We start from the raw sequence: 54420 nt of genomic DNA, 5'->3' as shown, positions 1-54420 counted from the left end.
CTGGCACGGCACCTCGCCGCGTTGCCGAAGTGCCCACAGGAAACCGCCCTGCGGGCACTTCGGCGCCTTGCGATGCACCGCGCCAGACGCTCCGGGCTTCTCCGCGAAGATCCACCGGACAGGACCTAGGTAACGCCGGGGCGTACCCAACTGGTGCAGAAGACGCCCGACCGGCCCGGTGTACGGTCCTCCGGTGGCGCCTGCCCGCAGGCGCGGAACCACCGTTTGCGCCCGTCGTCCCGGGCCAGCGCCGCCGGAGTGTCCCGGCCTTCGGCGATCGGCTGCACCCCGCACTGCCGCCACTCGGCCTGGTCCTGCGGATCCTCGACGTACGTCCAGTCCAGCCACAGGCGGTCCATCGCGGAAGCGCTCTCGGTGAGCCGCCCCCACACGATCCAGCCGTGCTCCGGATGCGACTGGGTGCGGGTCTCGATCCAGCGGTCGGGCCGCGGCGAGCCCGGCGGTCCCGGCTCCCGCCCGAGCGAGAGCGAACGGGTCCCGGGGTCGGGCTTCAACCCCTCGGCGCACCGCCCGAGTTCATAGCCGGGCGGAGTCCGCGCGGCGGCCGGTTCCCCCGTCGGCCGCCCCCACAGGTCGACGAACGTCCCCGCGACGAAGGAGGTGGCCAAGGCCAGCGCGATCAGTCCCGCGCGCAGAGCGGGTGACCAACTCCGGGGCCTCGGGACCGGGATGCCGGTGGAGCGGTCCTCCGGTGCCACGAGGTCCACGGACGGCACGGGTTCCGCCCCGCCGACGATCTCGCCGACCGCTGGCCCCACCGGTTCGCCGGGCGACTCGCCCATCGCTGACACCAGATGCAGCCAGGCCCGCTCCCAGCCTTCGATCTCGGCCGTGGCCGCCTCGACAGAGCGTCCCGCGGAGATCAGACAGCCCGCGACGAAGGAGCGCACCAGCGACAGCCGTGGCGGGATCTTCGGATATCTGGCGGTGACCAGATTGGACAACGTGCTGCGGGCGATGGCCTGTTGCCCGGCGTCGCTCGCCCCCGCGTTGATGTCCTTGTACGACGGCGCCCCGCACGCCTCGCGCAGTTCCATGAGGGCGGCATGGAACTCGCGAGGCGTCCGGGCGTCGAGGGGCGGCTGAGGGATGTCCGTCCGGGTACTCATGTCACCCAGCGTGCCGGGAGGGCCCCCGGCCCGCCACGCGATTCGGCCCGCGCCGAAATCCGCAGGTCGGGGCGGGGACGCGATCAGAATCTCACGGTCGCCCACAGGACGCGGTGGTCGGAGTGGGCGTCGTTCACGTCATGTCCGACGTGCTCGACGTGCGGAGAGGCGAAGATGTAGTCGATCTTCTGAAGGCTGTCGTGCGTGCGCTCACCGCCGCGGCAGGGTTCCGCCGCGGGAAAGGGCCGCTCGCGGATGTCGTTCCCGCAGTGGCTGAACAGTTCTTTCAACTCGCCCTGGGCGCCGTTGCCGTAGTCCGGATGGTAGAAGTGGTCGGCCGTCCCGGACATGGGGTCGTCGTTCATGTCCAGCCCGACGAACCGCGTGTACGCGCCGTACGAGTCCCGGAGAATGCCCTTCGCGACCGACGCCTCGTGACGACGGGCCACTTGCTCCGCGTCACCACCGTCCTTGGTGAGGTGGGCGGTACAGACGACGGTGTTGATCCGCTGCGAGGTCACGCACTGCATCTGCCGGTGCTCGCCCCCCTCGGGCGTCTCCAGATCGTGCGGGGCGGCCGGTCCCTGGTCGAAACCGAGATCCGTTCGGTACAGGATCGCGGTGCCGAACGCGGCCCGGCCCTGCGGGTCTTCGGGATGCTTGCACCTGGCCGCGCCACCGGGCTCGTCCTCATGCCTCACCTGGCGGAAGGCGATGTCGTACTCGGGGACGGCACTGTCCTTGGCACGCGCCAGGTCGAGCCCCGTCTCCACGAGACGGTTCCAGTCGTCGCAGGACTCCTGGATCGTGACGAAGGCGGGTTTACGCGTCCTCACGCTCGCGACGAACGCCGCCGGGCCCCCGGCCTTCTTGCTCCAAGTGGCGTGCCCGCCCGCCATGTTGAACTGACCCACGACGTAGGTCGACTTCGCGACCTCCCCGCCACCGACCTCGTCACCGCCACCGCCTTCGCCGTCCGGCGGTCCGGTCGCTCCGCAGTCCGGGATCTCCGCCCCGTTGACATCCTTCGCCTCGTCGTCGTCCCACTTGGCGAGCCCGAAAGCGGACACGTACTGCCCCCGCCAGGTGCTCCCGGTGTCCAGATCGGTCCTCAGCCACCACGAGTTGTACGCGTCGCCCTCCTGGACCCTGGGCCCACCGACCTTGCAGTACACGTAGTTCTCGCCCGCGCGCAGCGTGCCCGTAGGCTCCCCGGCGCCGGGCTCCGTGTAGCCCGGCAGGTCCTTGAAGGTGGTCACGGTGTACGTCTGCGCCGAGCCGGCCGCCTGCCCTCGGATCTCCTGCCCCCGGGCTTTCTCTCCCCCCTTGCCGCCGCCCCCGCTTCCCCCGCAGGCCGACAGCGCACCCACGAGAAGTACCGCGGCCACCACACGGACCGTCCGTCGCCTCATGCCTGCTCCCGCTTCCAGAGGGTCAGTTCGAACCGGAGATCCGGATACAGGTTGTTGGTCTCCTGCGCCCCGAGGAATTTCAGCCAGGCGACGTTCTCCTCGTCGGTGATCACGCAGAACGTCTGCCCGTTACGGAATTCCTCCGCGTCCATGTCACCGACGGCCTCCAACCGCGCCTGTGCCATGCACTCCTCGTGGTCCGACGGCCGGCTCGGCGGCCCCGTACCGAAGTTCCTGCCGCCCATCTCGACCTGCTGGCTCTTGCAGTCGCCGTACTCAAGTTCGTTGGCGTTGGTGATGTCGTCGTTCGTTTCGGGCACGTCGAGATCGACGCCGTTCACACCACAGGCACTGGACGGGAAAGGCAGCGTGAGCGGCTGCTTGTCCACGACCTTGGTGAGTTGTCCGGCGCCTCCGCCGCCGTCCGGGCTCCCGGACGGCGAGGCCTCGCCGTCCGGGGACCCGGAAGCCGTCGGCTTCTCCCCGGCGCCGCCCTCGTCGCCCGGTCGCTGCGGCCGGGCGTCCTTCGACGGGCTGCCGGACGTGTTCTCCGGCCAGACCGCGACGGCTGTCGCGACCCCGAGCGCCACCGCGCACACCGCCGTGACCACGGCGAGAGCCGGGGAGCGCCGCCGTCGGCCGTCCGGCGCCGTGGTCGTCGGGTACGGCCCCCGCGCGGGCGGCCCGGGAGGTACGGGGCGGGCGGGCCCCTGGGTGGGCAAGGCCGCGAAGGCCCGCCCCGGGTCGACGGGCCCGGCGTCCACCTCCCGGGCCGCGACGGCGGCCCGTACCGGAGCCGGCAGCCACAGGGCGCCGCGCCGCAGCGCCGTACCCCCCGACGCCTGTACGCACGCGGCGATCACGTCGTGCGTACGCGACCGCCGGGCCGCGTCGGTCTCCAGGCACGCCGCGACGATCGGCACCAGCGTCGCCGGGCACCCCGACAGATCGGGCGGCTCGTGCATGATCCGGTACGCGACGGTCATCGGCGGACCTTCGCCGTACGGATGCCGTCCCGTGGCCGCGAAGTACGTGAGCAGCCCCAGCGGGAAGATGTCGAGGGCCTGTGTGTGCGGCTCGGAGCCGGAGATCTGCTCGGGCGCCATGTAGTCGAGGGTGCCGACCGACTGACCGGTCCCGGTGAGCGACGTCCCGTACAGCGCGGACGCGATCCCGAAATCCAGCACCTTCGGTCCGTCCATGGTGAGAAGCACGTTGGACGGCTTGAGATCGCGGTGGATGATCCCGGCGTCGTGCACGGACTGCATGCCCTCCGCGATCCCGGCCATGAGCAGCAGGACCGTGTCGACGGGCAGCGGGCCGTGTTCCAGCACCGCCCGGTCCAGTGGGATCCCGGCGGCGTACGCGGTGGCGAGCCACGGTCGCCCGCCGCCCGTCCGTGAGTCCGTCACCGGGAGCGTGTAGTGCCCGCGCACCCGGCCCGCCAGAGCCACCTCACGCTCGAAGCGGGAGAGGAAGCCCGGGTCGTCGGCGTGATCACGCCGGATCACCTTCAGGGCGACGGGCTGCCCGCCCGGCGAGTACGACAGATAGACGGTGCCCATCCCGCCTTCCCCGATCCGACCGTGCAGCCGGTACCCGTCGATCTCCGGGGGGTCCTGCGGCTGGAGCGGCTTCACCGGCGCGGAGCCGTCGGACCCCGCGGAGTACCGCGGGCGGGGAGGCTGTCCATCGGGGGCCGTCGGGGTGTACCCGGCCATGTGCGTGCCCTTCTGCGTCACGTGCGAGTGGGCCTCGATTTCTCCCACGTGAGGGCGGCGCCCCGGCAGGGGGTTCGGCGATCGGCCGCACGGACCCCCGAAGACCCGCTGCCCGCAGCCCGGTTCGGCATGCCGAACCGGACACCGCGTCGCGCCGAAGGACGGGCGGACACGGTCCGGTCAGCGGGCCGCGACGGCTCGGCGAGCGAAGATCTCGACGTGCTCCGTGAGGAGAGCATCACCTACGCTGCGAAGCTCACCCATGACTGGAGACGCCGATGGGCGCGATGAACGAACTGCTCAACCTCACGGTCGTCGGCGACCTGTCCCGACGGCTGAACGGCGTCACCAACGGTCGTCATCTCTCCGCGATCACGGCCGGTCAACTGGAGCCGCTCAGCCTGCGCGAGCGGACCGACCTCGTCTCGCGGACCCTGCTCGACACCCTGCCGCCCGGCTACCGCGACACCAACGCGATCGTCCGCGGTCTGCTCGAAGACCCGTCGTTCGACGGCTGGGCCGTGTGGCCGGTCGGTGAGACCGTCACGACCCTCGCGCTCGCCGACGGAAGCGCGGACGCCTACGACGACGCCCTCGCCCTGATGGCCGAGCTGACCCCGCGACTCACCAGTGAGTTCCCGATCAGACGGCTGATCGAAGCCGACCCCGCCCGGGCCCTCGCCGCCGCGCTCGGGTGGACGGACCATCCGGACGCGCATGTACGCCGCCTCGCCAGCGAGGGCACGCGTCCCTATCTGCCCTGGGCGATCCGGGTACGCGCGCTGCTCGCCGATCCGTCCGCGACCGGGCGGATCCTCGACGCGCTCTACCGCGACCCCAGCGACTATGTGCGCCGTTCCGTCGCCAACCACCTCAACGACCTCAGCCGCCTCGATCCCGAACTCGTCGTCATGACGGCCACCCGCTGGCTGGCCGATGCCGCGACGACGACCCCCTCCGTGGTCAGGCGCGGGCTGCGCACCCTGATCAAGAAAGGCCACCCGGGCGCGCTCGCCCTCCTCGGCTTCGCGCCGGCCGATGTGGTGGTCGGGGAGCTCGAACTCGGGGTGTCCGTCGTCGACTTCCCCGGAGAGCTGGGGTTCACCTTCACCGTCACCAACGCGGGGGGCGCACCGTCCGACATCGCCGTCGACTACGTCGTGCACTACGTGAAGAAGGACGGCCGCCTCGCCGCGAAGGTCTTCAAGCTGGCCACCCGGCACCTCGCGGTGGGCGAGACGGCCGACTTCGCCGGGCGGCACGTCTTCCGCCCGATGACGACGCGGGTGCACTACCCCGGCACGCACGCGCTTGAGTTGCAGATCAACGGAGAGCGGTACGGCCGCGCGGAGTTCGAGGTACGGTCCCCGGCCACGTAGGACGCGAGTGCGGACCGTGTACGAGGAGTTCGTGGTCCCCGTTCCGGGAGACCGCCGGCCGACCGGCATCCGGTGTCGGGACGGGCGCGGCGTGATCGATAGCCTGCTGGAGGTGCGGACCGGGGAGAGGACCGGTCCCGAGCGCTGCGACCGGCCCGGTCGACCGGCGGAAACAGTGAGGCGAGAGGCCATATGTTCACCACCCGTCCCACCCTCCAAGGCACCTTCGGCATGGTGTCCTCCACCCACTGGCTCGCCTCGCAGTCCGCGATGGCCGTGCTGGAGGACGGCGGGAACGCCTACGACGCCGCCGTCGCCGCCGGGTTCGTCCTGCATGTCGTGGAGCCGCACCTCAACGGGCCTGCCGGCGAGGTGCCGATCATCATCGCCCCCGCCGGAGGCGAGGTCCAGGTGCTCTGCGGCCAAGGCCCGGCGCCCGCCGGGGCCACGATCGAGCACTACCGCTCCCTCGGGCTCGAACTCGTCCCCGGCACCGGGCCGCTGGCCGCCGCCGTGCCCGGGGCCTTCGACGCCTGGATGCTGCTGCTGCGCGATCACGGCACCAAATCCCTGGCGCGGGTGCTGAGTTACGCCATCGGCTACGCCGAGGACGGTCACGCGCCCGTCGAGCGGGTCGGCGAGACCGTGGACAGCGTCCGCGAACTGTTCGAGACCGAGTGGACCTCGTCCGCCGACGTCTACCTTCCCGGCGGCCGGTCCCCGGCGCCCGGAGAGCTGTTCCGCAACCCCGCGCTCGCCGCCACCTGGCGCCGGCTGACCGCCGAGGCCGAGGCGGCCGGCGGCGGCGACCGGGTCGCGCAGATCGAGGCCGCGCGCGACATCTGGCGCCGGGGGTTCATCGCCGAGGCGCTGATACGAGCGTCGGACCGGCCCGCCATCGACACCAGCGGCTCCCGCCACACCGGCACCCTGACCGCCGCCGACCTGGCCGGGTGGTCAGCGACGTACGAGGCGCCCGCGACGTACGACTGGAACGGCTGGACCCTCTGCAAGGCCGCCGGCTGGAGCCAGGGCCCCGCCTTCCTCCAGCAGCTCGCCCTGCTGCCGCCGGCCCCTGAGCTTCCGGCGTACGGCTCCGAGGAGTACGTCCACCTCCTTACCGAGGGCTGCAAGCTGGCCATGGCCGACCGGGAGGCCTGGTACGGCGACGCCGCCGACGTACCGCTCGGCACCCTCCTCTCGGAGCCGTACAACACCGCCCGCCGCGCCCTGGTCGGGAAGAAGGCCTCGCACGAACTGCGCCCCGGCAGCCCCGACGGACGCGAGCCCGTCCTCAGCGCCCACGCCACCGCCGTCGCCGCCGGTGAGGCCGGCTTCGACGCGCTCGGCGTCCCGGCGGCCGGCGCGGGCGAGCCGACCGTCGCCCGCGACGGCGCGACCCGGGGCGACACCTGCCACCTCGACGTGGTGGACCGCTGGGGCAACATGATCGCCGCGACACCGAGCGGCGGCTGGCTCCAGTCCAATCCGGTCGTGCCCGAACTCGGCTTCCCGCTCGGCACCCGCCTCCAGATGACCTGGCTGGAGCCGGGACTGCCGAACTCCCTCACCCCGGGCCGCAGGCCCCGGACCACGCTGACGCCGTCCCTCGCCCTGCGTGACGGCACTCCCGTCATGGCCTTCGGCACCCCCGGCGGCGACCAGCAGGACCAGTGGCAGTTCCACTTCTTCCTGGCCGTCGCGCTGCGCCCGCGGGTACGCGGCGGACTCGATCTCCAGGGCGCGATCGACGCGCCCAACTGGCACAACGACAGCTTCCCCAGCTCCTTCTACCCGCGCGGGATGTGGCCGGGCAGCATCACGGTGGAGCCGTCCATGGACGCGGCAGTAGTAGAAGGGCTGCGCCGCAGGGGCCACGACGTCACCGTCGGCGAACCCTGGTCGGAAGGCCGGCTCTGCGCGGTCGCGAGGGACCCGCGTACGTGCGTCCTGTCGGCCGCGGCCAACCCGCGAGGCATGCAGGGGTACGCGGTGGGCCGCTAGAGCCCCGGATCGGGCCGGTCAGCGGGGGGACGCCGAGCCGCCATCGAGCCGTCATCTCCGCTCCCACCTGGGTTGTCGTACCCCTGTGGTTGTCTTGAGGAATGATCGATGACTTCCTGAACGGTGACCTTTCCGCTGTCGAGGCGGCGGTGCGTGACGCGGCCGCCGCCGAGATCGTGCCGCGCTACCGGCAGCTCGCCGCACACGAGATCGTCGAGAAGTCCGGCCCCCACGACCTGGTGACCAGCGCCGACCGGGGTGCCGAGGAGCATCTGACCGCCGCCCTCACGGCGCTGCTGCCCGGTTCTGTCGTGGTGGGCGAGGAGGCCGTCCACGCCGACCCCGCCGTGTACGGGGCGCTGCGCGGCGACGCGCCCGTATGGATCGTCGACCCGGTCGACGGCACCCGTCAGTTCGTCCGGGGCGAGCCGGGTTTCTGCACGCTGGTCGCGCTCGCCCAGGGCGGCGAGGTGCTGGCCTCCTGGACGTACGCGCCGGTGACCGGCGAGATGGCCACCGCCGTACGAGGACGGGGCGCCCGGTTGAACGGCGTGCCTATCCGCTCCGGTACGCCGGAGCCCGGCGCGGTCCTGGACGTCGCGATCTCCCACCCGGACTACACCACGGCCGAGGAGAAGCGCGCGCTCCTGGGTGTCCGCGACGCCGACGACATCGCCGCCCGGCCGTGCGGCTCGGCGGGGCTGGAGTATCTGGCCGTCGCGCTCGGCACGCTCGACGCCGTCGCCTTCAGCTGGGAGCTGGCCTGGGACCACGCGGCGGGACTCCTTCTGGTGACGGAGGCCGGGGGTGCGCAGCTGACCCTTGCGGGGGAGCCGTTCCGGGTCACGGGCGGCAACGCGCTGCCCTTCACGGCGGCGCGTGACGAGGCGACCGCGCGGCGGATACGGGAGCGCCTGCTGACGGGCGGGCGTACGGCGGAAGAGGCGGGAGCCGGCGCGGGCTCGGCACCGGGAGCCTGAGGCCCGCGCCGCACAAGCACACCGACGCGCCCCCCCCGGCGACCAGCGCCTCCTCCATATCCCTCGCCCCGCCGACAGAGTGTCAGAGGTCAGGAATAGGCTGGATCCTCTGGCCATCGGCTGACGAAGGAGTCCGAAGGTGCCGTCGATGCTCGATGCCGTCGTCGTGGGGGCGGGACCCAACGGCCTGACCGCCGCTGTCGAGCTGGCCCGGCGTGGATTCTCCGTCGCCGTGTTCGAGGCCCGCGACACCGTGGGCGGGGGAGCGCGGACCGAGGAACTCACCCTCCCCGGCTTCCGCCACGACCCCTGTTCGGCCGTGCACCCCCTGGGCGCGGGATCGCCCGCGTTCAACGACATGCCCCTCGCCCGGTTCGGCCTGGAGTGGCTGCACCCCGAGCTGCCGATGGCCCACCCCTGGGACGACGGCACGGCCGCCGTGCTGTCTCGCTCCGTCGCCGAGACCGCCGCCTCCTTCGGCCCGCGCGACGCGGGGGCGTACCGCCGGCTGCTCGCCCCCTTCCTCGGCAAGTGGGACGCGTTCGCGCGGGACTTCATGGCGCTGCCCCCCAGGGGCCTGCCGCACGACACCCTCACGCTCGCCCGCTTCGGCCTCGCCGGGCTCCCGAGCTCCAACCTCCTGATGAAGCGGTTCCACGACGAGAAGGCCAAGGGGCTGTTCGCCGGCCTCGTCGCCCATGTCATCGCCCCGTTGAGTGGGATCGCGACCGGCGGCGTTGGCCTGATGTTCGCGCTCGCCGCGCACGAGAACGGCTGGCCGCTGCCGCGCGGCGGCTCCCAGGCCATCTCGGACGCCCTCGCCGCGTATCTGCTCGACCTCGGCGGCACGATCCACACCGGCTTCGAGGTCAAGCGGCTCGACGACCTGCCGCCGGCCCGCGCGTATGTCTTCGACACCTCACCGACCGCGCTCGCCCGTATCGCGGGGCTCGGCCGGGCGTACGACTCCTACCGCTACGGCCCCAGCGTCTTCAAGATCGACTACGCGCTGGACGGCCCCGTGCCCTGGACGGCGGAGGCGGCGCGCCGGGCCGGCACGGTCCAAGTGGGGCCCACCAAGGGGGAGATCAGTACGGCGCTGGATCTGGCGTACGGCGGCAGCGCACCCGCCACGCCGTTCCTGATCACCGCCCAGCCCAGCCTGGTCGATCCGTCCCGTGCCCCCGCCGGAAAGCATGTCTTCTGGGCGTACGGCCATGTCCCGCACGCCTGGGACGGCGATCTGACCGAGGCGATCGAGCGGCAGATCGAGCGCTTCGCGCCCGGCTTCCGGGACCGCGTCCTGGCCCGCGCGACCGCCGGCCCGCCGGAGCTCGCGGCCCGCAACGCCAACTACGTGGGAGGGGACATCGCCAGCGGCTCGGTGGCCGGGCTCCGGCTGCTGCTGCGGCCCAAGCTCTCGCTGTCGCCGTACAGCACCCCGCACCCCGCGGTCTTCATCTGCTCGTCGGCGACTCCGCCGGGACCCGGCGTGCACGGCATGTCGGGGCAGAACGCGGCGAAGGCGGTCTGGCGCAAGCTGCGCGCGACGGCCTGACCGCGCGGCCCGCGCGGCTCCTTCGCGGGCGGGTCTTCCCCATCAGGCGGGACCCGCCGATTCCTGAGACGCTGTTGGCGTCCGGTGTTCACGGTCGGCACGCCCCGGAGAGGGCGAGAGCCCCCCACTCATCGAGGTCGAGGCGGAGGCCGCCGCCGCGCCGCGTCGTGCGCGCGCAGCCCCACCGACCGCCGCCGGGCCGTCCGCGACGTGCGACGCCACCACCACGAAGAGGGGACACACCGTCATGGCCACCACCATCACCACCACCGACGGCACCGAGATCTTCTACAAGGACTGGGGCACGGGCCGCCCCGTCGTCTTCAGCCACGGCTGGCCGCTCAACGCCGACGCCTGGGACGGCCAGCTCCGTCTCGTCGCCGAGAACGGCTTCCGCGGCATCGCGCACGACCGCAGGGGCCACGGCCGCTCCGGCCAGCCCTGGCAGGGCAACGACATGGACACGTACGCCGACGATCTCGCCCAGCTCCTGGACACGCTGGACATCCGTGACGCCGTCCTCGTCGGACACTCCACGGGCGGCGGCGAGGTCGCCCGCTACATCGGCAAGTACGGCACGTCCCGGGTCTCCAAGGCGCTGCTGCTGAGCTCGATCCCCCCGCTGATGCTGCGGACCGACGCCAACCCCGAGGGCCTGCCCGTCGACGTCTTCGACGGCCTCCGCGCGGGCTTGGCGGCCAACCGCTCGCAGTTCTACGAGGACCTCACGGACACCTTCTACGGCTTCAACCGCCCCGGCGCCGCGATCTCGAAGGGGATGCGCGACGCGTTCTGGCTGTGGAGCATGCAGGTCGGCATCAAGGCGGCGTACGACTGCGTCAAAGTGTTCTCCGAGACGGACTTCACGGAGGACCTCAAGCGCTTCGACGTCCCCACCCTCCTCGCGCAGGGCGACGACGACCAGATCGTGCCGCTCGTGGCCGCCAGTCCCAAGTCGGCCGAGCTGATCAAGGACTCGACGCTGAAGATCTACCCGGGCCAGCCGCACGGTCTGTACGGCGACCACGAGCAGGAGTTCAACGCCGACCTCATGGCCTTCATCAGCTGAGCCGGCCGAGGCGGGAGGACATACGCCGGGCGACCGCGTTACGCGCAGGCAGCACAAGGTCGATGTCGGATTCTCGCCAGCGTCCGGCACACTCCGTGCCGGATGCTTGACGCATGCACACCGACACCGAGCGCTGCTTGCGCGCCGTCCGGTCCAAGGACGCGCGATTCGACGGATGGTTCTTCACCGCCGTCCTGACCACCGGTATCTACTGCCGGCCGAGCTGCCCGGTCGTGCCCCCGAAGGCCGAGAACATGGTCTTCCACCCGAGCGCAGCCGCCTGTCAGCAGGCCGGCTTCCGCGCCTGCAAGCGCTGCCGGCCGGACACCAGCCCCGGCTCGCCCGAGTGGAACGCCCGCGCCGACTCCGTCGCCCGCGCCATGCGTCTCATCCAGGACGGGATCGTCGACCGGGAGGGCGTCACGGGACTCGCCGGGCGGCTCGGCTACTCGGAGCGCCAGATCGAACGGCAGCTGCTCGCCGAACTCGGCGCCGGGCCGCTCGCGCTGGCCCGCGCCCAGCGGGCCCAGACCGCGCGGCTGCTCATCGAGACGACCGCGCTGCCGATGGCGCAGGTCGCCTTCGCCGCCGGGTTCTCGTCCATCCGCACCTTCAACGACACCGTCCGTGAGGTGTTCGCGCTCTCGCCGACCGAGCTGCGGGCACGCGGCTCCCGGCGTTCGGGCACCGCCCCGGCGCCGGCCACCGGGCCTTCGGCCAGGCTTTCTACCGGGTCCGCAGCCCCGTCTTCGACGCCCGGGGTGATCTGTCTGCGGCTGCCCTTCCGCGCACCGCTCAACCCCGACAACCTCTTCGGACATCTGGCGGCCACCGCCGTCCCGGGCGTCGAGGAGTGGCGCGACGGCGCGTACCGGCGCACGCTCGCCCTTCCGTACGGACACGGCATCGTCGCCCTGACGCCAAAGCCCGACCACATCCGCTGCCGGCTCGCGCTGACCGACCCGCGCGATCTCACCGTCGCCATCAGCCGCTGCCGCCGCATGCTCGACCTGGACGCCGACCCGGTCGCCGTCGACGACCAGCTCCGTACCGACCCGCTGCTCGCCCCGCTGGTCGACAAGGCGCCCGGCCGCCGGGTGCCGGGCACCGTCGACGCCGCCGAGTTCGCCGTACGCGCGGTGCTCGGTCAGCAGGTCTCGACCGCCGCCGCCCGCACGCACGCCGCGCGCCTTGTCACCGCGCACGGCACACCCGTGGACGATCCCGAGGGCGGCCTCACCCATCTCTTCCCCACGCCCGCCGAGTTGGCCGCGCTCGACCCCGAAGCGCTCGCGCTGCCGCGCAGCCGCCGCACCACGCTCATGACCCTGGTCGAGGCGCTGGCCGACGGCACGCTGCCGCTCGGCACGGACAGCGACTGGGACGAGGCCAGGGCCCGTCTGCACGCGCTGCCCGGGTTCGGCCCGTGGACCGTCGAGGCGATCGCGATGCGCGCGCTCGGCGACCCGGACGCCTTCCTGCCGACGGACCTCGGGATGCGCCGTGCCGCGTCGGCGCTGGGACTGCCGTCGACACCCGCCGCGCTGACGTCACGCGCCGCCGCGTGGCGGCCCTGGCGCGCCTACGCGGTCCAGTACCTCTGGGCGACCGAGGACCACGCCATCAACGTCCTTCCCGCATAAAGGAGTTCACCGCATGACCACCGGCATGAACAGCCGATCGCACACCGTGGCCGACAGCCCGTACGGGCCGCTGACGCTCGTCGCCACCGACGGGGTGCTGAGCGGTCTCTACATGACCGAGCAACGCCATCGCCCGCCGCAGGAGAGTTTCGGCGCGAGCGACGCCCGGCCGTTCGGCGAGGTGATCGACCAGCTAGACGAGTACTTCGCCGGCGAGCGCACCGAGTTCGACCTGCCGCTGCGGCTGCACGGTACGCCGTTCCAGCGCAGCGTCTGGGAGCAGCTGCTGACGATCCCGTACGGCGAGACCCGCTCGTACGGTCAACTGGCGGGCGCGCTGGGCAAGTCGGGCGCGTCGCGCGCGGTCGGACTGGCCAACGGCAAGAATCCGGTGGGGATCATCGTGCCCTGCCACCGGGTGATCGGATCGACCGGCGGCCTCACCGGTTACGGCGGCGGGCTGGACCGCAAGCAGCGCCTGCTGGTCTTCGAGGGCGCGGCGGACGCGCCGCCCGCCGACACGAGGGCGGGCACGGCGGGCACGCTCTTCTGACGCCCACGCGCCCACGCCCCCAACGCGCCCGCCCCGCCCGCTCAGTTCGCGTGGAACCGCTTCAGCAGTTCGGGCAGCGCCGTACCGATCGGCTCACGGATGACCTCGTCGGCCTGCTCGTCGTACGGCGTCGGCTCGGCGTTCACGATCAGGAGCCGCGCGCCGTGCTCGGCAGCGATCCCCGCGAGCGAGGCGGCCGGCTGTACCTGGAGGGTCGTGCCGACGGCGATGAAGACCTCGCACGCCTTGGTGATCGACAGGGCCTGCCCGAGCACCTGCGGATCAAGCCGTTGGCCGAACATCACCGTCGCCGACTTCAGGACGGCACCGCACTCGGTGCACGGCGGGTCGTCCTCGCCCGCCTCGACCCGGGCCATCGCCTCCTCCATCGTAGAGCGTGCGTGGCACCCGGTGCAGACCACCGCCCGCGCCGTGCCGTGCAGTTCGAGCACCTTGCGGGCGGGCGTACCGGCGAGCTGGTGGAGCCCGTCGACGTTCTGCGTGATCACCCGGACCTCTCCGTCGACCGCCCGGTCGAGCTCGGCGACGGCGCGGTGCGCCACGTTCGGCCGGGCACGGAAGGCCGGGCTGTCGCGGCGCATCAGCCATGAGCGGCGGCGGACGTCCGGGTCGTTCATGTACGTGTCGTACGTGACGAGCTTCTCGGCCGCAGGATTGCGCCGCCACACACCGTTCGGACCTCGGTAGTCGGGAATGCCGGAGTCGGTGGAGATCCCGGCGCCGCTGAAAATCGCGACGAGAGTCATGCCGCGAGGGTACTCAGCGGTGCCGGGAAGGAGCGACCCGATAAGCGTCGGCCCGGCCTTAGTGAAGGTGCCCGCTGTGACTGATGTGTCCGACGTGTCCTGGGTGCGGCGCGTGGCCCGGGTAGTCGGAGGGGTCGGTCGTGCCGTCGGCCGCCGCCGTGGGGACCGGGGCGAAGGGGGTCGGCACCTCGCCCGTCCAGCGGTTCATCACGGCCTTGCCCGTCTGCTTGGTGACGCCGTCCTCCACGATCGTGCCCGCCTCGGCGAGGTAGTACCGGCCGTCGTCCAGCGACACCAGACCGTACTGGCCGGTCGACTCCCAGCCGTACGTCCCGGACGCCGGGTGGTGCAGCCCCCGCGCGAGGAGCGGCAGCAGCCGTCCGCGTTCCGGCTCCGGCTGGCCGGCGACGGGCCCGGAGACCGGGTGCTTGGAACCGTCCAGGACGAAGAGCGAGTAGTTCGGGAACTGCGTCTTGGTGCCCTTGTACGCGGCCAGCAGCCAGTTGCCGGTGTACGCGTCGTAGTCGAGGTTCTGCACGCCGTACGTGGTGTTGCCGGTGTAGCTGAAGTACTTGCCATCGGGCGCGGCGGGGCCGCTGGTGTGCGGGTCCGCCTCGGTGAGCGGGCGCTCGTACTTCTTCCAGCGCCGGATGTCGTACTGGAGCAGGACCTGGTTGTCGTTGTCCTGCCGGGAGGTGTTGGCGTAGACGCCGTACGCGACGGTGAGCAGCTGGGTGCGCGGGGCGCCGTGCTCGCCGCCGGGGCGCCTGTCGTCGAAGCCGGGTCCGAAGGCGACGCCGTCGATGCCGCTGCATCCGTAGCGGTGGTCGGCGGTCTTCGCGGTGTCGCCGTCGAAGACGCCGTCGCCGTCCATGTCGGCCGTGTAGTCGTCCACGACCTCCTTCAGATGGACGGTGGAGACGACGCCGGTCGTCTCGGCGTCCATGTCCATGGCGGTGATGCGGTCACCGTCGAAGATCGCGATGTAGAAGGCCTTGGCCGCCTTGTACTCCAGGGAGCCGTAGACCCTGCCGTCCTTGGTGTTGAAGTCCAGGTCCCCGAGGTGCCCGGTGAATCCGGTGACCGAGCCGACGGGTTTGCCGGTGAGGTCGGTCTTGACGAGGAGATTGGTGAACGAGAAGTACATGAAGCCTTTGCGGCGGTCGACGGCCATGCCCTGGACATGGCCCGACTTCCAGGCGCCGCCGTCCACGGACGTCGGGAGCGTGGGGAGCCGGCCGGGCCCGGCGGTCTTCGCGGTCACCGGCCCCGCGCCGGTGTCGGCATCCGCCGCCGCGGTTCCCGCGCCCGCCGCCACAACCGCCGTCGTGAGCAAGGCTGTCAGCAAGCCGTGAATCCGACGTCGCATGTTCCCTCCGGTGTCCTGGGCCTGAGTCTCCGAGAACGGCGCGTACATGACATATGAGACCAGCTCCCGCCGTGCGCGTCACCACCGCGCACCCGGGGATCAGCCGATCCGGCGGCCGTTCTCCAACTCCACGGCCCCCGAGCCGGTTTCGAGCACATTGAGCCCCGCGAGAATGCGGCCGGCGAGCGATCCGATCACCAGATCGGGAATCTGAGCAGGGGTCACCAGCCGCCAGGAGAGCAACTCGTCGTGCTGGAGCCGGATCGCGCCGAGCCGTTCCTCGTCGAGGACCCCGCCGTCGTACAGATACGCCACGATGGCCGGCCGGTCCGGCGCCTGCGACCAGTCCACGGCGAGCAGCGGCCCCAACTCGACGTCCAGCCCGATCTCTTCGAACGTCTCGCGCCGCGCCGCCTGACGCGGCGTCTCGCCCGTGTCGGACTCGACGGTGCCGCCGGGCAGCCCCCAGCCGGGCCGGTAGTTGGGCTCGACGATCAGTACGCGCCCCTCCTCGTCCCGGAAGAGTGCGGCGGCCCCGGAGAGGACACGGGGGAGGCCGGCGATATAGGTGAGGTAGTCGGCTTCGCGAGAGGTCGTCACGCGGAAAGCGTAGATCAGCGGCACCTTGGCGGAGCCGAAACCGGCCCATGTCGTTTCTCGGATTATGGGAGTTTTACCCCTCTTCTTGTGGCGCGGACGCCAGGGCGGTACCCGTGGGCAGGAGGCCACCCGGCCGGATAGGGTCGGTGCGGCGCGACTGCCTGTTCGAAAGCAAGGGATGACAAGGTGACGGACGGAGCAGTAACCGAGGCCGCGCACGTGCTCGTCGCGGCGGACAAGTTCAAGGGATCGCTCACGGCCGTACAGGTCGCCGAGCGGGTGACGGCCGGGCTGCGTCTGGTCGTCCCCGGCCTCGACGTCGAGGCACTGCCCGTCGCCGACGGCGGTGACGGCACCGTCGCAGCGGCGGTGGCGGCCGGGTTCGAACGCCGTGAGGTACGGGTCGCCGGACCGCTCGGCGACGAGCTGACCGCGGCGTACGCGCTCCGCGACGGCACGGCCGTCGTGGAGATGGCGGAGGCGTCGGGCCTCCAGCACCTGCCCGCCGGCGTCTTCGCGCCTCTCACCGCCGGTACGTACGGCTCCGGCGAGCTGCTGCGCGCCGCACTCGACGCGGGCGCGCGCACCGTCGTCTTCGGCGTCGGCGGCAGCGCCACGACGGACGGCGGCGCGGGGATGCTCGCCGCGCTCGGCGGACGCTTCCTCGACGCGGACGGGCGGCCGGTGGGCCCCGGCGGCGGCGGACTGCGCGATCTCGCGACGGTGGACCTGTCCGGACTCGACCCCCGTATCGCCGACACGGACATCGTCCTCGCCAGCGACGTCGACAACCCGCTGACCGGCCCCAAGGGTGCCCCGGCGGTCTACGGTCCGCAGAAGGGCGCGTCCCCCGAGGACGTCGCCACACTCGACGCGGCGCTCGCGCACTACGCGCGCGTCCTGGAGAAGACCCTCGGCGCCGGGGCGGCCGAGGCCGCGCTCTCGCCCGGCGCGGGCGCAGCGGGCGGTATCGGTTACGGTGCCCTTGTCGGCCTCGCCGCGAGCTTCCGGCCCGGCATCGAGGTCATGCTCGACGTACTCGGCTTCGGCCCCGCGCTGTCCCGCGCCACGCTCGTGATCACCGGCGAGGGCTCGCTGGACGAGCAGACGCTGCACGGCAAGGCCCCGGCGGGCGTCGCGGCGGCGGCCCGTGCGAAGAACATCGAGGTGATCGCCGTCTGCGGCCGGCTGGCCCTGCGCCCGGAGGCCCTCGGCCGCGCCGGTATCCGCCGCGCGTACGCCCTGACGGACCTGGAACCGGACCCGGCACGCTCCATGGCGGAGGCGGGCCCGCTGCTGGAACGCATGTCGGCGACCATCGCCCGCGACTTCCTGACCTGATCCGTCACCCCGCACACACCAGGGCCCGGACGCTCGAAGCGTCCGGGCCCTGTACGTATGGCCTGCGGGCGGTGGCTACGGCAGCTGCGCCGCGCGTGCCTCGCGCCGGTTGTCACGGAACGTGTTCACGCGCCGCGCCGTGGCGAAGAGCGGGATCACCGCGCCGGTCACCACCTGGAGCGCACAGCCCGTCTGGAGCAGGAGCTGCCCGCCCGGCGCGTCGAACGCCCAGGCCACCAGCAGCGCCATCGCGGACACGATCCAGCTGAGCATCGCGACCGCGAGGATGCCCCGCGGCTTCGGATACTCGACCCGGCTCACCATCAGCCAGGCGACACCGACGATGGCGAGCAGCGTCGGTACGAAGGGAAGCTCCAGCAGCACGATGGAGACGACCGTGAGCGCGCCGAACGGGCTCGGCATGCCCTGGAACATGCCGTGCTTCATCGTCACGCAGGAGAATCTCGCGAGCCGCAGAACCACCGCCAGCAGTACGACGACCGCGGCCAGCGCCGAGACCCGCTGATGGGCGTCGTCGGCGACCATGCCGTAGACGAGGACGAAGTACGCGGGCGCCAGACCGAAGCTGATCAGGTCGGAGAGGTTGTCGAGCTCCGCACCCATCGGCGAGCTGCGCAGCTTGCGGGCCACGAGTCCGTCGAAGAGGTCGAAGACCGCGGCGCAGAGCATGAGGATCACCGCGGTGGCCGCGGAGTGCCGCGCCATCCCGGTCTCTTCGCTGCCGGTGAGGTGCGGGATCAGGATGCCGGTGGTGGTGAAGTAGACGGCCATGAAGCCGCAGGTGGCGTTGCCGAGGGTGAGGGTGTCCGCTATCGACAGCCGCATCGACAACGGCATTTCCTCCGCGTCGTCCTCCTCCTCGGCCTCGGCGACCCAGCCGGCCGGTGCGTCGGGATCAATCACGGTCAATTCGAGTCACCCCTGCGGTCGTGGCCTGACCGACCTCGACGGCGACGTCGACACCTTCCGGAAGGTAGATGTCGACGCGTGAGCCGAAACGGATCAGGCCGATGCGCTCGCCTTGCTCCAGCTTGGTCCCCTGCGGCACGTACGGGACGATCCGCCGGGCGACGGCGCCGGCGATCTGCACCATCTCGATGTCACCGAGCTCGGTGTCGAAGTGCCAGACGACGCGTTCGTTGTTCTCGCTCTCCTTGTTGAAAGCGGGGACGAAACCGCCGGGGATGTGCTCGACGGACGTCACGGTGCCCGCGAGGGGAGCGCGGTTGACATGGACGTTCAGCGGGCTCATGAAGATCGCGACGCGGGTGCGCCCGTCCTTCCACGGCATGATGCTCTGCACCACGCCGTCGGCCGGTGAGATGACCCGGCCCTGCGTGATCTCTCGCTCGGGATCCCGGAAGAACCACAGCATGCCTGCCGCGAGAGCGGTGGCGGGCACGGCGATGGCGGCGGCGCGCTTCGAGCCGCGGGCGCGGACCAGACTGAGTGCTGCGGTGGCGACGGTCGGCAGAAGCCACGGCGATGCTCCGCGCGCAAGGCGTCCCTTGGGAATGACGTCGCGTCGTGCAGAGGTTTGGCTGTGGGGCATGGATGACCTTCGTAGCGGATGATGCCGCACGGGCAACGGGGACGGCGGCTTTCCGTCGATGGTATCGGTTGCCAGGTGCAACTGGGCAATGCAGAAGCCGAGTCGGCGGCCGGAAGACGATGACGAGGTGTGCTGTTGTGGGCGGTCAAATGGGACCATAGACCGCGATCAACCCTGGAATCGGTACTCCTCCAGCAGTCGGCGACCAATGATCATTTTCTGGATCTCGGCGGTACCTTCGCCGATGAGCAGCATCGGTGCCTCGCGGTAGAGACGCTCGATTTCGTACTCCTTGGAGAAGCCGTAACCGCCGTGGATCCGGAAGGCGTCCTCGACGACTTCCTTGCAGTACTCGGAGGCGAGGTACTTCGCCATCCCTGCCTCCAGGTCGTTTCGTTCCCCGGAGTCCTTTTTGCGTGCCGCATTGACCATCATCGCATGAGCTGCTTCGACCTTGGTGGCCATTTCGGCCAGCTTGAACTGGATTGCCTGGTGTTCGGCGATCGCCTTGCCGAAAGTCTGACGCTGCTGGGCGTACGAGACGCCGAGTTCGAAGGCGCGTTGTGCGACGCCGCAGCCACGCGCAGCGACGTTGACGCGGCCGACCTCGACCCCGTCCATCATTTGGTAAAACCCTCGTCCGGTGGCGCCTCCGAGGACCCGATTGGCCGGAATGCGCAGTCCGTCCATGATCAACTCGGTGGTGTCGACGCCCTTGTAGCCCATCTTGTCGATCTTGCCGGGGATGGTCAGACCGGTCCGTACCTCACCGAAGCCGGGCTCCTTCTCCACCAGGAACGTGGTCATCGACCGGTGGCGCGCGGTGCCCTCGGGGTGGCCTTCGTCACTCCGGCAGAGCACGGCGACGAGCGTGGACGAGCCGCCGTTCGTCAGCCACATCTTCTGGCCGTCCAGCACGTACTCGTCGCCGTCCTTGACGCCCTTCGACGTGATGGCCGACACGTCCGAGCCGAGCCCCGGCTCGGACATCGAGAACGCGCCACGCACCTCGCCCGCCGCCATGCGCGGCAGGAAGGTGTCCTTCTGCTCCTGGGTGCCGTGCTGCTTGAGCATGTACGCCACGATGAAATGCGTGTTGATGATGCCCGACACGGACATCCAGCCGCGGGCGATCTCCTCCACGCAGAGCGCGTACGTGAGCAGTGACTCGCCCAGACCGCCGTACTCCTCCGGGATCATCAGCCCGAACAGGCCGAGTTCCTTGAGCCCTTCGACGATCTGGGCCGGGTACTCGTCGCGGTGCTCAAGACCCGTGGCCACGGGCAGGATCTCTTTGTCGACGAAGTCCCTCACCGTGGAGAGGATCTCCCGCTGGATGTCGGTCAGGTCCGCGGTCTGGGCGAGACGGCTCATGGGTCAGCTCTCCTGCGTGATCGGCTCGGGGCGGCCGGGCTGTTCGCCGCCGCGCTTGTCGATGTAGGTCGCGGTCGGCACCATCACCTTGCGGCGGAAGACGCACACGACCGTGCCGTCCTGCTTGTAGCCCCTGGTCTCGACGTACACCACGCCCCGGTCGTCCTTGGACCGCGACGGCGTCTTGTCCAGGACCGTCGTCTCGCCGTACAGCGTGTCGCCGTGGAAGGTCGGCGCGATGTGCTTCAGCGACTCGACCTCCAGATTGGCGATGGCCTTGCCGGAGACGTCGGGGACCGACATGCCGAGCAGCAGCGAGTAGATGTAGTTCCCCACCACGACGTTCCTGCCGAAGTCGGTCGTCTTCTCCGCGTAGTTGGTGTCCAGATGGAGCGGGTGGTGGTTCATGGTGAGCAGACAGAACAGATGGTCGTCGTACTCGGTGACGGTCTTTCCCGGCCAGTGCTTGTAGACGGCGCCGACCTCGAACTCCTCAAATGTGCGCCCGAATCGCATCTCTCACGCCTCCGGGGCTTCGAACGCCGACGTCCGCCGCAGGCCCGCCGCCCGTCCCTTGCCGGAGACGACCAGCGCCATCTTGCGGCTCGCCTCGTCGATCATCTCGTCGCCGAGCATCGCCGACCCCTTCTTGCCGCCCGCCTCGGACGTCGCGTAGTCGTACGCGTCGAGGATCAACTCCGCGTGGTCGTAGTCCTCCTGCGACGGCGAGAAGATCTCGTTCGCGGCGTCGATCTGCCCCGGGTGGAGCACCCACTTGCCGTCGAAGCCCAGCGCGGCGGCCCGGCCGGCGACCTCGCGGAACGCGTCCACGTCCCGGATCTGGAGGAACGGCCCGTCGATCGCCTGGAGATCGTGCGTACGAGCCGCCATCAGGATCCGCATCAGGATGTAGTGGTAGGCGTCCGCGCCGTAACCGGGCGGCTGCTGGCCGACCACCAGCGTCTTCATGTTGATCGACGCCATGAAGTCGGCGGGGCCGAACACGATGGTCTCCAGTCGCGGCGACGAGGCGGCGATCTCGTCGACGTTCACGAGCCCCTTGGCGTTCTCGATCTGCGCCTCGATACCGATACGGCCGACCTCGAAGCCCATCGTCTTCTCGATCTGGGTGAGCAGCAGATCGAGCGAGACGACCTGCTGCGCGTCCTGGACCTTGGGCAGCATGAGGCAGTCCAGATTGTGGCCCGCGCCCTCCACGACCGTGATCACGTCACGGTAAGTCCAGTGCGTCGTCCAGTCGTTGACGCGTACGACCCGCGTCTTGCCCGTCCAGTCACCCTTGTTGAGCGCGTCGACGATGGTGTGCCGGGCGCCTTCCTTGGCGAGCGGAGCGCAGGCGTCCTCCAGATCGAGGAAGACCTGGTCGGCGGGCAGGCCCTGTGCCTTCTCCAGGAAGCGCGGGTTGGAGCCGGGGACGGCGAGGCAGGAGCGGCGGGGCCTGAGCCTGTTCGCGGGACCGCCGGTGCCGGCGGCGTCGAGGCTGGTCATGTGTGGACCTCCAAGGGGTCGAGCTTGTTCGCGTGACGGATCTCGTCGACGATACGGCCGATGATCTCGGTGATCCCGAAGTCCTTCGGGGTGAAGACGGCGGCCACTCCGGCGGCCCGCAGCGCCTCGGCGTCGGCGCCCGGGATGATCCCGCCGACGATCACCGGGATGTCCCCGGCCCCCGCCTCGCGCAGCCGGCCCAGCACATCGGGCACCAGCGCGGCGTGCGAGCCCGAGAGGATCGACAGGCCCACGCAGTGCACGTCCTCGGCGACGGCGGCGCTCACGATCTGTTCGGGTGTCAGCCTGATGCCCTGGTAGACCACCTCGAACCCGGCGTCCCGCGCGCGTACGGCGATCTGCTCGGCCCCGTTGGAATGGCCGTCCAGCCCCGGCTTGCCCACCAGCAACCGCAGCCGCCCCGAGCCGAGTTCGGCGGCCGTACGGGACACCTTCTCCCGTACGGCGGCGAGCGCCGTGCCCGCCTCGGCGGCGACCGCGACCGGTGCGCCGCTCACCCCGGTCGGCGCCCGGAACTCGCCGAAGACGTCACGCAGCGCCCACGCCCACTCGCCGGTCGTCACACCGGCCCGCGCGCACTCCACGGTCGCCGCCATCAGATTGCCGGTACCGGCCGCCGTCCGCTTCAGCGCGGCCAGCGACTCGCCCGCCCGCGTCTCGTCCCGGTTCTCCCGCCACTCCCGCAGCGCCGCCACGACCCGCGCCTCGTTCGCCGGGTCGACCGTCATGATCGCGGTGTCCAGATCGGCGGTCAGCGGGCTGGGCTCGGTCTGCTCGAAGCAGTTGACGCCGACGATCTTCTCCTCGCCCGACTCGATACGCGCCCGGCGCCCGGCATGCGAGGAGACGAGCCGCGACTTCAGATAGCCCGACTCGACGGCGGCCATCAGACCGCCCATCTCCTCGATCCGGTCCATCTCCGCCAGTGAGTCCTCGACGAGGGAGGCCACCTTCGTCTCCACGACATGCGACCCGGCGAAGATGTCGTCGTACTCCAACAGGTCGCTCTCCAGGGCCAGTACCTGCTGTATCCGCAGCGACCACTGCTGGTCCCACGGCCGGGGGAGCCCCAACGCCTCGTTCCACGCCGGGAGTTGTACGGCGCGGGCCCGCGCGTCCTTGGAGAGCGTCACGCCCAGCATCTCCAGCACGATGCGCTGCACGTTGTTCTCGGGCTGCGCCTCCGTCAGCCCCAGGGAGTTGACCTGGACGCCGTAACGGAAGCGCCGCTGCTTCTCGTCCCGTACGCCGTACCGCTCCCGGGTGATCCGGTCCCAGATACGGCCGAAGGCGCGCATCTTGCACATCTCCTCGATGAAACGCACCCCGGCGTTCACGAAGAACGAGATACGGGCGACGACATCACCGAACCGCTCCGCCGGCACCTGCCCGCTGTCGCGCACCGCGTCCAGCACGGCGATCGCCGTCGACATCGCGTACGCGATCTCCTGGACTGGGGTGGCCCCCGCCTCCTGGAGGTGGTAGCTGCAGATGTTGATCGGGTTCCATCTGGGGATGTGCGCCACCGTGTACGTGATCATGTCGGTGGTCAGGCGCAGCGAGGGCACCGGCGGGAAGACATGCGTCCCGCGCGACAGATACTCCTTGACGATGTCGTTCTGTGTCGTCCCCTGGAGCAGCTCGCTGTCCGCGCCCTGCTCCTCGGCGACCACCTGGTAGAGCGCCAGCAGCCACATGGCGGTCGCGTTGATGGTCATCGACGTGTTCATCTTCGCCAGCGGGATGTCCTGGAACAGCCGCCGCATGTCCCCGAGATGGGAGACGGGGACGCCCACCCGGCCGACCTCGCCGCGCGCCAGGACATGGTCCGGGTCGTAGCCCGTCTGCGTCGGCAGGTCGAAGGCGACCGAGAGACCGGTCTGGCCCTTGGCCAGGTTGTTCCGGTACAGCTCGTTGGACGCCTCGGCGGTGGAATGGCCGGCGTACGTCCGCATCAGCCAGGGCCGGTCCTTCGGCCGCCTGCCGCTGCCGGCCTCCCGCTCCGCCGCCCGGCCCGCGTCCCGTTCCGCTTCCGGCATGTCACACGTCCCGGAAGCGGTTGATGGCGCCGATGTGGAGCGCGCGGGTCTCGGGATCGCCGACCCCCAGGCCCTCGCGGGGCGCGAGCGCGAGCACCCCGACCTTGCCCTGATGGCGGTTGCTGTGCACGTCGTACGCGGCCTGGCCGGTCTCCTCCAGGGGGTACACCTTCGACAGCGTCGGGTGGATCTTTCCCTTGCCGACAAGGCGGTTGGCCTCCCACGCCTCGCGGTAGTTGGCGAAGTGTGAGCCCACGATCCGCTTCAGCGACATCCACAGATAGCGGTTGTCGTACTCGTGCGTGTAGCCGGACGTCGAGGCGCAGGTGACGATCGTGCCGCCCTTGCGGGTGACGTACACGCTGGCGCCGAAGGTCTCCCGGCCCGGGTGCTCGAAGACGATGTCCACGTCCTCGCCGCCGGTCAGCTCCCGGATGCGCTTGCCGAACCGCTTCCACTCACGCGGGTTCTGATGGTGCTCGTCCTGCCAGAACCGGTACTCCTCGGCGGTGCGGTCGATGATCGCCTCGGCGCCCATGCGCCGGCAGATCTCCGCCTTGTGGTCGCTGGAGACCACACAGACCGGGTTGGCGCCGCCGGCGAGCGCGAACTGGGTCGCGTACGAGCCGAGTCCACCGCTCGCCCCCCAGATCAGCACGTTGTCGCCCTGCTTCATCCCGGCGCCGTTGCGCGACACGAGCTGGCGGTAGGCGGTGGAGTTGACCAGACCGGGGGCCGCGGCCTCCTCCCAGCTCAGATGACGGGCCTTGGGCATCAGCTGGTTGGACTTGACGAGCGCGATCTCGGCCAGGCCGCCGAAGTTCGTCTCGAAGCCCCAGATGCGCTGCTCGGGGTCGAGCATCGTGTCGTTGTGCCCGTCCGAGCTCTCCAGCTCGACGGAGAGGCAGTGCGCGACGACCTCGTCGCCCGGGTGCCAGGTGTTGACCCCGGGCCCGGTGCGCAGCACGACCCCGGCCAGGTCGGAGCCGATGACGTGGTACGGCAGGTCATGACGCCTCGACAGCTCGCTGAGCTTGCCGTAGCGCTCCAGGAAGCCGAAGGTCGACATCGGCTCGAAGATCGAGGTCCAGACGGAGTTGTAGTTGACCGAGCTGGCCATGACGGCCACCAGGGCCTCGCCGGGGCCGAGTTCGGGCACCGGCACGTCGTCGATGTGCAGAGACTTGCGCGGGTCCTTCTCGCGTGAGTCGAGACCGGCGAACATGTCGGTCTCGTCCTTGTGTACGGTCACCGCGCGGTAGGTCTCGGGCAGGGGCAGTGCGGCGAAGTCGGCGGACGTGCTGTCCGGCGACATGATGGCGTCCAGGATGTCCTTCACGGTGTGGCCTCCGGCGGAGCGTGTTGCGGGAACGCTGAACAGGTCCCTGAGGGGTGGGACGTGGGGCCGCGCTGTGCGCGTGGGGCGATGGAGGTGTGCCGTCGGTTCGGCGTGGGGTGGTGCGTGGCGACGCCGGGTGGGCGTGCGGAATGCCTGTGACGCAGGCGTCCGGGCGCGCGGGCCGGGTGGCTCGCGGGGACAGCCGGCGTACGAGGGAACTCGGTGCGCCGGCCGCCCGGACACCCACAACGTATGGCACGCCGTGTCGATGGACAAGGCACTGCGTGCCAAGAATTCGTCTCAGTTGTCATCCGTGAGGCACGCATGAGCACCAGCAGTCCACTCTGTGAGGTGAAATGTCACCTTAGGTGGCTGTTTGGCGGCGGAGCGGCTCAGTTGAGGCGTGTCACCGTGGGCGTGCGGGTGAAGAGCCGGTCGCGGAACGAGTCACGCGTTCTTGAGCGCCTGCTTGATCGTGCGCATGACCTCGTCCAGCGGCGCGTCCGTACGGGCCACCGCCACCAGGACCTCGCCGCTGGTGCTCACCGTGGCCGCCGGCTGCGCCGCACCGCCCATGGCCCGGCCCGCGGCGATGCCCGAGCTGAACGTGTCGCGGACGATCGCGAAGGCGTGGTCCAGCTGCGCCTCCACATCGCCCTGGCCGTCGGCCCGCAGCCAGCGGCGCAGCACATGGTTGTGGGCGGTGACGACGGCGGACGCGGCCACCTCGGCGAGCAGCGGGTCGTCGTTGCCGTCGGGGTGCTCGTGCTCGTCGAAATGGCCCAGCAGATAACGGGTGAAGAGCCTTTCGTAGCGGGCCACCGAGGCGATCTCCGCCTCGCGCAGGGTGGGCACCTCGCGGGTGAGCTGGTAGCGCGCCACGGACAGGGTTGGCGAGGCCGCGTACATCCGCATGACTTCCTTGATGCCCCGGCACACCGTGTCGAGCGGATGCTCGTGCGCGGGCGCCGCGTTCAGGACGGCCTCCGCGCGGACGAGGGTGTCGTCGTGGTCGGGGAAGATCGCCTCTTCCTTGGAACGGAAGTGCCGGAAGAACGTCCGCCGCGCGACCCCGGCCGCCGCGGCGATCTCGTCGACGGTCGTCGCCTCGTACCCCTTGGTCGAGAACAACTCCATCGCCGCCGCCGACAGTTCCCGGCGCATCTTCAGCCGCTGGGCCGCCGCGCGGCTGCCCGCCGCGCTCTCCGGCGCGTCGGACGTCGGGTTCGTACGGGCGGTCCTTCGGGCGGAGTCAGCGGGCTGGGCCATGCCCCGAACGTACTGCATCCGCGCAGGACGGCGCGCCCGTGGGGGGCCGCTCCCGGACGTCAGCGCCGGGCGGCGTACTCGCGGAAACCCCGGCCCGTCTTACGGCCCAGACAACCCGCCGCCACCAGGTGTTCCAGCAGCGGCGCCGGAGCCAGCCCGGGATCGCGGAACTCGCGGTGCAGGACCCGCTCGATGGCCAGCGAGACATCCAGACCGACCACGTCCAGCAGTTCGAACGGCCCCATCGGATAGCCGCCGCCCAGCTTCATCGCCGCGTCGATGTCGTCCAGCGTCGCGTAGTGCTCCTGGACCATCTTCACCGCGTTGTTCAGATACGGGAACAGCAGCGCGTTCACGATGAAACCGGCCCGGTCGCCGCAGTCCACCGGATGCTTGCGGATCGCCGCGCACACCTCGCGGACCGTCGCGTGGGCCTCGTCCGACGTGAGGACCGTACGGACCACCTCGACCAGCTTCATCGCGGGCGCCGGGTTGAAGAAGTGCATCCCGATGACGTCCTGCGGACGCGTGGTGGCGCGGGCGCACGCCACCACCGGCAGCGACGACGTGGTGGTCGCCAGCACCGCACCCGGCTTGCAGACCTTGTCGAGCGCCGCGAACAGCTGCCGCTTGACCTCCAGGTCCTCGGTCACCGCCTCCACGGCGAGATCCACATCGTCGAACGCGTCCAGCGAGCCGGCCGGGGTGATCCGCGCCAGCGCGTCGTCGCGCGTCTCCCCGGTCAGCCGCCCCTTGTCGACGGAGCGGCCCAGCGACTTGGCCACGCGCGCCTTCGCGGCGTCCGCCTTCTCCTGGCTGCGGGCCGCGAGCACCACGACGTAACCCGCCTTGGCGAAGACCTCGGCGATACCGCTCGCCATCGTGCCCGAGCCCGCGACGCCGACCGAGCGGACGGTCCGCTCGCTCCCGTCGCCGAGGCCGTCGTCCAGCGGGGTCAGCGCGTCGCGCACGACCGTGCCGCTGCCCGGCGCCTCGTACGTGTAGAAGCCGCGCCCCGCCTTACGGCCGGTGAGCCCGGCCTCGCTGAGCTGCCGCAGGACCGGCGTCGGGGCGTGCAGCCGGTCGCGCGAAGCGGCGTACATGGCCTCCAGGACCGTACGGGCGGTGTCGACGCCGATCAGGTCGAGCAGCGCCAGCGGGCCCATCGGCAGCCCGCAGCCGAGCCGCATCGCGGCGTCGATGTCCTCGCGGGACGCGTACCTGGCCTCGTACATCGCGGCGGCCTGGTTGAGATAGCCGAAGAGCAGCCCGTCCGCGACGAAGCCGGGCCGGTCGCCCACGGCGACGGGCTCCTTGCCCAGCTCACGCGCCAGCGTCGTGACGGCGCTGACGGCGGTCGGCGCTGTCAGCACCGACGAGACGACCTCGACCAGCCGCATCGCGGGGGCCGGGTTGAAGAAGTGCAGCCCGAGCACACGCTCGGGATGCGCGGAGTCGGCGGCGAGCCGGGTCACCGACAGGGCGTTCGTGCCGGTGGCCAGGATGGCGGTGGGGGAGACGATCGCGTCCAGCGCCCGGAAGACCTGCTGCTTGATCTCGTACGACTCCGGGACGACCTCGATGACGAGATCGGCGTCCGCGGCGGCCCCGAGATCGGTGAACGTACGGAAGCGGGCGAGCATCGCGCTCCGCTCCTCCTCGGTGATCCGCCCGCGCTCCACGGCACGCGCGGTGGACGCTTCGAACACGCCGACCGCGTGGGCGGTGGCGCTCTCGTCGATGTCGATACCGATGACCTCACGGCCGGCGCGGGCGAGGACCTCGGTGATACCGGTCCCCATCGTGCCGAGGCCGACGACGGCGATGGTGGAGAGAGGAATGTCCATCACGGGACTCCTGGGGTGAGTGACGACTGAAGAGGGGACAGGTGCGTGTCGCGTGCGCGTGCCGCGCGGGCGGAGATGGCGGTGAGGGCGGCTGTGGCAGGGAGAAGCGAGAGCCGGCGGACCCTGTCCCGGGATCACGCCGTGCGGCCACGGTGAAAACGGCCGCGGTGTTGCCCAACCGCGTTGTGCCGAACCGACGGACACTCACGGTGGCTGCGTCACCAGGCCACCGGGAGCCGCGGGGTTCCCCGCTCACCTGAGATTAACCGGCGGGTAACGAGCGCGCCAGCCCTGCGGAGATGTGCGATGCGCCACCGGTGGAATCCGGCCGTTCCAGGTTGCGGTGGTCACGGAGAGCGCCCTCGTGGACACGGAGCGCGGATACCCTGCCCGGCATGAGCGAGCTGGAACGGCAGGCAGGACCCGTGGACACGGCGGGGGCGGCGGGAGTGGCGGGGGCCGCCGGGGTGACCGCACCCCGTGCGGCGGTCACCGCCCGTGCCGAACAGAGCACCCCCGACGAGCACTTGCGCTCGCTCGCCGAGCGGGTACGGGAGGAGTCCCGCGACTCGGCCACGTACCGGCGGCTGATCGGCACTGACGACCACGAGGAGCTGGCCGACGTCCTCGTCGCACCCCGACACCCCCTGTGGGCCCGGGAGATCGCCGCCTTCCGGCTGGGCCGCGCGGGGGACAGGCGGGCGTTCGAGACGCTGGTGCTGCTCCTCAACCACCGCGATCCCGAGCGCTGCGCGTCGGCCGCGCACGCGCTCGCCCGGCTGGCCGACCCCCGTACCCCGCGCGCCGCCGCCGCGCTCGCCACGAACGTGCTGCGCACCGCGTACGCGCTCCACCCGGTGCGGCTGCTGACCGAGCTACGGGCGCCCGAGTCCGTACCGGCCCTGCTCACGACCCTGGAGCGGCTGCTCGCGCCCGGCGAGACGCACTGGCGGGTGGCGCTGGCCTGCGTCGAGGGTCTGGGGCAGCTGGGCGACCGGCGCGCGCTGCCCCTGCTCAGGGCCGCCCGCGCGCACCCCCGGCTCTCCGGCGCCGCGTCGGAGGCGCTCAGCCGGCTCGGCTGAAGGAGCGGGCGTAACGCACCTCGGGCACTTTCGCGTCGCCGACCTGGAAGGGTTCCTCGGCGCCGTCGGGTGTGAATCCGGCCTTTTCGTAGAAGCGCCTGGCCCGGCTGTTCTCCTTCAGGACCCAGAGGACGAGCGGGGAGCACCCGGCGGCGGTGGCCCGCTCCAGCCAGGTGTCCATCAGCGCGCGGCCGACGCCGCTGGAGACGTGCTCGGGCCGTACGTACAGCGCGTACAGCTCCTGCGCGCCGGCGGGCGTGTCCTCGTCCCGGCACGGCCCGAAGCAGGCCCAGCCGACCACGACGCCGTCACGCTCCGCCACGATGTTCACGACGGTGCCGTGCCCGCCGACGAGCCGGCCGCGCTGCCGGGCCGCGTCCTCCTCGACGCTCATCGCGTCGAGATACGCCTGCGGCATCAGCCCGGCGTACGCCCACTGCCAGCCGCCGACCCGCACGGCCGCGACGGCCTCGCAGTCGTCCTCGGTCATCGCGCGTATCCGGAGGTCCATGGCTCAGGCGTCCTCGCCGACGATCGCGAACGCCTCGATCTCAACGAGGAGTTCGGGCCGGAACAGCGCGGCCACCTGGACGGCGCTGCTGGCCGGGGGCCGCGCGGTGTCGATCACCGCGTCGCGCGCGACGCGTACGGCGGGCAGGTGCGCGACGTCGGTCACAAAGTACGTCAGCTTGACGACGTCGGCGAAGGTGGCGCCGGCCTCGGCGAGACAGCGCCGCAGATTCTCGAAGACCTGCCGCGCCTGCGCCCCGGCGTCCCCCACGCCGACGATCCCGCCTTCGCTGTCGAAGGCGCACTGCCCGGACACGGCGACGAACCGCCCGGTGCCCCAGACGACGTGGCTGTAGCCGCTGCCGGGGGCGACGCCGGCGGGGGAGTGCACATGAGTGAGTCGAGTCATGCGGACCATCCTCGCGGGCACGCTCACCGCGGGGCGACGGCTTTTCCGCGCCGGGACGGCTCGCCCGCCCCTCTCGGCCCGAGGAGCAACCCGCCCCGCGGCACGCCCGTGTCGGCAACCCCGGGCCCGCCCGGTCGCCGGTCCGTCCTCAAACGCCGGACGGGCTGAGAACGCACCCGGGTCTACGCGGCCCCCAGCGTCCTCGTCAGCAGTCCGTGCGTCTGTGGGTCGAACGCCATCAGACTGATCCGTTCCACGGCCGTCGGCGTCGACCTGAGCGTGGTGACCGCGATCCGGGCCGCCCGGTCCTGCGGGAAACCGAAGATGCCCGTGGAGATCGCCGGGAACGCGACGCTCCTGACGCCCAGTTCGTCCGCCACCTCCAGACAGCGGCGGTAGCAGGAGGCCAGGACCTCCGCCTCGCCCCGGTCGCCGCCCTTCCAGACCGGGCCCACCGTGTGGATGACATGCCGGATCGGCGGCGGCAGGTCGAAGCCGGGGGTCGCCTTCGCGTCGCCACGCGCACACGGCGCGAGCGCAGCGCCCGCCTCCGCGAGCCGTGGGCCCGCCGCCCGGTGGATCGCCCCGTCCACGCCGCCCCCGCCGCGCAGCGACTCGTTGGCCGCGTTGACGATGGCTTCCGTGTCCTGGCGCGTGATGTCGCCCTGTACGACCTCGATCACAGTCATGCCCGGATGATCGCACCGGGCCCCGCGCGTGCGCCGGAACTACAGCAGAGTCAGCTGCGTCGGCCCCACCTCGGGCACCTCAGGCACCTCCGGTGTCTCCGGGACCAGGACGCGCCGCCGCGCCGCCCGCCCGGCCGGGCCGATGCCGAACTCGTCGGCGAGTTCATGGACCTGGCGCGTGATGCGGCGCTGGTACCACTTCGGCGCGTACGCCCCCTCCGCGTACAGCCGCTCGTACCGAGGCACCAGATACGCGTGGTGCTCCCGCAGCCACCGCATGAACCACTCGCGCGCGCCCGGCCGCAGATGCAGCACCAGCGGGGTCACCGACGTCGCCCCGGACGCGGCTATCGCCCGCACCGTGGCCCGCAGTTGGTCCGCGCTGTCGCCGAGGAAGGGGATGACGGGGGCCATCAGGACCCCGCAGCCGATGCCGCTGTCCGTCAGCGTGCGGACGGCGTCGAGGCGGCGCTCCGGCGAGGGCGTGCCCGGCTCGACCGTGCGCCACAGCCGCTGATCGGTGAAGCCGACGGAGACGGACACGCCGACGTCCGTGACCTCGGCGGCCTGTTGCAGCAGTTCGAGGTCGCGCAGGATCAGCGTGCCCTTCGTCAGGATGGAGAAGGGGTTCGCGCGGTCGCGCAGCGCGGAGATGATGCCCGGCATCAGCCGGTAGCGGCCCTCGGCCCGCTGGTAGCAGTCGACGTTCGTGCCCATCGCGATGTGCGCGCCCTGCCAGCGGCGCGAGGCGAGCTGGCGGCGCAGCAGCTCCGGCGCGTTGATCTTGACGACGATCTGCGAGTCGAAGCCGATGCCGGTGTCGAGGTCCAGATAGCTGTGGGTCTTGCGGGCGAAGCAGTACACGCAGGCGTGTGAGCATCCCCGGTACGGATTGACCGTCCATTCGAAGGGCATCCGGGACGCGCCCGGTACCCGGTTCACGATCGAACGGGCGCGGATCTCGTGGAACGTGATGCCGCGGAATTCGGGGGTGTCGAAGGTCCTCGTACGTACCGCGTCCGTGTCGAAGAGCGCCGCGTCGCGGGCCGACGTGGGGTTCTCGGCCAGATTGTCCCAGCGCATGTGCGCCTCCTCAGTTGTACTGACCAAAGAATAGAACACGTGTTCCCATGATCGATGCAACCCCGGATTTGGGCGCGCCTCGCGGAGATGGTTGGCTGGCCGTCCGGAGAAACGAATGCTGGAGGAAGCCATGGCGCAGGTCGAGGCCACGACGGAGCGGATCATCGCGGCGGACCCGGAGACGGTGTTCGACGCGCTGGCGGACTACCAGGAGATCCGTCCGAAGGTGCTGCCCGCGCACTTCAGTGAGTACGAGGTCCGCGAGGGCGGCGACGGCGAGGGAACGCTCGTCCACTGGAAGCTCCAGGCGACCAGCAAGCGCGTCCGTGACTGTCTCCTCGAAGTCACCGAGCCCACGGACGGTCAGCTCGTGGAGAAGGACCGCAACTCCTCGATGGTCACCACCTGGGTCGTCACACCGGCCGGCGAGGGCCGTTCCAAGGCCGTGGTGACGACCGTCTGGGACGGCGCGGGCGGCATCGGCGGCTTCTTCGAGAGGACGTTCGCGCCCAAGGGGCTCGCCCGTATCTACGACGAGCTGCTCGAAAAGCTCGCGACGGAGACGGAGAAGGCGTCCGAGACGTCCTGAACCGTCCCCACCCCGGGGTCACCGATTCGAGTGGTTTTACCCGCGACGCGTGACGTGCGCCCGCGCACCACGCGTCGTGGGAAAGCCGCTGATGAGCGCCCCCCGGGGACCCCTCACAACCGAATGCCGCGATGCGCCGTACTCCATCCGGCGAACCGCCCGACTTGCTCCCGCTCTGCGTGCAATGTGAAGAATTACGCCGCGCAGAGGCGACGAAGGGGAGCAATTCGTGGGTGGGATCACGCTGGTGAAGGACGACGAGCAGGCCACCGTGCCCACTCCGGTCACGATCAACCCGCCCCCACCCGCCACCGGCGCCGCCACCCCGGGCGATGAACTCTCCCCGCGCCGGGTGCGCCTGGTCTTCGTCGGGCTGATGCTCGCGCTGCTGCTCGCGGCGCTTGAGCAGATGATCGTCGCCACCGCCCTGCCGAAGATCGTCGGCGAACTCCAGGGCCTGGACCGGATGCCCTGGGCGATCACCGCGTATCTGCTGACCTCCACGATCGGCCTGCCGATCTACGGCAAGCTCGGCGATCTCTTCGGCCGCAAAGGCGTCTTCCAGTTCGCGATCGTCGTCTTCATCGTCGGATCGGCCCTGGCCGGCTGGTCCCGCACGATGAACGAACTCATCGCCTTCCGCGCCCTCCAGGGCGTCGGCGCCGGCGGACTCATGATCGGTGTCCAGGCGATCATCGCCGACATCGTGCCGCCCCGCGAACGCGGGCGCTACATGGGACTCATCGGCGGCGCCTTCGGCCTCGCGTCGGTCGCGGGACCGCTGCTCGGCGGCTTCTTCACCGACCATGTCTCCTGGCGCTGGTGCTTCTACTTCAACGTGCCGTTCGGCCTCGTCACCCTCGCCGTCGTCACCGTCGTACTCAAACTCCCCAAACCCCGCACCAAGGCCCGGCTCGACATCCTGGGCGCCCTGCTGCTCGCCGCCGCGTCGACCTGCCTGGTGCTGCTGACCAGTTGGGGCGGTACGGAGTACGAGTGGGGCTCGCGCGTCATCGTCGGACTCGCCGTCGGCTCCGTCGTGACCGCCGTCCTGTTCCTGGTCGTCGAACGCTTCGCGCCCGAACCGATCATCCCGCTGCGGCTGTTCCGCGACTCGATCTTCAACATCACCGGTCTCGTCGGCGCGGTCATCGGCATCGCGCTCTTCGGCGCCGCCAGCTATCTGCCGACCTTCCTCCAGATGGTCGACGGCGCGTCGGCCACCGAGTCCGGCCTGCTGATGCTCCCGATGATGGGCGGCATCGTCGGCGCCTCCATCATCTCCGGCCAGCTCATCAGCAAGACGGGCCACTACCGGGTCTACCCGATCCTCGGCGCCGCAGTCTCCGCCGTCGGCATGTGGCTGCTGTCCCGGCTGGAGACGGACACCTCCCGGCTCGAATACAGCGTCTGGCAGGCCGTGCTCGGCATCGGTATCGGCCTGGTCATGCCGGTGCTGATCCTCGCCGTGCAGAACTCCGTGCAGCCCTCCGACCTCGGCACCGCCACCAGCGCCAACAACTACTTCCGCCAGATCGGCGGCAGTGTCGGCGCCGCCATCTTCGGCACGCTCTTCGCCGACCGCCTCACCGACGCGCTCGTCGACCGCGTCCCGTCGGGGGCCGGACTGCCGAGCGTGGAATCCATCACGCCGCAGATGGTGCACGCGATGCCACCCGCGCTGCGCGACAGCTACATCCAGGCGTACGCGGACGCGATGCCGCGCATCTTCCTCTACCTCGTGCCGGTGCTCCTGCTCGGCCTGCTCATCGCCTGCTTCCTCAAGGAGAAACCGCTGGTGTCCTACAACGCATCCGCCGCCGAGTCCACCGCCGTACCGTCCGCGCGCACCGCCCCGTCGGCACCCGCATCCTCGAACGGCGCCGCCGCCTCGCCCACGTACACGCCGGGCGTCGCCGTCTGCGGCACCGTCCAGCACCACGACGGCACGACCGTGCCGCGCGCCGCCCTCACCCTCATCGACGTCCAGGGCACCCAGATCGGGCGCGGGGCCAGCGGTGAGGACGGGCGGTACGCGCTGAGCGTGCCCGGCGCCGGGTCGTACGTGATGATCGCCGCCGCCGGCGGGCACCAGCCGCAGGCCGTCACCGTGACCGTCGGCGAGCGCCCCGTCGAGATGGACGTGGTCCTCGGCGGCGCCGGGCGGCTCGCCGGCGCCGTACTGACCGCCGACGGCACACCCGTACGCGACGCGGCCGTCACCCTCACCGACGTACGCGGTGACGTCGTCGCCTCCACCCGCAGCGGGCGCGAAGGCGGCTATGTCATCTCGGAGTTGGTGGCGGGGGAGTACACCCTCGCGGCCAGCGCCCCCGCCTTCCGTCCCGCCGCGCTCCTCGTCAGCGTCCAGGCCTCGCGTGAGACCAGACAGGACATCGAACTGGCCGGCGGGGCGGTGCTGCGCGGCACCGTACGGGCCGGCGGGGGCCGTCCGGTCGAGGACGCGCGTGTCACGCTTCTCGACGCGGCGGGCAATGTCGTCGACACTCTCACGACGGGCGCCGACGGAACGTTTCGCTTCGTCGACCTCTCCTCCGGCGAGTACACGGTCATCGCCGCCGGGTATCCGCCGGTGGCCACGGTGCTGCGGATGGCGGGCGGCGGACGCACCGAGAGGGACCTGCAACTGGGGCACGAGGACTGAGCCGACCACTGACTGAATTTCAGTCAACTTTTCCCAGTGCGCGGGCGCACGACCTATTAGTTCAATGCCCCGCGCACTGTGTGTTCGGAGCCGTACCGTGGGTGCACAGCCGCAGATCCCGGCGGCGGGGAAGGAGCCTTCCACCCATGGACAGTGGCACTCCGCCGCTCCGGACGCGGCCGCATCGCGCCGTCGCCGGCCGGATTCCGCTCGCCGTGGTCGTCGTGGACGCCGACGGCCTCGTGTCGCACTGGTCGAGCGGCGCAAGGCGGCTTTTCGGCCATTCCGAGGAAGAAGCGGTCGGGCAGCCCGCGGGCGATCTGATGCCGGTCGCCGGGGCGCTCACCGAGGACAGGACCGCGAGGGTCAACGGCGCGTACGAGGCGTACGACGGGTACGACGAGCTGGGTCCGGAGCTGCACGGACGCAGCTCCTATCCCACCGCAGGCCGGGCGAAGCTCTCCGACGCGGGACGCCCCCGGCTCGATGTGCTGTGGTGGGCCTATCCGCTCGCGGGCCCGGGACCCGGCCGCCATCTCGTACTCGCCGCGGACGTCGACCAGCTCCGTATCGACGCCGGCGCCGACAGCGAGCGGATCGCGCCGAGTTTCTCGCTGCACACCGAGTTCCCCGACTCCGAGTCGCTGGCCGGTCATCTCCCGCACATCCTGCCGGACATGAGTGTCGCCGACTCCGGGCGCATCGTCGCCCAGGTCCTCGAACTGGGCTATCCCGTACTGGAGTTCAGCCACTGCGACCGGGTCCCGGTCACCCCCGACCGGGGTGTGCCGCGCCGCGCTGCCGTCAGACAGGAGCGGGCGTACGGTCCGGCCGACCACCCCGCGCCCACGCCCGAACTCGACCTCGAATACGCGGCCGTCCGCGAGCGCCTGGAGTTCCTGAACGAGGTCAGCGGCCTGATCGGCTCCTCCCTCGACCTGGCGCGCACCATCCGCGAGGTCACCAGCGCCGCCGTCCCCCGCTTCGCCGACTTCGCGGGTACCCATCTGCGCGCCGCCGTCCTCGCCGGTGAGGACTTCCCCGCCGGCCCGCCCGACGCGGCCACCGTCTGGCACCGCGTCTGGGTCGAGCACAACGACGAACCGGGCCGCTGGGACGACACGGTGCCGATCGGCGAGGCCATCGCCTTCCCCGAACGCACCCCGTTCTTCCAGTGCATGGTCACCGGCGAGCCCGTCCTCATCCCCCGGCTCGACGAGGCGGACGGCGACCGGATCTCCGCGCAGTTCGAGAAGCGCGACCTGCGCCCGCTCATCAACAACCGCTCCATGCTGCTCGTGCCGCTCAGGGCACGCGACGTGGTGCTGGGCTTCATGGTGCTGATGCGGCGTCAGGAACGCCGCCCCTTCGACGACATGGACCGCACCACCGGCGCCGAACTGGCCGCGAGGGCCGGTCTGGTGCTCGACAACGCCAGGATGTACACGTATCAGGAGAATGTCGCCGACACCCTCCAGGACAGCATGCTGCCGCAGGTCGCGCGCCGGATGGCGGGCTGTGACATCGCCACCCGCTATCTGCCCGGCGCCCGGATCGGCAGGATCGGCGGCGACTGGTTCGACTCCGTCAAACTGCCCGGCTCCCGTACCGCGTTCGTGGTGGGCGACATCATGGGCCACGGCCTCAACTCGGCCGCGATGATGGGCCAGTTGCGTACGGCCGTGCAGACGATGGCGACCATGCAGCTGCCGCCCGCCCAACTGCTCCGCAATCTGGACGATTTGGCACGAGGGCTGGGCGAGAACTATCTGGCGACCTGTCTGTACGCGGTCTACGACCCCATCCGCTCCGAGCTCCAGATCGCCAACGCCGGACATATCCCACCCGTGGTGGTCCGCGCCGCCGACGGCCGTAGCGAACAGCTCGACCTGCCGACCGGCGCCCCCATCGGTGTCGGCGGGGTGCCGTTCGAGAACGTGACGGTACGGGTCCGCCCCGGCGACCGGCTGGTGCTCTGCACCGACGGCCTGGTCGAGGTGCGCGGCCAGGAGATCGGCGCGGGCCTGGCGGCCCTCTGCGAGCTGGCGGCGCATCCCGCCGCCTCCATGGACCAGGCCTGCGACACCGTCATCCGCGCGCTCAACACCCACGGCGGACGCAAGGACGACGTGGCGCTGCTGATGGCCAGGCTGAACGGCATCCCGGCCGACGACGTCGCCGAGTGGCGGCTCGCCCTCGACGCGCGCGAGGTCACGCGGGCCCGGCGGCTGGTGCGCGGCAAGCTGTACGACTGGAATCTGCCGCAGGCCGTGGAGCACGCCGAGCTGATGGTCAGCGAGCTGGTCACCAACGCCGTACGGCACGCCCGGATCCGCCATGTGAGGCTCCGGCTGGTCCGCGCCGACGCCCTGCTCTGCGAGGTCACCGACGACAACCCCGCCCCGGCGAGCCTGCTGGGCGCGAAGCCCGACGACCAGTTCGGGCGGGGTCTGCGGGTCGTGAGCCGGCTGGCCCGTGGCTGGGGGAGCAGCAGTACTCCGCACGGCAAGACGGTCTGGTTCGAACTGGCTCTGGCGGGACGGGGTTCGCGAGTGACGCGCGTAGGTGACGTGGCGTCAATTAACCGTCGGTGGGCGTGAGACGGGTGAGTCGCCGCTGACCGAGACGGGCCTGTGGATCATCGGCAGTGGCGATACCACGCTTCCCGGGGCGGAGTATCGGCGGACGGCACCCGGGATCGAGAGCTGCCCGCCGGGTGGTCCGTCGTGAGCCCTGCCTGACGTGTCCAGCGGGGCCGGGTTAACGTCGGCGGATGAGCCTTTCGACTTCCTCCCCCGTCGAGCCCGACGCGTCGGCCCGTGGGGCGCGTACGAGTGGTGTGCAGTCCGTGGCCAGGGCCGCGCGGCTGCTCAGTGCCGTGGTCGACAGCCCCTCGGGGGCCACCTTGACCGAGTTGTCGAAGACCACCGGGCTCAATGTGAGCACCGTGCACCGGCTGTTGGCCACACTCACGGCCGAGGGGCTGCTGTGCCGTTCGCGGGAGAGCGAGCGTTTCCTGCCGGGTCCCGTACTGCTGAGGCTTGGGCGGCGGTCGCTCTCCTCCAGCGGTCTGCCCGATGTCACCGCCGTACTGAAGGAGTTGGCCGATCGCACCGGGGAGACCGCGAGTGTCGGGGTGTGCCGCGGCGACACCGTGCTGACCTTGATGAGCGTGCAGTCGGAGCAGCCGCTGCGGTACCTGGGCGAGCCGGGCCGCGCCGTACCGCTGACGGACTCCGTGATGGGGCTCGCCATCGCCGCCTTCGACCCGGACCGCGACCGGGCGCCCGCGCCCGGTACGTACGGCGGGAGCGGCGGGGACGACGACCGCGAACGCTGGTCGCAGAGTGTCGAACTGCTGGCCACCCGCTTCCGCGGCTACGCCGTCCTCGACGACACGGGCGGCAGCGGCCTCCGGGGGATCGCCGCGCCCGTGCACAGCGGATCGGCGTACATCCGGCTCGCGGTGGACATCCAGGGCCCCGCGAGCCGGATGGCGGACGACCGCCTCGGACGGCTGGGGTCCGCCGTGGTGGCCGCGGCGGAGAGTCTGCGCGGCCTGCCGGTCGCACTCGCCCTGGGCCAGCTCTGACCCGGCCCCGAGGCCCTGACCCGGCCGCCCCGGACCGGCTCCAAAGCCCGTCGATCCGCGCTCCCTTCGCTCTTTTCGCACAGTGAAACCTTCTTGCGCTGTGCGAAAAGCGGCAGTTGACGCATGATGCCGGCTGCCTTAAAGTCGTCCTCGCGATACCACGACCAGGGTGCGAAGGGAGCGGACGACGGCATGGCCTCACACGACGGCGCTCTCGTCATCTCCCGCAACCACCCGGTCTTCGATCTCCCCGAGATCGTCGCCGTCGAGCGCGGCCTGTTCGCGGACGCCGGTCTCGACGTGCGCTTCGCGGACGCAGGCACCGCCGGGGAGAGCGACGTCAGGGACCCGATCGCCCGCCGCAAGGAAGCCCTGTTCGAGGCCGAGCGGTCCGATCTGTTCAATCTCTGCGAATGGGGCGGCATCGACCGTCTGGAGCGCAACAGCCGTGGCGGGTACATCGGTTACCTCCGCCCCGCCGTCGTCGCCCAGGCACTGGTGAGCTTCGACCCCACGCTGAACGAGCCGCACGACATGAACAACGTGCCCGTCGGCGTCAACGAGTTCACGGGGTCGCACTACACCGCCCTGCATCTCCTGGAGGGCACGGTGCCCCGGGAGCAGATCAAGCTGGAGCATGTGGGCCCGCCCGCGGCGCGACTCGAATCCGCCGCGCGGGGAGAGCTGCGCGCCGTGATGCTGATGGAGCCCTTCCTCAGCCTCGCGCTGGAGCGCGGTGCCCATCTGCTCGGCTGCTACTTCTACCGGGGCGCCCAGGTCGTCGCCCCGCACCTGACGGCGGGGCGTCTCGACCTCTTCATGTCGGCGGTCAACTCCGCCGTGGATCTCATCAACGCGGACCGGCCGTCCTTCGCCGGTCATGTGGTTGAGGAGGTGGCCGGCGCGCTCGCACCCGAGCGGCTCCGCCCGGAGTACCACCGCTTCACCCACGCGACGCCCTTCACCAAGGAGCGTTTCACGGAGAGTTATGCCTGGATGAGGTCCTGGCAGCTCACCGACGGGCGCAGCGGTTACGACACTCTTCTGGCACTGAGGTGAGGGGGCGAGCCATGACGATTGAACTGGCGCACGCACCGCGCCTCACCCGGCGCTACCACCTGGACCTCTGTCTCCTCGCCGGCGGGCTGTGTCCGGGCGATCCCGGCTGTTCCGCCTCTCCCCGCTGTCCGGCGCTCTGACGCCTGGCGCTCTGACGCCTCGTACGGACCGGCGCGCACGCACGAGCCGGCTCTCCGTCCCACAGCACACACCCTTCTGAACGGGCGGCCCCGCCGCTCCCCGTCGCCGACTCTCTGTCGGGCGACAGCTGACCGTTCACTTCCGCTGCTCCGTCGGCCCACCGTCGTGCCGCCGCGCAACGCTCCAGCGCGCCGCCCCACCGCCCGCCCGGCGCGCGCTCCGCCCGCCTTCCCGCGCGGCCCATTGACCGCGACACCCTCCGAGGAGCACTCCATGCATCCCGCACACCCCTTTCCCGGGACCCTGAGCCGCCGGGGTCTGCTACGCGCCGGCGGATACGGTCTGGCCGCCGCGAGCCTCGGCCCGCTGCTCTCGGCCTGCGGGAGCGACGACTCCGGCTCCGGCGGTGGCGGTCTGTCCGCCAGGGTCGAGGACACCCAGGCGGGCACGGCCGGCGCGGTCATCAGGCCCATCAGCGAGAAGCTGCGGCTGACGGGAGACCTGAAGCTGTCGTACGTCGCGGGCACCGGGCCCGGCGATGTGCAGAACAAGCTGCTGTCCGGGGCGTTGGATGTCGCCAGCATGGGACCGATCGGAGCCGCCGTCGCGCTGGAGGCCGGGGCCGATGTCGTGATCTTCTCCGCGAGCCTGGCCAACCACGTCCGCTGGCTGGTGCCGGAGAACAGCCCGTACCGGACGATCAAGGATCTGCGCGGCAAGAAGATAGCCACCCCGCCCAAGAACAGCGACGCCTACCGCTCGACCCAACTGTCCACCGCCGTCAACGGAGTTGACTTCGAGGCGGAGTACCGGGCCCATCCGGGCGCGGTACTGGCCGGTCTGGCGCTCTTCGAGCGCGGCGACGTGGACGCCATCATCACCATCGAGCCCAACGCCACCCGGCTCGTCGCCAAGGGCGCCAGGCAGCTTTCCACCGTCACCGAACTGTGGCGTGAGGGCACCGGCTCGGACGCCCAGCTCCTGCTGAACGGCCAGGGTGGCCAGCGGAGTTGGGTGGACGGCAACAAGAAGACGGCCGCCGCCCTGGCCGCGCTGCGCCTCGAAGCCCACCACCACATCGCCGACCGCCCCGAGGTGCTCGCCGAACTGCACGCGTCGTACGGCGTTCCGGCCGCCGAGAAGAAGGCCATCGCACTGCTGCCGGAGCGGCTCGCGGGGATCTACCCGCAGGAGTGGAACGAGACCTCGTTCGCCAACCTGCGCGAGCAGTTGCGGGTCGCCGCGCGCACCGGGCTCATCAAGTCCGTTCCGGACAAGACCGTCTACCGCTCGCTGGGGTGAACCGGACGTGACATCGAATCTGCTGAAGAGTCCGCGGACGGCCGCGCCCGCCGCCGTGTCCCCGGACGACCCGCCCCGCCCGCCGCCCCCGCGCCGTGCGGGCCGTCCGGCCGCTCGCCGACTGGCCACGACCGTCCTGCCCGTCATCGCGTTCTTCGTCGTGCTCATCGGCGGCTGGCAGCTGCTCGCGCTGCGCGACGACAGTCCGCTGATGCCCCAAGTGCCGGTGATCTGGCAGGCGTTGACCGACGCGGTCACCTACCCGGTGTTCTACGAGTCGCTCGGCGTCACGATGCTGAGGGTCTCCCTGGGCTTTCTGCTCGCCTTCGCCGTGGCCGTCGTCGTGGGGATCGCGATGGGCCGGGTGGAGTTCGTGCGCCGGTTCTTCGAGCCCGCCGTGCTGATCGGCCTGACCGTCCCCGGCCTCGTCTGGGCGCTGCTGTGCGTCATGTGGTTCGGGATCTCGCTGACCAACCCGGTGGTGGCCGTCGCCCTGTCGGCGGCGCCCGCGCTGACCCTGAGCATCTATCAGGGAACGCTCGCCATGGACGGAGACCTGCGGGAGATGGCGTACGTCTACCGCTTCCCGGCCCGCTACAAGCTCCGCCACCTCTGGCTGCCCGCGCTGCGTCCGGCGCTGCTGTCCGGGGCCAGGCTCGGTCTCTCGCTGTCCTGGAAGGTGATCGTCCTGGTGGAGATGTTCGGCATGTCCAGCGGGATCGGCTATCAGCTCAACAACCAGTTCGCCGCCCAGGACGTCGCCGCCGTTCTCAGCTGGACGCTGTTGTTCGCGCTGGTCATGGGCGTGCTGGAGTACGGCGTCCTGCAAGGTCTCGAACGGCGGCTGAACCGCTGGCGGAAGGTGACCGCCGTATGAGCACGCCGAGCACCAACTCCGCGCGCGTCGTCCTCGACGGCGTGACCAAGGGCTTCACCACCGGCCGGACCGGACAGCGCGAGACCGTCTTCGAAGACTTCGGGCTGCGGGTCGAGGAGGGCGAACTCGTCGCCGTCGTCGGCGCGTCGGGCACCGGCAAGACCACCCTGCTGCATCTGGTCGCCGGGCTCGAACAGCCGGACGCGGGACGGGTGGAGACGGGCGGGAGCCAACAGGGCAGGCTGGGCGTCGTCTTCCAGCAGCCCCGGCTGCTCGACTGGGTCTCCGTACGCCGCAACGTCGAACTGGCCCTGCGCAGCGCGGGTCTCGACCCGGCCGGGGCTGGGCCCGCCCTGGCGGCCGTCGGACTCGCCGACCACGCGGACCGCTATCCGTCCGTGCTCTCCGGCGGGCAGCGCCAACGGGCCGCCGTGGCACGCGCGTTCGCGGTGGAGCCGGAACTGGTACTGCTCGACGAGCCGTTCAGCGCGCTGGACCAGCTGACCGCGCGCCGGCTGCGGCTGCTGCTCCAGGACCTGTGGACCGCGAGACCCCGGACGGGACTGCTGGTCACCCACAACCCGCTGGAGGCCGCCTTCCTGGCCGACCGGGTGATCGTGCTGGACGGCAGGCCCGCCGTGATCCGCGAGGAGTTCACCGTCGGCCTGCCCCGCCCCCGGCTGCCCGAGGACCGCGCCGTCTTCGATCTCCACAGCAAGATCCTCGCCGCGCTGGGCTGACCGCCCGCGCCCCACTGTCACAGGACCCGCCCCGGGTCCTGCCCACCGAGACGAAAGGTGTCCGTCATGGCACCCAGGAAAAAGATCACCATGGAGACGCTCTCCCTGGTCTTCTCCCTCCCGCAGCTCGTCGCCCAGCAGGAGGGCTACTACGAGGAGGAGGGGCTGGACGTCGACTTCGTGCCCAAGGGGTACGAGGCCGCCGTCACCTTCCTCGACGACCACGAACTGGTCAGCGCCTTCGGCACCGTGCGCTCCAACTTCGAGAGCGGCGACGCCTCGCTGTACCGCGCCTGCGAGTGGGGGCAGATCCGCCGCTCGCACGACACCGAGGTCGGCGGCCGGGTCGTCGGCAAGCGGGCGGCGGTCGGCAGCCAGGCCATCTTCGTACGGCCCGACTCCCCGGCCGTGCACCCGCAGGACCTGGCCGGTGAAGCGGTCGCGGTGAACTTCCACCACGGCTCGCACTATCTCGCGCTCCAGGCCCTGGAGGGCTTCCTGCCGCGTGAGGAGATCAAGGTCGTGCATGTCGGCGGGCCGCAGCAGCGGTTCGAGGCGCTGCGCGACGGGCGGGTGCCGGCCGCCGCGCTGATGGAGCCGTGGATCACCGTGGCGCAGAAGCAGGGGTACCAGCTCCTCACCGAGGCGTTCTACGTCGGCTCGGAGATCGCTTCCCCCGAGGTCGACGCGGACACCTACGACGCGCTGAACCGCGCCGTGGTCAAGGCCGTGCACAAGCTGAACGAGGACCCGTTCCCGTACCTGCACCACCTCATCGGCGAGGTCCCGGCGGAGATCGACCCGGATCTGAAGCCGTCGGACTTCGCGCGGTGGCGCCTGCGGTTCGTGGAGCCTTCGCCGTACCCGCAGGGGCAGTTCCAGCGGACCTTCGACTGGATGCGGAGCTGGGACCTGATCAAGGAGGACGGCTCCTCGTACAACACGCTGGTCGACAATCTGCTGCCGGCCTGACCCGGGAGACGGGCTCCGGGGGCGCGGGCCCGCGACGCGCGGGGGCCGTACGGCGCTGGAACCGCCGTACGGCCCCCGCGGGTCTGCGCGCATCCTCCCATCCCTCCCCGCCGTCCCATCCCGCCCTTGCTTCTCGCCCGCTCCCTTCCCGCTCCTCTCCCGACAGGGGTCCGACTGTGCGTGACCTACGGGTGTGGCCCCTGTACGTGGGCGGGTTCCTCGGCCCCTACGGCAGCACGATGGTCACGCCGATCGTCCACGAGGTCGCCGCCGGGCTGGACAGCACACCCGGGCTCGCGGCCGGCGCCGTCACCGCCTACATGCTCCCGTTCGCCGCGCTGATGCTGGTCAGCGGCACGCTGGCGGAGCGGTGGGGGCGGGGACGGGTGATGCGTGTGGCGCTCGCCGGGTTCGTGGTGGCGACGGTGCTGTGCGCCGTGGCTCCGACGATGGATCTCTTCCTGACCGCCCGCGCGCTCCAGGGCGCGGCCAACGCCTTCACCACCCCGCTGCTGGTCGCCGCCATCTCCGACCTCGTCGGCGGGGCGCGGCTGGGCCGTGCCCTCAGTTGGTTCGCCGCAGCGCAGGCGGCCGGGCAGGGGATGAGCCCGCTGTTCAGCGGGATGGGCGCGGCGGTGCACTGGCGGCTGGCGTTCGTGGTGCCGGGGCTGTGCGGACTGCTGCTGGTGTGCTTCCCCCCGTCGGCCTCGGCCACCCGGCGGGTCGCCACCGCGCCCGCCTCGTGGCGGTCCCTGGCCAACCGGCGTCTGCTGCTGGCCTGTTCGGTGTCGTTCCTCTGCTATCTCGCGTCGGTGGGGCTGACCGTGATGCTCGTGCTCCGCGCGCGGGACCGGTTCGGTCTCGGTCCGGTGGAGACCGGGCTGCTCAGCTCGGCCTTCGGGCTGGCCGGTATCTGCGCGGCGCCCTTGGCGGGCCGTCTGCTCGCCGGGAAGGGGCCGCATCTCTCCGGCATCGCGTCCAACGCGGCGCTCGTCACCGGGCTGGTGACCGCGGCTTTCGCGACCGGCCTGCCGGTGCTCCTGACGGGCGTGGCGCTGGTCGGCGCGGCGGTGACGGGCCTGCGCTCGGTCACCAACACGCTGGCGGTGACCAGCGCACCCGACAACAGGGGCGGCGCCGCGTCCCTCGCCCTGTCGGCCCAGTTCTTCGGAGGAGCCGCGGCGGCGCCGGTGTGGCTGCCGATGTACCACGCTTACGGGGACCTCGGGTTCGCGGCGGCGGCGGGCGCGCCGCTGGTGGCGCTGGCCGTACTCGTCATATCGGCACGGAGCGTGTCCGGGGCGGCCCGGCCGGGTCCTGGCGGTCCGTGAAGGGTCTCTGGCCGGGGGATTCGGCGGCGGGTAGCGTGGGCGAAATGAAGATCCTCATCAGCGCCGACATGGAGGGCGCCACCGGGGTGACCTGGCCGGCCGACGTCCTGCCGGGGACGCCGCAGTGGGAGCGCTGCCGCGCGCTGTTCACCTCGGACGTGAACGCCGCCGTCCTCGGTTTCTTCGACGGGGGCGCCGACGAGGTGCTGATCAACGAGGCGCACTGGACCATGCGCAACCTGCTCCTCGAAGAGCTGGACGAGCGCGCCCAGATGCTCACCGGCCGTCACAAGTCGCTGAGCATGGTGGAGGGCGTCCAGCACGGCGACGTCGACGCGATCGCGTTCGTCGGCTACCACACGGGTGCGGGCACCGAAGGCGTCCTCGCGCACACCTATCTCGCCAACTCCATCACCGGAGTCTGGCTCAACGGCGCCCGCGCGAGCGAGGGCCTGCTCAACGCGCAGGTCGTCGCCGAGTACGGCGTCCCCGTCGTCCTCGTCACCGGTGACGATCTGACCTGCGCGGACGCCGACGGGTACGCGGCGGGCGCCCGCAAGGTCGCCGTCAAGGACCATGTCTCGCGGTACGCCGCGGTCTGCCGTACCCCCGCGCGTACCGCCGCCGCCATCCGTGCGGCGGCCAAGGAGGCCACCGCGCTGGCCGTACGGTACGAACCGGTCGCCGTCGGCCCCTACACCGTCGAGCTGGAGTTCGACGCCGAGCATCTCGCCGCCGCCTCCACCGTCGTCCCCGGAGTGGTGCGCGCGGGTGAACGGCGGGTCGCGTACACGAGCGGGACCATGTACGAGGGCATTCGCACCTTCAAGGCGGTCACCACGATCGTCTCGGCCGCGGTGGAGGAGCAGTATGGCTGACATGACGCAGGAGAACGCGAGTACGGACCGGGCGGAGCCCATCGACATGGTGGCGCTGGACGAGGCGGTGTCGTTCACCTCCGACCTCATCCGTATCGACACCACCAACCGGGGCGGCGGCGACTGCCGGGAGCGCCCCGCAGCCGAGTACGTCGCCGAGCGGCTGGCCGCCGCAGGACTGGAGCCCGCGCTCCTCGAACGGACCACCGGCCGCACCAACGTCGTCGCACGCATCCCGGGCACCGACCCGACAGCCGACGCGCTCCTGGTCCACGGCCATCTGGACGTCGTACCCGCCGAACCCGCCGACTGGTCCGTGCACCCCTTCTCCGGCGAGGTCAGGGACGGCGTCGTATGGGGTCGCGGGGCCGTCGACATGAAGAACATGGACGCGATGGTGCTCGCCGTCGTCCGCGCCTGGGCCCGCGCCGGCGTCCGGCCGCGCCGGGACATCGTGATCGCGTACACCGCCGACGAGGAGGCCAGCGCGATCGACGGCTCCGGCTTCCTCGCCGACCACCACCCGGAGCTCTTCGAGGGCTGTACGGAGGGCATCAGCGAGTCAGGGGCCTTCACCTTCCACGCCGGGCCCGGCATGACGCTCTACCCCGTCGCGGCGGGCGAACGCGGCACCGCCTGGCTCAAGCTCACCGCACACGGCAGGGCGGGCCACGGCTCCAAGGTCAACCGCGCCAACGCGGTCAGCAGGCTCGCGGCGGCCGTCGCCCGCATCGGCCACCACGAATGGCCGCTCAGGCTCACCCCGACCGTCCGTGCCGCCCTCAAGGAGCTGGCCGCCCTCCATGGATTCGACGCCGACGTCGAGTCCGAGCACTTCGACCCCGACGCACTGCTCGCCAAGCTCGGCCCCGCGGCGGCGCTGGTCGAGGCGACCGTGCGCAACAGCGCCAACCCGACGGTCCTGGAAGCCGGTTACAAGGTCAATGTGATCCCCGGTCAGGCCGTCGCGTATGTGGACGGCCGGATGCTGCCGGGCGGCGAGGACGAATTCCGCACCACGATGGACGAGTTGACCGGACCCGACGTGGAGTGGGAGTTCCACCACCGCGAGGTGCCCCTCCAGGCGCCGGTCGACTCACCGACGTACGCCAAACTCCGCGCGGCCGTCGAGCGGTTCGACCCGGCCGGGCACGTCGTGCCGTACTGCATGTCGGGCGGCACCGACGCCAAGCAGTTCTCCCGGCTCGGTATCACCGGCTACGGCTTCTCGCCGCTGAAGCTGCCCCCCGGCTTCGACTACCAGGCCCTCTTCCACGGCGTCGACGAACGGGTCCCGGTGGACGCCCTGCACTTCGGGGTCCGCGTTCTCGACCACTATCTCCAGACCGCGTAGGGGAGTTGGGCATGCAGCGGATCGCGCCGTACGGATCATGGCCGTCACCGGTCGACGCCGCGCTGGCCGCCTCGCACGACGGGCGGCCGGAGTACGTCGGCACCGTCGGCGACGAGGTGTGGTGGACGGAACCCCGGCCCACGGAGGAAGGCCGGCGCGTCCTCGTACGCCGCCGGTCCGACGGCCGAGAGGAATCGGTCCTGCCCGCCCCCTGGAACGTCCGCACCAGGGTCATCGAGTACGGCGGCAGGCCCTGGGACGGGGTAGTACGGGACGACGGCTCCACGCTCATCGTCTTCGCGCACCTCCCGGACCAGCGGCTCTACGCCTACGAGCCGGACGGCGACGGGCCGCCGCGCCCGCTCACCCCCGCCCCCGCACCGGACGGCCGGCGGACCGGCACCCAGCGCTGGGCCGATCCGCACCTGCGGCTCGACACCGGCCATGTCTGGTGCGTGCTGGAGGAGTTCACCGGCGAGTCGCCCACCGACGTACGCCGCGTCATCGCCTCCGTACCGCTGGACGGCTCGGCCGCCGACGACCGCGCGGCGGTGACCGAACTCTCCGACGGCCGGCACCGCTTCGTCACCGGACCCCGGCTGTCACCGGACGGCCTGCATGTCGCCTGGATCGCCTGGGACCACCCCCGAATGCCCTGGGACGGCACGGAGTTGCTGCTCGCCGACACCGCCGGTACGGACGCCGTCACCGGGGTCCGTACCGTAGCGGGAGGCCCCGAGGAGGCCGTCGTACAGGCCGACTGGGCGTCCGACGGCTCCCTTCTGTACGTCTCCGACCCCGGCGACTGGTGGCAGCTGCACCAGCTGCGGATCGACGCGTCGGCCCCGGGCGGCGTCACCGCGCCCACCCGGCTGAGCCCGGCCGTGGACGAGGAGTTCGGCGGACCGCTGTGGAAGATCGGCCTCCAGTGGTTCCGGCCGATGGGGGACGGGCTTTTAGGCGGCGGCCACCGCCACGGCGCCCCCCCGCGCCGCCACCCCGCCCCCCCACCCCCCCCACACCCCCCCCCCCGACCGCCCCCCCCCCCCCCCCCCCCCCCCCCCCCCCCCCCCCCCCCAACACAACCCCACGCCCCCCCCCCCGCGCGCGTGTCGTTCTCGGTGGGTTGCGGCGCCGCGCTTTGGAGCGTCCCCCTCTAGAGGCGCCGCCCTATGGCCGCCGCCTGCAGCGCCGCCGCCCACGGCAAGGGCGCCACCGCGCTCGGCATCCTCGACCCCGAGACCGGCCAACTCGCCGACGCGGCGGGGCCCTGGACCGAATGGGCCGCCACCCTCGCCGTCCGGGGCACCCGCGTGATCGGCGTCGGCGCGAGCCCGCGCAGCGCGTACGAGATCGTGGAGCTGGACACCGCCACCGGGCGGGCCCGGGTCATCGGCTCGGCGCACGACGACCCGGTCGACCCCGTGTACTACCCCGAGCCGCAGATCCGTACGTTCACCGGCCCCGGCGACCGGGAGATCCACGCCCACATCTACCCGCCGCACAGCCCCGACCACAGCGCGCCCGCCCAGGAGTTGCCCCCGTACGTCGTATGGGCGCACGGCGGGCCCACCAGCCATGCCCCGCTCGTACTCGACCTGGAGATCGCCTACTTCACCTCGCGCGGCATCGGTGTCGCCGAGGTCAACTACGGCGGCTCCACCGGCTACGGACGCGCCTACCGCGAACGGCTGCGTGAACAGTGGGGTGTTGTCGACGTCGAGGACTGCGCGGCCGTCGCGCGCGCCCTCGCCGACGAGGGCACCGCCGATGCCGAGCGGCTCGCGATCAGGGGCGGCAGCGCGGGCGGCTGGACCAGCGCCGCGTCGCTCACCTCCACCGACGTCTACGCGTGCGGCACCGTCATCTACCCGATCCTCGACCTGTCGACCTGGGTCTCCGACGGGACGCACGACTTCGAGTCGCGGTATCTGGAGTCGCTCGTCGGTCCCTTCGCCGACGTACCGGGCCGCTACCGCGAACGCTCGCCGATCAACCACGTCGACCGGATCACCGCGCCGTTCCTGCTGCTCCAGGGGCTGGACGACGTGATCTGCCCGCCGGTCCAGTGCGAACGCTTCCTCGCCCAACTGGCCGGGCGCGACGTCCCGCACGCGTACCTCACCTTCGAGGGGGAGGGCCACGGCTTCCGCAGGGCGGACACGATGGTCCGCGCGCTGGAGGCCGAACTGTCCCTGTACGCCCGGACGTTCGGGATCAGCCGCCCCGACGTCCCGGTGCTGGAGCTGAGGAAGTGACGCCCGCGTCCCCCGGCTCTTCCGTGGGCCCGTTGGTGCGCCCGCCCCGGCTGCGGCCCGGCGCGAAGGTCGCCGTCGTCGCACCCAGCGGCCCCGTGCCCGCCGACCGGATCGAAGCGGGCCTGGACATCCTGCGCGGCTGGGGCCTGGACCCCGTCGTGGCACCCCATGTCCTGGACCTGCACCAGGAGTTGGACTATCTCGCGGGATCGGACGAGGCGCGCGCCCGCGACCTCCAGGACGCCTGGTGCGACCCCACGGTCTCGGCCGTCCTGTGCGCACGCGGCGGCTACGGCGCCCAGCGCATGGCCGACCTGCTCGACTGGGACGCCGTACGCGCGGCGCCCCCGAAGGTCTTCGTCGGCTACAGCGACATCACCGCGCTGCACGAGGCGTTCGCCGTACGCGCGGGAGTCTCCACCCTGCACGGTCCGATGGTCGCCGCCCTGACCTTCCTCAAGGACCCGGCCACCCAGGAGTCGCTGCGCGCGACGCTCCTCGAACCGGAGACGGTCCGGACCATCGGCCTGGACACGGCGGGCGCGCTCGTTCCCGGCCGGGCCCACGGCGTCACCCTCGGCGGCTGCGTCAGCCTGCTCGCCGCCGACCTCGGCACCCCGCACGCGCGCCCGTCCGCCGCCGGCGGCCTGCTGCTGATCGAGGACATCGAGGAGGAGCCGTACCGGCTGGACCGGATCCTCACCCAACTCCTGCGCTCCGGCTGGCTGGACGGGGTCGCCGGGGTCGCGCTCGGCTCCTGGGCGGGCTGCGGCCCGTACGAGGCGGTCCGGACCCTGATGCTCGACCGCCTCGGCGGTCTCGGCGTCCCGGTGGCGGAGGAACTGGGCTTCGGCCACGGCCCGACGAACCTGACGGTGCCGCTGGGCGTGCCGGCGGTCCTGGACGCGTCGGACGGCGGGGCCACGCTCACGCTGGACGTGCCGGCGCTGGCGAACTAGGCCGGCGCGATGGCTGACGGGCCCACGGACCAGGTCGTGTCTTCGAAGTAGCGCCGTCCGCCTGCCAGGCGCCGCGGGCCAGGCGGGACTTCGAAGACACGGCCTAGCACCCAGCACGGGGATGAACTGCGGGCTGTCGGCGGACTGTCCCGCGGTCAGTCGCCGTCGCGGTTGAGGGTGCCGGCGATGCGTTCGGCGATGGCTTGCCGGAGGTCGGGGTCGAGACGTTCGGCTGTGAGGGATTCGTACAGCCACAGTCCGTCGGCGGCCAGGCGGGCGATGAACCGGTCGAGCGCGGCGGGGTCGTCGATGGCTGGGGCGGGAGGCGGTGCCCAGCGTTCGATCACCGCGTCCCAGGGGGCGGCGTGTTCGGCGGTCGTCGCTCCTTCCAGCATGAACAGCAACTCGGCGCGGGTGGCGCTCTGGGTCGCGACGCGGGTGTAGGCGGTGAGCCGTTCGGCGGCGGTGGCTTCGGTCGCGGGCTTTCCCGCCGCCGCGGTCATGCCCGCTTCCCACTGATCGGCGAGATGCTGGTGGATGGCCTGCACGAGGTCGTCGCGGGAGGCGAAGTGGTAGAGGAGACCGCCCTTCGTCAGGTCGGCCTCGGCGGCGACGGAGTCGAAGGTGACGCTCTTGACGCCCTCGCGCTCCACGACGCGGGCGGCCGCTTCAAGGATCTGGGTTCGTTTGCTGGTCCGCATGGTTGCTCCCGGTCCGGTCAGTGGTGTGCTGGGACTGCGGCGGCGTGCGCGGCGGCGGTCAGGGCTGATCCGGGCCCGTGACGGCGCAGGAGCAGACCCGTGGCGATCGCGCCGACGGCCATCACGGCGGTGACCACGACCATCACGACGAAGTACGCGTTGTCGAACGCGTTGGAGGCCGCGGTGATCAGCGAGGGATTGTCCTTGCCCAGCGCGAGCGCGGCGTCGAGACTGTCGCGCGCCCGGTCCGGCACCCCGGCGGGCAGGTCGATGGTCGTGCTGTAGACGGCGGTCAGGAGACTGCCGAGAAGCGCGACCGCGATGAGGCTGCCGAACTCGTAGGAGACCTCCTCGATGGAGGAAGCCATGCCGGCCCGGCGGGCCGGGACGTTGCCCATGATCGCGCTGGAGGCGACGGACATTGCCGCCCCGAGCCCGGCGCCGGTGATCAGCAACCCGGTCACCAGCAGTTCCATGCTCGTGTTGAAGCTGACCAGAACCACCGCGGCGCCGGCCGTGCTGAGGGCGAGACCGCCCGCGACGATGGGCAGCAGACCGACCTTGTGCAGAACGGCACCGCCGACCATGGCCGTCGGCAGTGACCCCAAGGCGAGGGCGGCGACCAGCAGCCCCGCGCGCAGCGGGGTGAAGCCTTCCACGAGCTGGAAGCGCTGGGTGGTGACCAACTGGATACCGGCGATGGCGAACATGGACAGCCCGGCGGCCAGGACGCCGGCGAGGAACGCCTGGTTGCGGAAGATCGCGAAGTCCAGCAGCGGGTAAGGCAGGCGGCGCTGCCGCCTGGCGAACGCCCACCCGCCCACTGCCGCCGCGAGGACGGCGGTGGCCATGACGAGGGGGGCGGGGGTGGTCTTCGCGGTCTCCTTGATCGCGATCACCAGGCCGACCAGGGCGACGAGCGCGAGCAGCGAGGAGATCAGATCCCAGCGCTTGGAGGGATCGGCGTCGTTGGAGGGCGCGAGGACCAGCGTGGCGATGATCGCGGCGATGACGACGGGGACGTTGATGAGGAAGACCGACCCCCACCAGAAGCTGTTGAGCAGGATGCCGCTGACGATCGGGCCCAGCCCGCTGCCCACGATCGCCAGGCTTCCCCAGACGGCGATGGCGACGTTGCGCTCACGTTCGTCCTCGAACGTGACACGGATCAGGGCCAGGGTCGCGGGCATCATCGCCGCCGCCCCCACCGCCAGGAACGCCCGCGCCGCGATCAGCGCCTCCGGGTTCGACGAGAACGCGGCGGCCAGCGAGGCGGCCCCGAAGACCACCAGCCCGATCAGGAACATCCGCCGGTGCCCCACCCGGTCCCCCAGTGTCCCGCTGCCCAGCAGCAGCCCGGCCATCACCACCGGATAGGCGTTGATGATCCACAAGCTCTCCGAACTGCTCGCGCCGAGATCCTCCACCAGCGTGGGCAACGCCGCGTACAGGATGGAATTGTCCAGCGTGATCAACAGCAGCCCCGCACTCACCACCGTGAGCAGCAGCCAGCGCCGCTTCGTGCTCAGAACCATCTCCGCGTGCCTCTCAGGCAGACCGTCACGACCCCATAACTGTACCTTACGAAAGGTATAGTTATGAAACTGTACTCACGGCAACGGATCGCTGACGTGGGCTTTTCTGCGCTCCGCGGCGCGACCTGCCAGAACGCCACGAACCGTGGCAGACGACATACGAGCGCTTCGCGCGCCGCAAAGCGGAGGGCACCTGGGCGCACTCGGCAGATGGCCAGGTACTGGGTCGGCCACGAGGGGGCCTGGCTCCCACCCTTCTGGCCGCCCTGCGGGTACCACGGGCCAAAGTGGGGCGACCATGGCAGCGGCCCCATCAAAGGCCGGCGGCCTGCCACCATCGCAGCCACACCGCACTCGGAGGCAAGCCCCCATCACCCGCGTCAACAACCCTGCGAGCCAATACACCTAGAGCGTGTCTCCTTGATTCCAGAGCTGGGGGCGTCGTGCGAGAGTGATGGAATGTCGAACCTTGGCGATGGCTTCCGCTGTATGAGGGCCTCGCTCGCGCTGAAGCTTCTGCCTTTGCTGCGTGTCGTGAGACGAACGCGCCCGCCTTGGAGCACGCCTTGGCGGAGAAGGCCACGCTCTGCGGCATCCGCAAGGGACAGGTGACGGTGTATCGGCACCTGTTCGTCGCAAGAGGGGCAAGGCGGTGTTCGGAGTGCAGGGCAAAGGCAAGTGCGGCTGGCGCCGTTGCCCCGAGGTGAGTCAGGTCGCACCCTTGTTAGGTGTGCCCCGGGCGTGGGCGCATCCAGATCAAGATGGCGGCGAGATGGAGTGCGGCTCGGTAGGCAATGGCCGGCTTGTCACTTCGCATGGCAAGACCGCGCCACTGCTTGAGCCGGTTGATGCACCGTTCAACGGTGTTGTGCTGCTTGTATACGTCTGCGTCGAAGCCGGGCGGACAGCCTCCGGCACGGCCTCGTCGTAGACGATGTCCCATCTGGTCGGCGGGCTGAGGAATGACTGCGCGGACTCCGCGATGACGAAGATGCCCACGGATTGCGCGGGAGGAGTATGCGCGATCCGCGAGGACCGCATCCGGTCGGGTTCTCGGCCGTCCTGCTCCAGTCCTGGGGACACGGATCTTGGCCATGACTGCCTAGTACTCCAGTTGCACTTCTCCATTTGTCCTGGTCACAGGGCCTTTCCGGAGTCTAGTTTGCTGACGCTGTGTCAGGGTGGCGGTGGTTCGTG

The 54420-nt window shown here is 71.1% G+C and carries 44 protein-coding genes and 4 pseudogenes; 26 read left to right on the top strand and 22 right to left on the bottom strand.

All coding sequences use genetic code 11. From position 1 onward, the window contains the following. Positions 1-125: 125 nt before the first annotated feature. The 3 genes from ACFWV8_RS29685 to ACFWV8_RS29675 all read right to left on the bottom strand — a co-directional run bounded on the left by ACFWV8_RS29685 (position 126) and on the right by ACFWV8_RS29675 (position 4311). Complete coding sequence (locus ACFWV8_RS29685) at positions 126-1130, bottom strand: hypothetical protein (protein WP_384210671.1); 1005 nt, start codon at positions 1128-1130, stop codon at positions 126-128. An 83-nt stretch (positions 1131-1213) separates the two neighbouring features. Beyond that, positions 1214-2542 carry an endonuclease/exonuclease/phosphatase family protein gene (locus ACFWV8_RS29680; RefSeq protein ID WP_384210668.1) on the bottom strand — a complete coding sequence of 443 codons (1329 nt, stop codon included), beginning with the start codon at positions 2540-2542 and terminating at the stop codon, positions 1214-1216. Next, a complete protein-coding gene (locus tag ACFWV8_RS29675) occupies positions 2539-4311 on the bottom strand; it encodes a serine/threonine-protein kinase (protein WP_384210665.1) in 1773 nt (590 codons plus the stop codon). The genes ACFWV8_RS29680 and ACFWV8_RS29675 overlap by 4 nt, the downstream gene beginning before the upstream one ends. A gap of 230 nt (positions 4312-4541) precedes the next feature. Between ACFWV8_RS29675 and ACFWV8_RS29670 the strand changes: the two genes are divergently transcribed. From ACFWV8_RS29670 to ACFWV8_RS29640, 7 genes are all read left to right on the top strand, one after another. After that, positions 4542-5642 (top strand): DNA alkylation repair protein, encoded by a 1101-nt coding sequence (locus tag ACFWV8_RS29670; RefSeq protein WP_384210662.1) that lies wholly within the window; start codon positions 4542-4544, stop codon positions 5640-5642. 192 nt (positions 5643-5834) lie between these two features. Beyond that, complete coding sequence (locus ACFWV8_RS29665; RefSeq protein WP_384210659.1) at positions 5835-7646, top strand: gamma-glutamyltransferase family protein; 1812 nt, start codon at positions 5835-5837, stop codon at positions 7644-7646. Positions 7647-7747: 101 nt separating this feature from the next. Further along, on the top strand, positions 7748-8626 hold the full coding sequence (locus ACFWV8_RS29660; RefSeq protein WP_384210656.1) for an inositol monophosphatase family protein: 879 nt from the start codon (positions 7748-7750) through the stop codon (positions 8624-8626). Between the two features lie 139 nt (positions 8627-8765). Next, complete coding sequence (locus tag ACFWV8_RS29655) at positions 8766-10184, top strand: phytoene desaturase family protein (protein ID WP_384210653.1); 1419 nt, start codon at positions 8766-8768, stop codon at positions 10182-10184. A 247-nt stretch (positions 10185-10431) separates the two neighbouring features. Then, positions 10432-11253 (top strand): alpha/beta fold hydrolase, encoded by an 822-nt coding sequence (locus ACFWV8_RS29650; protein ID WP_384210650.1) that lies wholly within the window; start codon positions 10432-10434, stop codon positions 11251-11253. Between the two features lie 113 nt (positions 11254-11366). After that, entirely contained in the window at positions 11367-12896 is a 1530-nt protein-coding gene (locus ACFWV8_RS29645) for an AlkA N-terminal domain-containing protein (RefSeq protein ID WP_384210647.1), read from the top strand. A 13-nt stretch (positions 12897-12909) separates the two neighbouring features. Then, the gene (locus tag ACFWV8_RS29640; protein WP_384210645.1) at positions 12910-13449 is read left to right on the top strand and encodes a methylated-DNA--[protein]-cysteine S-methyltransferase; all 540 of its coding nucleotides are present in this window, start codon (positions 12910-12912) and stop codon (positions 13447-13449) included. A 41-nt stretch (positions 13450-13490) separates the two neighbouring features. On the opposite strand, the gene ACFWV8_RS29635 is transcribed toward ACFWV8_RS29640, so the two are convergent. From ACFWV8_RS29635 to ACFWV8_RS29625, 3 genes are all read right to left on the bottom strand, one after another. Continuing rightward, positions 13491-14216, bottom strand: coding sequence for an NAD-dependent deacetylase (locus ACFWV8_RS29635; protein WP_384210642.1), 726 nt, complete (start codon positions 14214-14216; stop codon positions 13491-13493). 58 nt (positions 14217-14274) lie between these two features. Beyond that, positions 14275-15585, bottom strand: coding sequence for a hypothetical protein (locus ACFWV8_RS29630; RefSeq protein ID WP_384210639.1), 1311 nt, complete (start codon positions 15583-15585; stop codon positions 14275-14277). 99 nt (positions 15586-15684) lie between these two features. Beyond that, positions 15685-16185, bottom strand: a complete 501-nt coding sequence (locus ACFWV8_RS29625; RefSeq protein WP_384210637.1) for an NUDIX domain-containing protein — start codon at positions 16183-16185, stop codon at positions 15685-15687. Between the two features lie 186 nt (positions 16186-16371). Between ACFWV8_RS29625 and ACFWV8_RS29620 the strand changes: the two genes are divergently transcribed. Further along, positions 16372-17526, top strand: coding sequence for a glycerate kinase (locus ACFWV8_RS29620; protein WP_384210634.1), 1155 nt, complete (start codon positions 16372-16374; stop codon positions 17524-17526). Positions 17527-17601: 75 nt separating this feature from the next. Here the strand turns inward: ACFWV8_RS29620 and pssA are convergent, their stop codons facing one another. The 9 genes from pssA to ACFWV8_RS29575 all read right to left on the bottom strand — a co-directional run bounded on the left by pssA (position 17602) and on the right by ACFWV8_RS29575 (position 28497). After that, the gene (pssA, locus tag ACFWV8_RS29615; protein WP_384210631.1) at positions 17602-18456 is read right to left on the bottom strand and encodes a CDP-diacylglycerol--serine O-phosphatidyltransferase; all 855 of its coding nucleotides are present in this window, start codon (positions 18454-18456) and stop codon (positions 17602-17604) included. Then, a complete protein-coding gene (locus ACFWV8_RS29610) occupies positions 18443-19099 on the bottom strand; it encodes a phosphatidylserine decarboxylase (protein ID WP_384210677.1) in 657 nt (218 codons plus the stop codon). The genes pssA and ACFWV8_RS29610 overlap by 14 nt, the downstream gene beginning before the upstream one ends. 168 nt (positions 19100-19267) lie before the next feature. Beyond that, positions 19268-20473, bottom strand: coding sequence for an acyl-CoA dehydrogenase family protein (locus ACFWV8_RS29605; RefSeq protein WP_384210628.1), 1206 nt, complete (start codon positions 20471-20473; stop codon positions 19268-19270). Positions 20474-20476: 3 nt separating this feature from the next. After that, on the bottom strand, positions 20477-20989 hold the full coding sequence (locus ACFWV8_RS29600; protein ID WP_329379332.1) for a MaoC family dehydratase: 513 nt from the start codon (positions 20987-20989) through the stop codon (positions 20477-20479). Between the two features lie 3 nt (positions 20990-20992). Beyond that, positions 20993-21982 (bottom strand): HpcH/HpaI aldolase/citrate lyase family protein, encoded by a 990-nt coding sequence (locus ACFWV8_RS29595; RefSeq protein WP_384210625.1) that lies wholly within the window; start codon positions 21980-21982, stop codon positions 20993-20995. Then, positions 21979-24042, bottom strand: a complete 2064-nt coding sequence (locus ACFWV8_RS29590) for a protein meaA (protein ID WP_384210621.1) — start codon at positions 24040-24042, stop codon at positions 21979-21981. Before ACFWV8_RS29590 ends, ACFWV8_RS29595 begins: the two co-directional genes overlap by 4 nt. A gap of 1 nt (position 24043) precedes the next feature. Further along, positions 24044-25381 carry a crotonyl-CoA carboxylase/reductase gene (gene ccrA, locus ACFWV8_RS29585; RefSeq protein WP_384210618.1) on the bottom strand — a complete coding sequence of 446 codons (1338 nt, stop codon included), beginning with the start codon at positions 25379-25381 and terminating at the stop codon, positions 24044-24046. Positions 25382-25828: 447 nt separating this feature from the next. Beyond that, the gene (locus tag ACFWV8_RS29580) at positions 25829-26650 is read right to left on the bottom strand and encodes a TetR family transcriptional regulator (protein WP_384210614.1); all 822 of its coding nucleotides are present in this window, start codon (positions 26648-26650) and stop codon (positions 25829-25831) included. A 59-nt stretch (positions 26651-26709) separates the two neighbouring features. Beyond that, a complete protein-coding gene (locus ACFWV8_RS29575; RefSeq protein WP_384210607.1) occupies positions 26710-28497 on the bottom strand; it encodes a 3-hydroxyacyl-CoA dehydrogenase family protein in 1788 nt (595 codons plus the stop codon). 395 nt (positions 28498-28892) lie between these two features. Between ACFWV8_RS29575 and ACFWV8_RS29570 the strand changes: the two genes are divergently transcribed. Continuing rightward, on the top strand, positions 28893-29579 hold the full coding sequence (locus ACFWV8_RS29570) for a HEAT repeat domain-containing protein (RefSeq protein ID WP_384210602.1): 687 nt from the start codon (positions 28893-28895) through the stop codon (positions 29577-29579). On the opposite strand, the gene ACFWV8_RS29565 is transcribed toward ACFWV8_RS29570, so the two are convergent. The 4 genes from ACFWV8_RS29565 to ACFWV8_RS29550 form a co-directional block, all read right to left on the bottom strand. Beyond that, positions 29563-30090, bottom strand: a complete 528-nt coding sequence (locus ACFWV8_RS29565) for a GNAT family N-acetyltransferase (RefSeq protein ID WP_384210597.1) — start codon at positions 30088-30090, stop codon at positions 29563-29565. The two genes, ACFWV8_RS29570 and ACFWV8_RS29565, sit on opposite strands and share 17 nt — an antisense overlap. A 3-nt stretch (positions 30091-30093) precedes the next feature. Further along, positions 30094-30498: a RidA family protein gene (locus ACFWV8_RS29560; protein WP_384210593.1), complete on the bottom strand. Its 405-nt coding sequence runs from the start codon at positions 30496-30498 to the stop codon at positions 30094-30096. 182 nt (positions 30499-30680) lie between these two features. After that, positions 30681-31187, bottom strand: coding sequence for an O-acetyl-ADP-ribose deacetylase (locus tag ACFWV8_RS29555; protein WP_384210586.1), 507 nt, complete (start codon positions 31185-31187; stop codon positions 30681-30683). A gap of 39 nt (positions 31188-31226) precedes the next feature. Then, positions 31227-32270: an Rv2578c family radical SAM protein gene (locus ACFWV8_RS29550; protein ID WP_384210579.1), complete on the bottom strand. Its 1044-nt coding sequence runs from the start codon at positions 32268-32270 to the stop codon at positions 31227-31229. Between the two features lie 130 nt (positions 32271-32400). Between ACFWV8_RS29550 and ACFWV8_RS29545 the strand changes: the two genes are divergently transcribed. The 16 genes and pseudogenes from ACFWV8_RS29545 to ACFWV8_RS29470 all read left to right on the top strand — a co-directional run bounded on the left by ACFWV8_RS29545 (position 32401) and on the right by ACFWV8_RS29470 (position 50987). Next, the gene (locus ACFWV8_RS29545; protein ID WP_329392191.1) at positions 32401-32859 is read left to right on the top strand and encodes an SRPBCC family protein; all 459 of its coding nucleotides are present in this window, start codon (positions 32401-32403) and stop codon (positions 32857-32859) included. A gap of 229 nt (positions 32860-33088) precedes the next feature. Continuing rightward, positions 33089-35524 (top strand): MFS transporter, encoded by a 2436-nt coding sequence (locus ACFWV8_RS29540; RefSeq protein WP_384210574.1) that lies wholly within the window; start codon positions 33089-33091, stop codon positions 35522-35524. 146 nt (positions 35525-35670) lie between these two features. Further along, positions 35671-38124 carry a SpoIIE family protein phosphatase gene (locus tag ACFWV8_RS29535; RefSeq protein WP_384210568.1) on the top strand — a complete coding sequence of 818 codons (2454 nt, stop codon included), beginning with the start codon at positions 35671-35673 and terminating at the stop codon, positions 38122-38124. Positions 38125-38297: 173 nt separating this feature from the next. Continuing rightward, on the top strand, positions 38298-39116 hold the full coding sequence (locus ACFWV8_RS29530) for an IclR family transcriptional regulator (protein ID WP_329379311.1): 819 nt from the start codon (positions 38298-38300) through the stop codon (positions 39114-39116). A gap of 192 nt (positions 39117-39308) precedes the next feature. After that, a complete protein-coding gene (locus ACFWV8_RS29525) occupies positions 39309-40175 on the top strand; it encodes a nitrate ABC transporter substrate-binding protein (RefSeq protein ID WP_329379308.1) in 867 nt (288 codons plus the stop codon). 11 nt (positions 40176-40186) lie between these two features. After that, on the top strand, positions 40187-40315 hold the full coding sequence (locus ACFWV8_RS29520; protein ID WP_329379306.1) for a hypothetical protein: 129 nt from the start codon (positions 40187-40189) through the stop codon (positions 40313-40315). 274 nt (positions 40316-40589) lie between these two features. Further along, positions 40590-41618 carry an ABC transporter substrate-binding protein gene (locus tag ACFWV8_RS29515; RefSeq protein ID WP_384210554.1) on the top strand — a complete coding sequence of 343 codons (1029 nt, stop codon included), beginning with the start codon at positions 40590-40592 and terminating at the stop codon, positions 41616-41618. 7 nt (positions 41619-41625) lie between these two features. Continuing rightward, positions 41626-42495, top strand: a complete 870-nt coding sequence (locus tag ACFWV8_RS29510) for an ABC transporter permease (RefSeq protein ID WP_384210548.1) — start codon at positions 41626-41628, stop codon at positions 42493-42495. Then, the gene (locus ACFWV8_RS29505) at positions 42492-43235 is read left to right on the top strand and encodes an ABC transporter ATP-binding protein (protein WP_384210544.1); all 744 of its coding nucleotides are present in this window, start codon (positions 42492-42494) and stop codon (positions 43233-43235) included. The genes ACFWV8_RS29510 and ACFWV8_RS29505 overlap by 4 nt, the downstream gene beginning before the upstream one ends. 66 nt (positions 43236-43301) lie before the next feature. Next, the gene (locus ACFWV8_RS29500; protein WP_384210541.1) at positions 43302-44207 is read left to right on the top strand and encodes an ABC transporter substrate-binding protein; all 906 of its coding nucleotides are present in this window, start codon (positions 43302-43304) and stop codon (positions 44205-44207) included. Between the two features lie 176 nt (positions 44208-44383). Next, positions 44384-45538 carry an MFS transporter gene (locus ACFWV8_RS29495; RefSeq protein WP_384210538.1) on the top strand — a complete coding sequence of 385 codons (1155 nt, stop codon included), beginning with the start codon at positions 44384-44386 and terminating at the stop codon, positions 45536-45538. A gap of 44 nt (positions 45539-45582) precedes the next feature. Then, complete coding sequence (locus ACFWV8_RS29490; RefSeq protein ID WP_329379293.1) at positions 45583-46416, top strand: M55 family metallopeptidase; 834 nt, start codon at positions 45583-45585, stop codon at positions 46414-46416. A 1-nt stretch (position 46417) separates the two neighbouring features. Continuing rightward, on the top strand, positions 46418-47770 hold the full coding sequence (locus ACFWV8_RS29485) for a M20/M25/M40 family metallo-hydrolase (RefSeq protein ID WP_384210674.1): 1353 nt from the start codon (positions 46418-46420) through the stop codon (positions 47768-47770). 11 nt (positions 47771-47781) lie between these two features. After that, a pseudogene (locus ACFWV8_RS29480) lies at positions 47782-48729 on the top strand (LpqB family beta-propeller domain-containing protein); the annotation flags it as partial. Between the two features lie 231 nt (positions 48730-48960). Further along, a pseudogene (locus ACFWV8_RS29475) lies at positions 48961-50028 on the top strand (S9 family peptidase); the annotation flags it as partial. Beyond that, a complete protein-coding gene (locus ACFWV8_RS29470; RefSeq protein ID WP_384210535.1) occupies positions 50025-50987 on the top strand; it encodes an LD-carboxypeptidase in 963 nt (320 codons plus the stop codon). The pseudogene ACFWV8_RS29475 and the gene ACFWV8_RS29470, both read left to right, overlap by 4 nt. Positions 50988-51142: 155 nt before the next feature. Here the strand turns inward: ACFWV8_RS29470 and ACFWV8_RS29465 are convergent, their stop codons facing one another. Then, positions 51143-51688, bottom strand: coding sequence for a TetR/AcrR family transcriptional regulator (locus ACFWV8_RS29465; RefSeq protein WP_384210532.1), 546 nt, complete (start codon positions 51686-51688; stop codon positions 51143-51145). 17 nt (positions 51689-51705) lie between these two features. Then, entirely contained in the window at positions 51706-53223 is a 1518-nt protein-coding gene (locus tag ACFWV8_RS29460) for an MFS transporter (RefSeq protein ID WP_384210527.1), read from the bottom strand. Positions 53224-53333: 110 nt separating this feature from the next. Between ACFWV8_RS29460 and ACFWV8_RS29455 the strand changes: the two are divergent. After that, a pseudogene (locus ACFWV8_RS29455) lies at positions 53334-53534 on the top strand (hypothetical protein); the annotation flags it as partial. A 413-nt stretch (positions 53535-53947) separates the two neighbouring features. On the opposite strand, the pseudogene ACFWV8_RS29450 reads toward ACFWV8_RS29455, so the two are convergent. Further along, a pseudogene (locus ACFWV8_RS29450) lies at positions 53948-54322 on the bottom strand (transposase); the annotation flags it as partial. Positions 54323-54420 lie beyond the last annotated feature (98 nt).

The organism is Streptomyces sp. NPDC058665, assembly GCF_042714995.1.
In the GTDB taxonomy this organism is placed as follows: domain Bacteria; phylum Actinomycetota; class Actinomycetes; order Streptomycetales; family Streptomycetaceae; genus Streptomyces.
Note: the sequence above shows the minus strand (reverse complement) of the source record. Positions and strands in the feature narration are given on the sequence as shown.

Bases quoted from the DNA above. Each gene is read 5' to 3' on its own strand.
- ACFWV8_RS29635 (WP_384210642.1), bottom strand. From the start codon at position 14,216: ATGACTCTCGTCGCGATTTTCAGCGGCGCCGGGATCTCCACCGACTCC.
- ACFWV8_RS29555 (WP_384210586.1), bottom strand. From the start codon at position 31,187: ATGACTGTGATCGAGGTCGTACAGGGCGACATCACGCGCCAGGACACG.
- ACFWV8_RS29525 (WP_329379308.1), top strand. From the start codon at position 39,309: ATGGCCTCACACGACGGCGCTCTCGTCATCTCCCGCAACCACCCGGTC.
- ACFWV8_RS29565 (WP_384210597.1), bottom strand. From the start codon at position 30,090: ATGGACCTCCGGATACGCGCGATGACCGAGGACGACTGCGAGGCCGTC.
- ACFWV8_RS29610 (WP_384210677.1), bottom strand. From the start codon at position 19,099: ATGCCCCACAGCCAAACCTCTGCACGACGCGACGTCATTCCCAAGGGA.
- ACFWV8_RS29505 (WP_384210544.1), top strand. From the start codon at position 42,492: ATGAGCACGCCGAGCACCAACTCCGCGCGCGTCGTCCTCGACGGCGTG.
- ACFWV8_RS29600 (WP_329379332.1), bottom strand. From the start codon at position 20,989: ATGCGATTCGGGCGCACATTTGAGGAGTTCGAGGTCGGCGCCGTCTAC.
- ACFWV8_RS29490 (WP_329379293.1), top strand. From the start codon at position 45,583: ATGAAGATCCTCATCAGCGCCGACATGGAGGGCGCCACCGGGGTGACC.
- ACFWV8_RS29560 (WP_384210593.1), bottom strand. From the start codon at position 30,498: ATGACTCGACTCACTCATGTGCACTCCCCCGCCGGCGTCGCCCCCGGC.
- ACFWV8_RS29630 (WP_384210639.1), bottom strand. From the start codon at position 15,585: ATGCGACGTCGGATTCACGGCTTGCTGACAGCCTTGCTCACGACGGCG.
- ACFWV8_RS29660 (WP_384210656.1), top strand. From the start codon at position 7,748: ATGATCGATGACTTCCTGAACGGTGACCTTTCCGCTGTCGAGGCGGCG.
- ACFWV8_RS29520 (WP_329379306.1), top strand. From the start codon at position 40,187: ATGACGATTGAACTGGCGCACGCACCGCGCCTCACCCGGCGCTACCAC.
- ACFWV8_RS29500 (WP_384210541.1), top strand. From the start codon at position 43,302: ATGGCACCCAGGAAAAAGATCACCATGGAGACGCTCTCCCTGGTCTTC.
- ACFWV8_RS29665 (WP_384210659.1), top strand. From the start codon at position 5,835: ATGTTCACCACCCGTCCCACCCTCCAAGGCACCTTCGGCATGGTGTCC.
- ACFWV8_RS29575 (WP_384210607.1), bottom strand. From the start codon at position 28,497: ATGGACATTCCTCTCTCCACCATCGCCGTCGTCGGCCTCGGCACGATG.
- ACFWV8_RS29645 (WP_384210647.1), top strand. From the start codon at position 11,367: ATGCACACCGACACCGAGCGCTGCTTGCGCGCCGTCCGGTCCAAGGAC.
- ACFWV8_RS29590 (WP_384210621.1), bottom strand. From the start codon at position 24,042: ATGCCGGAAGCGGAACGGGACGCGGGCCGGGCGGCGGAGCGGGAGGCC.
- ACFWV8_RS29580 (WP_384210614.1), bottom strand. From the start codon at position 26,650: ATGGCCCAGCCCGCTGACTCCGCCCGAAGGACCGCCCGTACGAACCCG.
- ACFWV8_RS29535 (WP_384210568.1), top strand. From the start codon at position 35,671: ATGGACAGTGGCACTCCGCCGCTCCGGACGCGGCCGCATCGCGCCGTC.
- ACFWV8_RS29595 (WP_384210625.1), bottom strand. From the start codon at position 21,982: ATGACCAGCCTCGACGCCGCCGGCACCGGCGGTCCCGCGAACAGGCTC.
- ACFWV8_RS29605 (WP_384210628.1), bottom strand. From the start codon at position 20,473: ATGAGCCGTCTCGCCCAGACCGCGGACCTGACCGACATCCAGCGGGAG.
- ACFWV8_RS29570 (WP_384210602.1), top strand. From the start codon at position 28,893: ATGAGCGAGCTGGAACGGCAGGCAGGACCCGTGGACACGGCGGGGGCG.
- ACFWV8_RS29680 (WP_384210668.1), bottom strand. From the start codon at position 2,542: ATGAGGCGACGGACGGTCCGTGTGGTGGCCGCGGTACTTCTCGTGGGT.
- ACFWV8_RS29465 (WP_384210532.1), bottom strand. From the start codon at position 51,688: ATGCGGACCAGCAAACGAACCCAGATCCTTGAAGCGGCCGCCCGCGTC.
- ACFWV8_RS29550 (WP_384210579.1), bottom strand. From the start codon at position 32,270: ATGCGCTGGGACAATCTGGCCGAGAACCCCACGTCGGCCCGCGACGCG.
- ACFWV8_RS29545 (WP_329392191.1), top strand. From the start codon at position 32,401: ATGGCGCAGGTCGAGGCCACGACGGAGCGGATCATCGCGGCGGACCCG.
- ACFWV8_RS29685 (WP_384210671.1), bottom strand. From the start codon at position 1,130: ATGAGTACCCGGACGGACATCCCTCAGCCGCCCCTCGACGCCCGGACG.
- ACFWV8_RS29670 (WP_384210662.1), top strand. From the start codon at position 4,542: ATGGGCGCGATGAACGAACTGCTCAACCTCACGGTCGTCGGCGACCTG.
- ACFWV8_RS29650 (WP_384210650.1), top strand. From the start codon at position 10,432: ATGGCCACCACCATCACCACCACCGACGGCACCGAGATCTTCTACAAG.
- ACFWV8_RS29515 (WP_384210554.1), top strand. From the start codon at position 40,590: ATGCATCCCGCACACCCCTTTCCCGGGACCCTGAGCCGCCGGGGTCTG.
- ACFWV8_RS29640 (WP_384210645.1), top strand. From the start codon at position 12,910: ATGACCACCGGCATGAACAGCCGATCGCACACCGTGGCCGACAGCCCG.
- ACFWV8_RS29485 (WP_384210674.1), top strand. From the start codon at position 46,418: ATGACGCAGGAGAACGCGAGTACGGACCGGGCGGAGCCCATCGACATG.
- ACFWV8_RS29530 (WP_329379311.1), top strand. From the start codon at position 38,298: ATGAGCCTTTCGACTTCCTCCCCCGTCGAGCCCGACGCGTCGGCCCGT.
- ACFWV8_RS29460 (WP_384210527.1), bottom strand. From the start codon at position 53,223: ATGGTTCTGAGCACGAAGCGGCGCTGGCTGCTGCTCACGGTGGTGAGT.